The sequence below is a fragment of the Vibrio sp. 2CM40D genome (genome assembly GCF_023161825.1).
Lineage (GTDB): Bacteria > Pseudomonadota > Gammaproteobacteria > Enterobacterales > Vibrionaceae > Vibrio > Vibrio alginolyticus.
In genome coordinates, this window is sequence record NZ_JALNTL010000003.1 from 634,387 (window position 1) to 692,057 (window position 57,671).

Annotated in this window: 53 protein-coding genes (2 of these 53 only partly in view); 35 read left to right on the forward strand and 18 right to left on the reverse strand. The window is 43.7% G+C overall.

Going from position 1 to position 57,671, the window contains the following annotated elements:
• The 8 genes from MTF70_RS09270 to yegS all read left to right on the forward strand — a co-directional run.
• Window positions 1-794: the 3' portion of a DUF58 domain-containing protein gene (locus MTF70_RS09270; protein ID WP_132937204.1), read on the forward strand. The gene continues 169 nt to the left of window position 1, outside the view; only the last 794 of its 963 coding nucleotides appear in the window; its start codon lies beyond the left edge, outside the window; the stop codon is at window positions 792-794.
• The gene (locus MTF70_RS09275) at window positions 795-1,373 is read left to right on the forward strand and encodes a DUF4381 domain-containing protein (RefSeq protein ID WP_132937205.1); all 579 of its coding nucleotides are present in this window, start codon (window positions 795-797) and stop codon (window positions 1,371-1,373) included.
• Entirely contained in the window at window positions 1,366-2,436 is a 1,071-nt protein-coding gene (locus tag MTF70_RS09280) for a VWA domain-containing protein (RefSeq protein WP_132937206.1), read from the forward strand. Before MTF70_RS09275 ends, MTF70_RS09280 begins: the two co-directional genes overlap by 8 nt.
• A complete protein-coding gene (locus MTF70_RS09285) occupies window positions 2,429-4,159 on the forward strand; it encodes a VWA domain-containing protein (protein WP_132937207.1) in 1,731 nt (576 codons plus the stop codon). The genes MTF70_RS09280 and MTF70_RS09285 overlap by 8 nt, the downstream gene beginning before the upstream one ends.
• Window positions 4,156-5,457: a BatD family protein gene (locus tag MTF70_RS09290; RefSeq protein WP_132937208.1), complete on the forward strand. Its 1,302-nt coding sequence runs from the start codon at window positions 4,156-4,158 to the stop codon at window positions 5,455-5,457. The genes MTF70_RS09285 and MTF70_RS09290 overlap by 4 nt, the downstream gene beginning before the upstream one ends.
• A 49-nt stretch (window positions 5,458-5,506) precedes the next feature.
• The gene (locus tag MTF70_RS09295) at window positions 5,507-5,932 is read left to right on the forward strand and encodes a bifunctional diaminohydroxyphosphoribosylaminopyrimidine deaminase/5-amino-6-(5-phosphoribosylamino)uracil reductase RibD (RefSeq protein WP_132937209.1); all 426 of its coding nucleotides are present in this window, start codon (window positions 5,507-5,509) and stop codon (window positions 5,930-5,932) included.
• A 172-nt stretch (window positions 5,933-6,104) separates the two neighbouring features.
• Window positions 6,105-7,010, forward strand: a complete 906-nt coding sequence (locus MTF70_RS09300) for a LysR family transcriptional regulator (protein WP_165935391.1) — start codon at window positions 6,105-6,107, stop codon at window positions 7,008-7,010.
• Window positions 7,011-7,018: 8 nt separating this feature from the next.
• Window positions 7,019-7,921: a lipid kinase YegS gene (gene yegS, locus MTF70_RS09305; RefSeq protein WP_053307625.1), complete on the forward strand. Its 903-nt coding sequence runs from the start codon at window positions 7,019-7,021 to the stop codon at window positions 7,919-7,921.
• Window positions 7,922-8,002: 81 nt separating this feature from the next.
• Here the strand turns inward: yegS and MTF70_RS09310 are convergent, their stop codons facing one another.
• The 4 genes from MTF70_RS09310 to MTF70_RS09325 form a co-directional block, all read right to left on the reverse strand.
• A complete protein-coding gene (locus tag MTF70_RS09310; RefSeq protein ID WP_042520734.1) occupies window positions 8,003-8,338 on the reverse strand; it encodes a NirD/YgiW/YdeI family stress tolerance protein in 336 nt (111 codons plus the stop codon).
• Between the two features lie 15 nt (window positions 8,339-8,353).
• The gene (locus MTF70_RS09315) at window positions 8,354-9,001 is read right to left on the reverse strand and encodes an AcfA family outer membrane beta-barrel protein (RefSeq protein WP_042520735.1); all 648 of its coding nucleotides are present in this window, start codon (window positions 8,999-9,001) and stop codon (window positions 8,354-8,356) included.
• 165 nt (window positions 9,002-9,166) lie between these two features.
• Entirely contained in the window at window positions 9,167-10,780 is a 1,614-nt protein-coding gene (locus MTF70_RS09320) for a VRR-NUC domain-containing protein (RefSeq protein WP_205461054.1), read from the reverse strand.
• Window positions 10,781-10,847: 67 nt separating this feature from the next.
• A complete protein-coding gene (locus MTF70_RS09325) occupies window positions 10,848-12,080 on the reverse strand; it encodes an OFA family MFS transporter (RefSeq protein ID WP_017635352.1) in 1,233 nt (410 codons plus the stop codon).
• Window positions 12,081-12,656: 576 nt separating this feature from the next.
• On the opposite strand from MTF70_RS09325, the gene MTF70_RS09330 reads away from it, so the two are divergent.
• Window positions 12,657-13,013, forward strand: coding sequence for a hypothetical protein (locus tag MTF70_RS09330; RefSeq protein WP_005376535.1), 357 nt, complete (start codon window positions 12,657-12,659; stop codon window positions 13,011-13,013).
• Window positions 13,014-13,116: 103 nt separating this feature from the next.
• On the opposite strand, the gene dcuC is transcribed toward MTF70_RS09330, so the two are convergent.
• Window positions 13,117-14,484 (reverse strand): anaerobic C4-dicarboxylate transporter DcuC, encoded by a 1,368-nt coding sequence (dcuC, locus tag MTF70_RS09335; RefSeq protein WP_005376528.1) that lies wholly within the window; start codon window positions 14,482-14,484, stop codon window positions 13,117-13,119.
• Between the two features lie 359 nt (window positions 14,485-14,843).
• A complete protein-coding gene (locus MTF70_RS09340; RefSeq protein ID WP_115386608.1) occupies window positions 14,844-15,968 on the reverse strand; it encodes a fatty acid desaturase in 1,125 nt (374 codons plus the stop codon).
• A 271-nt stretch (window positions 15,969-16,239) separates the two neighbouring features.
• Here MTF70_RS09340 and MTF70_RS09345 point away from each other — a divergent pair, with 271 nt between their 5' ends.
• A complete protein-coding gene (locus tag MTF70_RS09345; protein WP_005376525.1) occupies window positions 16,240-16,788 on the forward strand; it encodes a GNAT family N-acetyltransferase in 549 nt (182 codons plus the stop codon).
• A 90-nt stretch (window positions 16,789-16,878) separates the two neighbouring features.
• On the opposite strand, the gene MTF70_RS09350 is transcribed toward MTF70_RS09345, so the two are convergent.
• On the reverse strand, window positions 16,879-17,496 hold the full coding sequence (locus MTF70_RS09350) for an HAD family phosphatase (RefSeq protein ID WP_025767847.1): 618 nt from the start codon (window positions 17,494-17,496) through the stop codon (window positions 16,879-16,881).
• Window positions 17,497-17,859: 363 nt separating this feature from the next.
• Here MTF70_RS09350 and MTF70_RS09355 point away from each other — a divergent pair, with 363 nt between their 5' ends.
• Window positions 17,860-19,905 carry a hybrid sensor histidine kinase/response regulator gene (locus MTF70_RS09355; RefSeq protein ID WP_025767846.1) on the forward strand — a complete coding sequence of 682 codons (2,046 nt, stop codon included), beginning with the start codon at window positions 17,860-17,862 and terminating at the stop codon, window positions 19,903-19,905.
• Window positions 19,906-20,008: 103 nt separating this feature from the next.
• On the opposite strand, the gene cqsA is transcribed toward MTF70_RS09355, so the two are convergent.
• Entirely contained in the window at window positions 20,009-21,190 is a 1,182-nt protein-coding gene (gene cqsA / locus MTF70_RS09360) for an alpha-hydroxyketone-type quorum-sensing autoinducer synthase (protein WP_017635350.1), read from the reverse strand.
• Between the two features lie 337 nt (window positions 21,191-21,527).
• Window positions 21,528-22,472: a ribosome biogenesis GTPase YlqF gene (gene ylqF, locus MTF70_RS09365; RefSeq protein WP_005376521.1), complete on the reverse strand. Its 945-nt coding sequence runs from the start codon at window positions 22,470-22,472 to the stop codon at window positions 21,528-21,530.
• A gap of 447 nt (window positions 22,473-22,919) precedes the next feature.
• On the opposite strand from ylqF, the gene MTF70_RS09370 reads away from it, so the two are divergent.
• The 5 genes from MTF70_RS09370 (at window position 22,920) to MTF70_RS09390 (ending at window position 30,749) form a co-directional block, all read left to right on the forward strand.
• Window positions 22,920-26,585 (forward strand): transporter substrate-binding domain-containing protein, encoded by a 3,666-nt coding sequence (locus tag MTF70_RS09370; protein WP_025767845.1) that lies wholly within the window; start codon window positions 22,920-22,922, stop codon window positions 26,583-26,585.
• Complete coding sequence (locus MTF70_RS09375; protein WP_205461053.1) at window positions 26,569-27,735, forward strand: EAL domain-containing response regulator; 1,167 nt, start codon at window positions 26,569-26,571, stop codon at window positions 27,733-27,735. The genes MTF70_RS09370 and MTF70_RS09375 overlap by 17 nt, the downstream gene beginning before the upstream one ends.
• Window positions 27,728-28,324, forward strand: coding sequence for a response regulator transcription factor (locus MTF70_RS09380; RefSeq protein WP_025767843.1), 597 nt, complete (start codon window positions 27,728-27,730; stop codon window positions 28,322-28,324). The genes MTF70_RS09375 and MTF70_RS09380 overlap by 8 nt, the downstream gene beginning before the upstream one ends.
• Before the next feature lie 9 nt (window positions 28,325-28,333).
• Window positions 28,334-29,704 (forward strand): GGDEF domain-containing protein, encoded by a 1,371-nt coding sequence (locus MTF70_RS09385; protein ID WP_005376517.1) that lies wholly within the window; start codon window positions 28,334-28,336, stop codon window positions 29,702-29,704.
• A 157-nt stretch (window positions 29,705-29,861) separates the two neighbouring features.
• The gene (locus tag MTF70_RS09390) at window positions 29,862-30,749 is read left to right on the forward strand and encodes a LysR family transcriptional regulator (protein WP_025767842.1); all 888 of its coding nucleotides are present in this window, start codon (window positions 29,862-29,864) and stop codon (window positions 30,747-30,749) included.
• Here MTF70_RS09390 and MTF70_RS09395 read toward each other — a convergent pair.
• Complete coding sequence (locus MTF70_RS09395; RefSeq protein ID WP_025767841.1) at window positions 30,746-31,354, reverse strand: response regulator transcription factor; 609 nt, start codon at window positions 31,352-31,354, stop codon at window positions 30,746-30,748. The two genes, MTF70_RS09390 and MTF70_RS09395, sit on opposite strands and share 4 nt — an antisense overlap.
• A gap of 683 nt (window positions 31,355-32,037) precedes the next feature.
• Here MTF70_RS09395 and MTF70_RS09400 point away from each other — a divergent pair.
• The gene (locus MTF70_RS09400) at window positions 32,038-33,018 is read left to right on the forward strand and encodes a chemotaxis protein (RefSeq protein WP_025767840.1); all 981 of its coding nucleotides are present in this window, start codon (window positions 32,038-32,040) and stop codon (window positions 33,016-33,018) included.
• A 49-nt stretch (window positions 33,019-33,067) separates the two neighbouring features.
• On the opposite strand, the gene MTF70_RS09405 is transcribed toward MTF70_RS09400, so the two are convergent.
• Window positions 33,068-33,598, reverse strand: coding sequence for a prepilin-type N-terminal cleavage/methylation domain-containing protein (locus tag MTF70_RS09405; protein ID WP_042520741.1), 531 nt, complete (start codon window positions 33,596-33,598; stop codon window positions 33,068-33,070).
• Between the two features lie 444 nt (window positions 33,599-34,042).
• On the opposite strand from MTF70_RS09405, the gene MTF70_RS09410 reads away from it, so the two are divergent.
• The 4 genes from MTF70_RS09410 to MTF70_RS09425 all read left to right on the forward strand — a co-directional run bounded on the left by MTF70_RS09410 (window position 34,043) and on the right by MTF70_RS09425 (window position 36,897).
• Window positions 34,043-34,765 carry a sulfite exporter TauE/SafE family protein gene (locus MTF70_RS09410; protein WP_042520743.1) on the forward strand — a complete coding sequence of 241 codons (723 nt, stop codon included), beginning with the start codon at window positions 34,043-34,045 and terminating at the stop codon, window positions 34,763-34,765.
• A gap of 103 nt (window positions 34,766-34,868) precedes the next feature.
• On the forward strand, window positions 34,869-35,774 hold the full coding sequence (rarD, locus tag MTF70_RS09415; RefSeq protein WP_025767839.1) for an EamA family transporter RarD: 906 nt from the start codon (window positions 34,869-34,871) through the stop codon (window positions 35,772-35,774).
• A gap of 209 nt (window positions 35,775-35,983) precedes the next feature.
• The gene (locus tag MTF70_RS09420) at window positions 35,984-36,370 is read left to right on the forward strand and encodes an MAPEG family protein (RefSeq protein WP_005376510.1); all 387 of its coding nucleotides are present in this window, start codon (window positions 35,984-35,986) and stop codon (window positions 36,368-36,370) included.
• On the forward strand, window positions 36,364-36,897 hold the full coding sequence (locus tag MTF70_RS09425) for a hypothetical protein (protein ID WP_025767838.1): 534 nt from the start codon (window positions 36,364-36,366) through the stop codon (window positions 36,895-36,897). Before MTF70_RS09420 ends, MTF70_RS09425 begins: the two co-directional genes overlap by 7 nt.
• 284 nt (window positions 36,898-37,181) lie before the next feature.
• Here MTF70_RS09425 and MTF70_RS09430 read toward each other — a convergent pair whose 3' ends face one another.
• Window positions 37,182-38,546: an endonuclease/exonuclease/phosphatase family protein gene (locus tag MTF70_RS09430; RefSeq protein ID WP_025767837.1), complete on the reverse strand. Its 1,365-nt coding sequence runs from the start codon at window positions 38,544-38,546 to the stop codon at window positions 37,182-37,184.
• A gap of 394 nt (window positions 38,547-38,940) precedes the next feature.
• Here MTF70_RS09430 and MTF70_RS09435 point away from each other — a divergent pair, with 394 nt between their 5' ends.
• Window positions 38,941-39,255: a multidrug efflux SMR transporter gene (locus MTF70_RS09435; RefSeq protein WP_005376506.1), complete on the forward strand. Its 315-nt coding sequence runs from the start codon at window positions 38,941-38,943 to the stop codon at window positions 39,253-39,255.
• A gap of 79 nt (window positions 39,256-39,334) precedes the next feature.
• Here the strand turns inward: MTF70_RS09435 and MTF70_RS09440 are convergent, their stop codons facing one another.
• Window positions 39,335-40,240 (reverse strand): DMT family transporter, encoded by a 906-nt coding sequence (locus MTF70_RS09440; RefSeq protein ID WP_025767836.1) that lies wholly within the window; start codon window positions 40,238-40,240, stop codon window positions 39,335-39,337.
• 168 nt (window positions 40,241-40,408) lie between these two features.
• Between MTF70_RS09440 and MTF70_RS09445 the strand changes: the two genes are divergently transcribed.
• From MTF70_RS09445 to MTF70_RS09455, 3 genes are all read left to right on the forward strand, one after another.
• The gene (locus tag MTF70_RS09445; protein ID WP_005376504.1) at window positions 40,409-40,867 is read left to right on the forward strand and encodes an NUDIX domain-containing protein; all 459 of its coding nucleotides are present in this window, start codon (window positions 40,409-40,411) and stop codon (window positions 40,865-40,867) included.
• Between the two features lie 104 nt (window positions 40,868-40,971).
• A complete protein-coding gene (locus tag MTF70_RS09450; RefSeq protein WP_047101443.1) occupies window positions 40,972-41,544 on the forward strand; it encodes a GNAT family N-acetyltransferase in 573 nt (190 codons plus the stop codon).
• A 125-nt stretch (window positions 41,545-41,669) separates the two neighbouring features.
• Complete coding sequence (locus MTF70_RS09455) at window positions 41,670-43,082, forward strand: coniferyl aldehyde dehydrogenase (protein WP_054577837.1); 1,413 nt, start codon at window positions 41,670-41,672, stop codon at window positions 43,080-43,082.
• 175 nt (window positions 43,083-43,257) lie between these two features.
• Here MTF70_RS09455 and MTF70_RS09460 read toward each other — a convergent pair whose 3' ends face one another.
• A complete protein-coding gene (locus MTF70_RS09460) occupies window positions 43,258-43,737 on the reverse strand; it encodes a YbaK/EbsC family protein (protein ID WP_054577838.1) in 480 nt (159 codons plus the stop codon).
• Window positions 43,738-43,893: 156 nt separating this feature from the next.
• Between MTF70_RS09460 and MTF70_RS09465 the strand changes: the two genes are divergently transcribed.
• From MTF70_RS09465 to MTF70_RS09480, 4 genes are all read left to right on the forward strand, one after another.
• On the forward strand, window positions 43,894-45,435 hold the full coding sequence (locus MTF70_RS09465; RefSeq protein ID WP_054577839.1) for a glutamate synthase-related protein: 1,542 nt from the start codon (window positions 43,894-43,896) through the stop codon (window positions 45,433-45,435).
• A gap of 186 nt (window positions 45,436-45,621) precedes the next feature.
• Entirely contained in the window at window positions 45,622-47,796 is a 2,175-nt protein-coding gene (gene katG / locus MTF70_RS09470) for a catalase/peroxidase HPI (RefSeq protein WP_017820988.1), read from the forward strand.
• A gap of 153 nt (window positions 47,797-47,949) precedes the next feature.
• Window positions 47,950-48,402, forward strand: a complete 453-nt coding sequence (locus MTF70_RS09475) for an antitoxin Xre/MbcA/ParS toxin-binding domain-containing protein (protein WP_017820987.1) — start codon at window positions 47,950-47,952, stop codon at window positions 48,400-48,402.
• A gap of 1 nt (window position 48,403) precedes the next feature.
• Entirely contained in the window at window positions 48,404-48,874 is a 471-nt protein-coding gene (locus MTF70_RS09480; protein WP_005376497.1) for an RES family NAD+ phosphorylase, read from the forward strand.
• Window positions 48,875-48,953: 79 nt separating this feature from the next.
• Here the strand turns inward: MTF70_RS09480 and MTF70_RS09485 are convergent, their stop codons facing one another.
• Window positions 48,954-50,804 carry an acyltransferase family protein gene (locus MTF70_RS09485; RefSeq protein ID WP_205461052.1) on the reverse strand — a complete coding sequence of 617 codons (1,851 nt, stop codon included), beginning with the start codon at window positions 50,802-50,804 and terminating at the stop codon, window positions 48,954-48,956.
• A 241-nt stretch (window positions 50,805-51,045) separates the two neighbouring features.
• Here MTF70_RS09485 and MTF70_RS09490 point away from each other — a divergent pair, with 241 nt between their 5' ends.
• On the forward strand, window positions 51,046-51,321 hold the full coding sequence (locus MTF70_RS09490; protein ID WP_017820985.1) for a nitrogenase-stabilizing/protective protein NifW: 276 nt from the start codon (window positions 51,046-51,048) through the stop codon (window positions 51,319-51,321).
• 117 nt (window positions 51,322-51,438) lie between these two features.
• Here the strand turns inward: MTF70_RS09490 and MTF70_RS09495 are convergent, their stop codons facing one another.
• Window positions 51,439-52,539: an alkene reductase gene (locus MTF70_RS09495; RefSeq protein ID WP_054866340.1), complete on the reverse strand. Its 1,101-nt coding sequence runs from the start codon at window positions 52,537-52,539 to the stop codon at window positions 51,439-51,441.
• An 11-nt stretch (window positions 52,540-52,550) separates the two neighbouring features.
• Window positions 52,551-52,937 (reverse strand): lactoylglutathione lyase, encoded by a 387-nt coding sequence (gene gloA / locus MTF70_RS09500; protein ID WP_005376490.1) that lies wholly within the window; start codon window positions 52,935-52,937, stop codon window positions 52,551-52,553.
• A 211-nt stretch (window positions 52,938-53,148) separates the two neighbouring features.
• Between gloA and MTF70_RS09505 the strand changes: the two genes are divergently transcribed.
• On the forward strand, window positions 53,149-53,577 hold the full coding sequence (locus MTF70_RS09505; RefSeq protein WP_054866349.1) for a PaaI family thioesterase: 429 nt from the start codon (window positions 53,149-53,151) through the stop codon (window positions 53,575-53,577).
• Between the two features lie 26 nt (window positions 53,578-53,603).
• A complete protein-coding gene (locus tag MTF70_RS09510) occupies window positions 53,604-53,993 on the forward strand; it encodes a MazG nucleotide pyrophosphohydrolase domain-containing protein (protein ID WP_054574607.1) in 390 nt (129 codons plus the stop codon).
• Window positions 53,994-54,036: 43 nt separating this feature from the next.
• Here the strand turns inward: MTF70_RS09510 and MTF70_RS09515 are convergent, their stop codons facing one another.
• Complete coding sequence (locus MTF70_RS09515; RefSeq protein WP_005376485.1) at window positions 54,037-54,912, reverse strand: universal stress protein; 876 nt, start codon at window positions 54,910-54,912, stop codon at window positions 54,037-54,039.
• A gap of 215 nt (window positions 54,913-55,127) precedes the next feature.
• Between MTF70_RS09515 and MTF70_RS09520 the strand changes: the two genes are divergently transcribed.
• From MTF70_RS09520 to MTF70_RS09530, 3 genes are all read left to right on the forward strand, one after another.
• Entirely contained in the window at window positions 55,128-56,471 is a 1,344-nt protein-coding gene (locus MTF70_RS09520) for a magnesium transporter (RefSeq protein WP_248393946.1), read from the forward strand.
• Window positions 56,472-56,765: 294 nt separating this feature from the next.
• Window positions 56,766-57,308 (forward strand): AAA family ATPase, encoded by a 543-nt coding sequence (locus MTF70_RS09525; RefSeq protein WP_054577844.1) that lies wholly within the window; start codon window positions 56,766-56,768, stop codon window positions 57,306-57,308.
• A gap of 107 nt (window positions 57,309-57,415) precedes the next feature.
• Window positions 57,416-57,671, forward strand: partial view of an AGE family epimerase/isomerase gene (locus tag MTF70_RS09530; RefSeq protein WP_161441566.1) — the 5' end (the start) only. 1,190 nt of this gene lie beyond the right edge of the window; the window shows 256 of its 1,446 coding nt (coding positions 1-256); its start codon is at window positions 57,416-57,418; its stop codon lies off the right edge, out of view.

Sequence of the window (57,671 nt, forward strand, 5' to 3'; positions counted from 1 at the left end):
GTGGATTGAACTTCGAAGAGCTGCGCCATTACCAATTGGGTGACGATATTCGTAACCTTGATTGGAAAGTTACGATGCGTACGGGTAAGCCGCATGTACGCAGTTATACAGAAGAAAAAGATCGCAACGTAATCGTGTGTGTCGACCAGAGAAGCACAATGTTTTTTGCTTCGACGCAAGTAATGAAATCAGTTGTCGCGGCAGAGATCGCAGCGATGTGTGGGTGGCGAGTATTAAAAGATGGCGACCGAGTCGGTTTTGTCATCGCATCCCAGCAGGCGTTGTTTCACAGCAAGGCACAGCGTTCGCAAAACGATCTTCTGGCGCAACTTAAACGTCTCGCTAAAGCCAATCAATCGCTCAATGTGGACTCCCGCAATTCCGAAAAAGCAACGTTCAGTCAATGGATTGAGCTTATTAAACGCATGAAGCTCAAGCAATCCACTTTGATTTTTATCAGCGACTGGAGCGACTGCGAGGAGCACCATCTTGATCACCTTAAACAGCTACAACAGCACAACGATGTTCTTGCAGTGATGGTCAGTGACCCATTAGAACAAGCGCTACCAGACGATTTGGCAAAATCGAAATGGGTGGTTGGTGATGGGCAGTATCAACTCAATTTAGACAGCAAAGCAAAGGTAGAAGCTGCGAGCGCAAAGCTTGAGGCTCGAACTAGCTTACAGCGTCAATCACTCTCTCAACTTATGGCGATGAAACACCTTCCGCACATCGAACTCGATACGACAGGTGAGCACATTAAACAATTCCAAAAACTGGTAGGAGGGCGTTAAATGAGTGATCTTCCTACGCCTCCGAGTACCTACATACTCAGAGAGCTGCATGATGTGGCTGTACCACCCAGCGTGAGTTGGTACCCGCAAACTATTGGCTGGAAAATTTTAGCGGCGGTTGTGCTCATTGCATTGGTGTATGTCGTATATCGATTGGCTCGGCAATGGTGGCATAATCGTTACCGAAAAGAAGCTCTACTGGCGATTTCGCAAATCAAATCGAGCGACAAAGACATGCCAAAAGTATTGTTCTCTGTGCTTAAAGTAGTGCTGATTCATATTGATAGCCGCAACGCGAAATTGTTTGATACCGCCTTTCTGCGCAAGCTCGATGCGCGGTATCCGCAAACCGAAGATTCTCAAGCAAACTCGCAAATGGTTTTTAACGATGAGCTTTCAAAGTGCTGGCTACAAAGTATTGTTGACCCAAGCGTTACGCTAACCAACGAAGAGCGAGTAACGCTTATTGCTCGTGCGAAAAACTGGGTGAGTGAGCACCGTTGTGATGCTCAAAAAAGCGCGGCAAATAAATCACCACGATTGAAACGCAAAGCACATCAGGGAGGTCAACATGAATGATCTTCTTGCATCGATAACTGGTTTGTCTGGTTTTGAATTTGCTCACCCAATGTGGTTTCTGGTTTTGCCCTTGCCGTTGGTGGTGTACTACTTGGTGCCCGCATATCGCACTAAGCAAATGGCGATCAAAGTGCCGTTTTTTAGTCAGCTGGTGGAAGCGATTGGCGAGACGCCATCAGAAGGTGCAAGCCAGTTGACCCCGAGTTGGTGGCAGCGAGCAACGTTAATTCTTTCATGGCTTTTGGTGGTGTGTGCGATGGCAAAACCCACCGTGTTAGGCGAGCCTCAAGTTCGCGCGAGTTTAGGCCGCGATGTGATGGTGGTGGTGGATCTTTCGGGCTCCATGGCCGAGCCAGATTTCACCTCACGTACAGGCGAAAAAATTTCTCGTCTTGATGCGGCAAAAGAAGTGCTGTCGGAGTTTGTTCAGTCTCGTAAAGGTGACCGATTAGGCTTGGTGCTTTTTGGTGATGCTGCTTTCGTGCAAACGCCATTTACCGCAGACCAAAAAGTGTGGCTCGAACTGCTTAACCAAACCGATGTGGCAATGGCAGGGCAGAGTACCCATCTTGGTGATGCGATTGGCTTAGCGATTAAAGTTTTTGAGCAAAGCGATAAGTCGCGTGGTGCTTTAGAACAAGACCAAAACCGTGAAAAAGTCGCGATTGTATTAACCGATGGTAACGACACGGGCAGTTTTGTTGAACCGATTGATGCGGCGAAAGTGGCGAAAGCCAAAGGCGTGAGAGTACACGTCATTGCGATGGGCGATCCGGAAACGATAGGTGAAACCGCGTTGGATATGGAAACGATTCATCGCATTGCGAAAGAATCCGGCGGTGAAGCGTTTGAAGCACTCAACCGTGATGAACTATCGGCTGCCTACGACGAAATTGGCAAACTGGAACCTCAACTTTACGAAAGCACTACATACCGCCCAAAACAAAGCCTTCATCATTACTTGATGGCGTTAGTGGTCATCATGCATTTGCTCGCGTTCAGCGTCGCAACACTCAAAAGAAGGGCTGTTACACGATCATCATTAGGAGAGAGCGATGTTTGATTCTCTTAGTTGGACGCAATTCTTTACGCAGTTTCATTTTATTCGACCACTGTGGTTACTGGCTTTGATCCCCATGTTTTTCTTGGTGTGGTTACGCTGGCGAGAAGAAAGCGAGCCAAGCTGGAAGGATATTCTGCCCGAACATTTACGCAATGCTTTGACGATAGGTGAGCGAGGCTGGCGTAAGCAACTGCCGCTTAAGCTCTTGATGCTGATTGTGTTCATCGCCATTGTGATTTGTGCAGGCCCAACGTGGCAACGAGAACCTTCTCCCTTTGGCGAAGATAAAGCCTCTATGCTTGTGGTGCTTGATAACAGCGACTCGATGCTGCAAAAAGATCTCCCACCAAGCCGCCTTGAGCGTTCCAAACAGAAAGTACGCGATTTGCTAGCCGTGCGAAAAGGCGGAAAAACGGGTTTAGTCGTGTTCGCGGGCAGTGCTCATGTCGCAATGCCTATAACTCAAGACAGCAAAGTATTTGACCCATTTTTGGCGGCCATTACGCCAGAAATTATGCCCGTGCAAGGTAAGCTTGCCGAAAAAGCCTTGCCGTTAATTGATCAACAATTGCAAGGTCAACCAGGCTCCACCGTTCTGTTGGTGAGTGATGGCGTTAATCCAGCCACGATTGAGCAATACCAAGCGTATTTCTTGGGCAAACCTTATCAACTGTTAATTCTTGCGGCAGGGAATGCTGACATTGTGAGTAACAACCCAATGGATTTGGATTCTCTACAAAAACTGGCTAGTCAGACTAACGGTCGATTGGTGGAAGTGACTGTCGATAATAGTGATATCGAGCAACTGAACCGATACGTTGAGCGCAATATGCAGCTTAATGGCGAATCTTCAATGCCTTGGAAAGACATGGGTTATCAACTTCTGTTTCCAATCGCGTTGATCATGATGCTGTGGTTTAGAAAAGGGTGGTTAGTGCAGTGGTGCGTGATTGTAATGATGAGCGGTACACTGTTGATGCCGACCAGTGCAATGGCGGAGAACATTTCTGTTAAAGCCGAGCAGCCACAAGTTGTGCAAAAAGTGACGACCTTCGACAAGGTGGCGCAATGGTGGTGGGATTTGTGGCTGACGCCAGACCAACAAGGACAGCGTTTGTTCAACCAACAAGCGTATTTAGAAGCTGCAAAACACTTTGTCGATCCATTACGCAAAGGCACGGCGTACTACTACGCTAGCGAGTTTGAGCTCGCGCACAGCGCGTTTTTGGAAATGCAAAACGACCCGTCCGAAGAGGTTCGAGATTACGGTCTTTATAATGCGGCGAGTGCATTGGCGCGTCAGCGTGAATATTTGGCTGCACGTGACTTGTTAAAATCCCTAGCCAACAAGCCAACGTTGAGCGAGAGGCTAAGACCGGATGTTGAGCATAACTTGAAAGTGATTGGTGGTATTGTAGAGGACATCAACCGGATGAGTGAGAGTCAGGCAGGAACGGAGCAAGAAGCATCAACCGAGCTAGGCGATAACCCTCAAACCGCAGAAGGGGCGGATGAAAAAACGTCAGCGGAGTTGATGATTAAAGAGACGTTAAGTGCAGACGACATCTTAGGTAGCCAAGAATTAGCCGACAAATGGTTAAAGCGAGTCGAAGCGGATCCTAAATACTTCTTAAATGCGAAGTTTCAGATTCAATTGCGTTCAATAGAAACCGGAGAATCAACCTCTACTGCGAACGAAAATACAGAGGAGGCGGTGCAATGATGAAAAGCCACCGTTTTACGCACCTTGCTTTACCCTTGTGGTTAGTTATCTGTTTCGGCTTCCTCCTGAGCAGTAGTGTGTTGGCTCAAGATATTCGTGACGTTCAACGAAAGCATGGAGTTGAGTTACAAGCGTGGGTTGGTAAACAACCAACGGCTGGAGAGAAGCGTAAAACACCAAGTTTTAGCGTCAATGAGCAAGTTATTTTAACCATCGAAGTGGCAACGCCGCGTTGGTTTACGGGTGGTACGAGAATTGGCAATATTGAAATACCCAATGTTATCGCAAAACAGCGTAATCAACTAGCAACCAACTTTACTGAGCAAAAAGAGGGGCAAACTTGGTCGCGTCAACGCTGGGAAGTGACTTTGTATCCTCAAGCTTCTGGTGATTTTGTGATTCCACCTGTCGCAGTGGGCGTTCAGGTGTCTGCGCCGGACGGCGAGAAGGTGTCAGGCACACTTTACACGCAGCCGATTAAGTTCAAAACCGTCTTGCCATCGGGCCTGCTGAGTGGTGAGACACCTTGGTTTTCTGCAACAGATGTAGAGGTAAAGCAAGAGTGGGATACCTCCACTGAGTCACTCAAAGTTGGGGATGCAATCACGCGTAAAATCACCATTTCGGCTCAAGATTCACTATCTGTATTGCTACCAGACTTGTTGAAAGGAGAATCAACAACCCGTTATCAAGCGTATCCTCAACCCCACCGTTTGACAGATACGCAAACACGTGGTGATTACCAGTCAACACGCACAGAAGAGAGCGTGTACGTGATTCAACAAGGTGGTGAATTAACCCTGCCAGATTATGAGTTCCGTTGGTGGAACAGTAAGACTCAGCAAGTGGAAACGGTGATGTTAGAGGGCAAAACTTTTGCCGCGAAGCACACGTTGAAGTCCTTCATCAGAACGTACTTTGCATGGATTGTTTCCACGCTTGTGTTGCTGGGTTTTGTGATTATTTCATTGGTAGCCATTAAACGTTACTACCGCAACAGACCGACACCAGCATGGTTGACGTTCCACCGTTTGTTAAAGGCTAAACGTTGGTCTGAAGCAAGGACCATATTGTACAAACAATTGCGTTTAAATACGGCAGAGCTGGAAATGAACAAAGCCGATACGAGTGAATCGTGGCAAAAAAGTGCGTCGCGAATGCAAAATGGTGAAAATAGCGCTCATTTACTGAAGTCGATGTGGCGCAAAATCCAGACCAAACAAACACGCTTTAAATTCCGTATTCCGCGAGCGTTACCAGAACTGGACAAAGTCATTGGAAGAGATGGCAATGAATAAAACGGGGCGCTAATATAGCGCCTCGTTTTTATTAGAGAATAGAGTTCAAATGAGCCAAGAGTTTATGCGCCGCGCATTGGAAGTGTCCAAAAATGCGCTTCCTGAATGTCAACCCAACCCGCCGGTTGGCTGCGTGTTAGTGAGAGACAATCAAATCGTTTCTGAAGGTCATACTCAAGCGATTGGTGGCAATCACGCGGAAGTGGAAGCGCTGAATGCGTATCAAGGCTCGTTAGAATCGGTGACGGCATACGTTACGCTAGAACCGTGTTCGTTTGTTGGTCGCACGCCAGCTTGCGCGGTGACATTAGTCAAATCCGGCATAAGCAAAGTCGTCGTAGCCATATTGGACCCCGACCCACGCAACAGTGGTCGAGGTATCGAGATTCTAAAACAAGCAGGTATAGAGGTAGAAACTGGTTTATGCGGCGAGGAAGTCAGCGAGTTTCTTACCCCTTACCTAGGCAAAGCCTAAGTCAAGCTTTACGTTGCACTACGGTGCCAGTTTATGTAGTGAATGAAGTGCGTCAAAATTGAGTTAAAACTCATTAAAACAAGCGATACCGCTCATTTATTGCACTTGGCTACGTGAAGGATCATGCTGTTAGATTAAAATAGAGAAAGTGACTTTTGAAAAATTTAATAGCATGAAACCGACCGACCTTAATCTTATCCCCATTTTCACTGCCATCTATGAAGAGCGTAACTTGTCTCGAGCGGCGGCGCGCTTAAACATCACCCAGCCTGCGGTGAGTAAAGCGCTAGCAAGGCTACGTGATATCTACGATGATCCATTGTTTCATCGTTGCGTTAAAGGTGTCGAGCCTACCTCGTTTGCGATGGATATTTATCCTGCTCTTCTAGCTTCAGTACAAAATTTCACTTCGACATTATCGGCCTCTAATGAGTTTGACCCTAAAGTGTCGAATAGAGTGTTTTCTATTGCCTGTGTGTCCGTTGCAAGCTTTGAGTTGCTACCTCAAGTCATGAAACAAATCCGTGTGTCGGCGCCAAATGTTGCATTAGAAGTACATCCGCTTTTTACGGAAGATTTTGAAAGTGATCTGAGGTTACAACGATACGATTTGATCATTGATATCACACCAAGAGCAAGAACGGTGCTAAAACTGGAAACTGTACTTACGGAGCGTTTGGTGGTGGTATGTAGCGAAGCGCATCCACGCCTGAATGACGAGATTACGGCTGAACAATTTTTTGAAGAAGAACACGTAGTGGTTTCGCAGTGGCAGAGTCGTAAGAGCTTGTTAAACGCCGATGACATTGTCGACTTGGATAAGAGAAAGATTAAGTATCGAGCCTCAGGCGTACTAGAAATGCTCCCAATTATTTGTGGTAGTGAATACATTGGTTTAATGCCAGAGTCGATGATCAACTTGTTCAATAACACCTATCATGTTAAATCTTTATCAATGCCATTTGATGAACAAATGTATGAGCTTTGCACAATCTGGCATCCTAGTCGCACAAACGACAGCGCCCATCAGTGGTTGCGTTCACAGATTAAGCAAGCAGGAAAAGTCATCAACCAATAGGAAGTGCAATGAAAAAGACAATACGTGCCATCCTTAACGGAAAAAAAGCTGGGAATACAGAGTTAAGAGATGCAATCATGAAAATGAGAGACAAAGGCATCGACGTACAGGTGCGTGTGACGTGGGAATCTCAAGACATGCCGCGGCTAGTGAAAGAAGCGGTTGATGAAGGCATTGAACGTATTGTTGTCGCTGGTGGCGATGGGACCGTCAATGAGGCGGCTTCTGCGATTATTCAAATTGACGAAGAAAAACGCCCTGAGTTAGCCATTATTCCCCTTGGTACCGCCAATGACTTTGCTACCGCTATTCAAGTACCTAATTCCATTAAGGCGTCTTTATCTCTTGCTGTTGAGGGGCAGTCCGCTTTGGTCGATTGCGTCAAAGCGAACGATCGCTGCTTTATTAACGTGGCAACAGCAGGGTTTGGCGCAGAAGTTACAGCAGAAACGCCTGTTGAACTCAAAAACTTTCTTGGCGGCGGAGCTTACACGCTAACTGGTGTTGTAAAAGCACTTGGCTTTAAACCATATGACGGAACAATAACGATTGAAGGTGGTGCGTATCAGGGAGAAATGTTGCTCGGTGCGTTTTGTAATGGGCGCCTTGCTGGAGGTGGGCAAGAGTTAGCTCCAAAAGCGATGATTAATGATGGGCTGATGGATCTAACATTGGTGCGCCCATTTTTACCTCATGAGCTGCCTAAAGTAATCGACGAGATCAATAACCCGAGTGAGAAAGGAGAGTTTGTGAAGTACACAAGAGCAAGCTGGTTGGAGATAGACTTCCCGAATCCATTACCTCTTAATTTAGATGGAGAACCTTATCATTCGAGAACCATTAGATTTGATGTTCAGCCTAAGAGTATACGATTAGTCGTACCGCAAGATTGTCCTTGCTTGACTAGCTAAACGAGCGTTTTCCATGATTATTGCGTAACACAGCCACTAAAATGTGGCTGTGTTATTTGTGTTGAGGTATCAGTCAGCTTCTTAACGTTTTTGAATGGTCTCAACGTCTATCTGCGTAGTTGTCCAATCTGCGTCAACCTCTCCTCGAATCATTACGGTATCTTTTGGTGTCACTTCTTGACCCATCCAATCTTCGTTGTCGATCTCTACTTCGATCTCACCAGTGTTGTCTTTGAACAAGTAAGTCTCGTTACCAAATGATTGAACAATATGCCCGGTTAGCACTACAGCGCTGTCGTCGGTTGCGTTGCGCGCCTCTTTCACCGTATTGATTGCACTGACTTCTGGACCATTAAACGCGGCGAAAACCGAGCTTGAAAGTAGGGCAAGCATGGATGTTAACAATACTCTTTTCATTATCATCTCCTTATATTAGAAGTAATAAGTTGTGCCTACGTTAAAGGATGCAGTGTTCGCGTATCGGTCTAGTTGATATTTTGCGTTTACACCTATGGTGAGCTGCGGGAAAATTCTGTATTCCGCACCCACTGAGAACATTGCGCCTAGCTCGTTGTTTTTCTCCGAGCTATGGAAAAGCGTGTTGCTTATTTCCACATCGTCATTCGCGACAAGCTCATATTCTTGATGTTGAGCAACCTTGGCGTCGTATTGCGTGTAAGTTAAACCCGCTTTGAATTTTGTTGTCCATTTATCACTTAATGCATAGCTAAACACTGGTGCTAGCGAGACTTGTTTGGCTGTGATAGAGGAATCCCAATCCATTTCATGATGGTAATCTTTGCCATCAATTGTCTTGATACCAAGGTTCTTAGAACGGCCGTCATCAAGGTCAAACTGGCTGTAACCCAGTTCCAATGCCCAGTTGTCATTAAATGCGTAACCGACAAAGCCTGAGAAAATACCGTCTTCAAGCTCAGGGTTGAGTGTTACGTTGTCAGTTGAAAAGTGAGGTTCCAAATCATGGTCAGTGGTGCCTAGTCCATATTCCAGACCTACATAAGGAGCCGCAGATACCGAAACTGAGCAGGTAACAAGTAACGCAAGAAGTGTTTTGTTCATTTTATTTTGCCTCTTCAAATCAACTTAGTGAGTAGAAGCGCATTTTGTGTGAAGAAGCGTGAAGCGATCGTGAAGAAACGAAAAAATGTTTAGAAAAAAGAGCAAGGGGCGATAACCGAGGGGCGGTTTGAGTGAACAAACACCAAGCTCTTTATATAGAGTAAGTTAAGTTGCTGCGACGTAACACACCGCAAACGGGACATTAAGGCGAGTAAACTCTTTGATCCAACGCCATTGGTTATCCTGGAGTTTATCGCCAGGGCCTTTCACTTCAATCCACTCGAACTCGTTTTCTTTAAAAGCAATGAGATCCGGCATCCCATTACGGTAAAGCTTAAGGTCGCTCAATTGTATTTTGAACAGCGCCATCAGCATATTGGTTGGGATAGTGTTGAGTGCTGTTTCGAGTAGCTCTTTACTTATTAAGTTCCAATGTACAAATGGATTACTGATGCCAAACTTCTCATCGTATTTTGTCAATAACATCTGGGTGTTGCCCGCTTCTAGTTCGGCAAAAGCGGTGTCTATCAAAGCTTGGCGCTTGGTAACAAAATCCGAGTGATATAAATCTAAAGGACGGTGTTGATAAGCGTTAATGAATGCCCCTTCAATAGGAGCAAAAATCGCATCCCAAAAAGTGAGACCAAGTAATGCATTAAGCAGTGCATTTTCGGCGTAAAATACAGTCCAGCCTAAGGACTCAAAATACGCTTTGCTGGCGAGTTCGACTCTCTGTTGAGATAAATCCAGTTCAAGGCGGTATTCCGTACAGGTTGGCTTCGTCACTCTTGGCACTTTCTCGCCTTGTTTTCGTTTTAACCGTTGCTCAAGTTTTTGTGCAACTTCGAGCTCAGACACATCGATCGGTGAGTTAAGTATATCTGTGACAATGTCACAAAATAAATCATCATGGTTTAATTTGTCATAGATACGTGCGCGTCGTTCTCGGCTCGGTGTGAGTTGAGTTTGGCCAAATAGAGATAGGGCGGTCTCTAGATCATTAAGCCGTTCGTAATCACGTGCTATGTCATTCAACATGTGCTCGCGTTTACGATCTACGTAACGGTGTTTAACGGGCTGAGGCATTGCCTCAATTAATAAGTCGAGATTGGCTTTGTCTTTTCGGTCAAATTGCCAGTACAGGTTGGCCAACTGGCTCAGTTCAATTAAGCGGTCTATTTGCTCACGTGAATCAAAGAAACGGCGCACTTTACTCAATTGATATTGCTCGAACTGATGCAAACCTAAGTCATCAAGCACAAACTGACTTAAGTCTTGATGGGTGTTGGCAAAAAACAGAGTGAGTAACACGTCGATCATATGAGCAGAATTGAGTTTGACGATCGTAAACTCAAGCCGCTCTATACGATCAAATTCCGTATTACTCAAATGTTCGACAAGGGCGTCTTTCTTGAGTGATTTCGGCAGTTCGGGATAAAGCGCGGAGATTTCTGGTTTGGTCAGTAAATTAGCCGCTAACTCTTGATGAGAAAGGGGTGGGGAAAGGGCTACAAACTCATGCTGACTCAATTCTGCCAGTGCTTCATTGATAGAAGGTATTTCTTGATAACTCAGCTTATCACTTCGAAACCAACATCCCTTTCGGCTGTATAAACGCACCAAAAGGCACTGGGCGTGTTTGCTCAAAGAATCAAACGAGCAAAGCCATGCGTGTTCTTCCTTGGTCAGTAAATCGCTGTACCAAGTTATTGCGTGATGAGTCAGCTTGAAGAAGTTCTCTAGATAGTAGTCTGGTGCAAGTTCGATAGGGCTTTCCATAAACGACCGATAACAAAAAAGGCTTAACCCATAGGTTAAGCCTTTTCGCTATCAAATCAATTCGCAATTATGCGTTTTTTAGCTGTGCTACTTTCGCTTCAGACAATGGCTTAGTGATGAACGCTAGTACGATACATACTGCCATCATTGCTGAAGAAATGGTGTAAGCCAAGGTGTAGCCGTCGCCATTTGTCATCGAGAAACCAACAACCGCTGCGCCGATTGCACCACCGATACCCCATGCTGTGTAAAGCACGCCGTAGTTAGTGCCGTAGTTTTTCAGACCGTAGAACTCAGCCGTTAGAGTAGGGAATACCGCTAGAAGTGTGCCGTAACCTACCGCTGCGATTGCTGTACCGATGATCAGTGTAAACTCAGAGTCGAACGTCGCGAACAGCACCATGTTTACGCCTTGTAGAACGAACGCGAGTAGAAGCGTACGAACACCGCCGATTTTATCTGCAAGCATACCCGCGGCAACACGACCGCCAGAGTTAAATACAGCAAGAATAGACGCTAGGTAAACCGCGTTTGGCAAGTTTGCTTGAACGCTTGCGATTGTCGTGATGTTACCAATGATCATTAGACCAACAGAAGCTGCAAACGCGTACATGATCCATAGAGAGTAGAACTGTGGCGTTTTCAACATTGCTTTCCAAGTTAAGTCATCTGACTTTTTCACCGCTTTAGGTGCTTGGCCTTCTTTTACTTTAGGCTCCGCAGGTGTGTAGTCTGCTGGTGGGTTGTTGATGGTTGCTGCAAGAGGAACCGCAATCGCTAGGATACCAACACCAAGAACCATAAAGCTAGTTTGAATGCCCATGCTGTCTATTAGCGCAGAAGTTACTGGCGCAAGGTAAATAGCCGCTAGACCAAAACCTGCCGCAATAATGCCGTTAACCATACCTTTCTTCGAAGCGTGGAACCACTTCATCGCAGAAGGTGATAGGCATGCGTAACCAAAACCGATACCTGCACCTGTGATCACACCGAAGGTAATGTTCAGCATGAGTGGAGTGTCAACAAAGCCAGACGCGATCATGCCCAGACCTGTAAGAACAGTACCTAGGATAAGGATCATTCGAGGGCCCATGCGGTCTTGAAGAATACCTGCAATAAGAAGACAGATAGAGAAAGTGATGGTTGCAGTTGCGTAAGGTGCAGAAGCTTCTGCAGCACTCCAGCCTGATTCAGTTACCAGTGCCTTGTTGAATACACTCCAAGCATACAGGATGCCAAGACAAAGGTTGATACAGAACCCTGCTAACAGGATGCGCATAGCTTTATCAATCTTGCTCATTTTTATTCTCAGTTTTTCCTCTTATTGGCAATGCCGCAAAGAAGGTTGGTTTAAAGATGTTTTTTCTCAAAATTAGTTTGCGTTTTTCAACGTTTAACGCAATGAGCGCGGATTATAACCAATAAATATGTGATTGGAATCTCTTTTTACGGTTACTGATAAAATAATTTGCAACATTAAAAGTGGATGTGAATTCATGGTTTTGTATGTAGTAAGAACGTTGTAAAAAAGTGATATTTTTTGCTCGCTAATAACGAATGATGAGTCAAGACAGTGAGGTTTTACGCTGTTGAGTGCACAGTTCACATTTCAAATAAAAAATTTCAAAATGTTTCCATGTTAACCATCTGTAACAAAAATGGCGAATTTATCATCTAACTGTCGTAAGTATCAGATGCAAAGGGTTTCTTAATTTTTAATTGTTAACCTTTTGTAACAATTGAAGCTGATTAGCTTTTGTGTTCATTAAGTGAGCAAAAAAGTAACTTGTAATTGCTGATTTTAGGCGCAGAATATAGTGAAAAATGAGTTTTCATTTATGAAGGGATGCTTTTTAGATTTGTTGTGAGGTGACTTATGAAACTGTTCCTATTACTCATGGCTTCGGTATCCGCTGGTATCGCATCAGCAGACCACATCCATTCATTTATGTTGGGCTTATCTATTGCTTCTTTAGCGGTAGGTAGCTGTTATTTCTTCGCATTTCGCAGCTCGCGCTTTCCACAGCTTGCTTTATTCCTACTCATTTGCGGTATGCTTTCTAAGTTGACGATAACCGTAGTCGGTGTGATGTGGGGAATGTCCGCGGAATTAATCACGTCTCCAATCGTATTCGCACTTTCATATTTATTCTTTTCGCTTGCTGTTACCTACTTATGGTTTAGCTACAGAGAGAGCATCACTAAGATTCCTGACCGATTTAAGTCAGCGTAAATCAACACATTAGAATAAAAAAAACGCCAGCACATTTGCTGGCGTTTTTAATTAAACGTAATTTTGTTCGGATATTGCTTTTAGTTTGATCGTGGCAATACCGTTAGGCACTCATTGGAACAAGCACCATGGTACCAATAATCACCGTGATAAGGCCTGCTAGAACTGGAACGGATGTGCGTTTTACAACCTCAAACGGGCTGATGTTTGCCATACCTGATGTCGCAACGATTACGCCAGATACTGGTGAGATAGTACGGCCTAGGTTTGATGCTTGAAGCATCGGGATAATTAGGAAAGCAGGGTTTAATCCCATTTTCGCAGCCAAAGATGGTGCTAACTCCACGAACGCATAAAAAGGCGCGTTACCCGAACCCGTTGCAATTGCTGCTGCAACTGTCAATGCAGTTAGAATAAGCATTAAAGCAACGCCGCCTGCACCAGCATTATCTGCTAGATGAAGTAGGTTATCGATAGCACCGATAGACATCAGACCTTGTGCAAAAACCCCTGCGGCAACCAAAAGCATCACAACGCCTTTGAACGCGTCAGCCATGCCTGCGTAGCAAGAATCTAAATCTTCTAGTGATTTTTTACCATCGAACTTATTTACAACATAATGGATCAGAGCTCCAAGGAAAATCGAACCAACCACAATAGTGTAGATGTCTAGACTAAGTCCTGGAATGGTACGACCGTTGAATAGGAAAACGCCGATGATAGGTAGAAATGGAAGAGCTGCATAAAACGCTGGTGCGTCAGCTTTGATCTCTGATACATCAATTTTTTCCATTGGTGTATTTTCTTTCTTATCTAAGTATTTGTTCCAGAAGAACGCTGCCGCTGCCATGACGATGATTGCGCAAATAGAAACAGGCAACACAGTTTGTACCGCAAACACATCAAGCTCTAAACCAGACTTTTCTGCTGCGATAACAACATCACCAGAAGTAGGAGAAAGGATGATTGCCGCTGGAGAGGCACACACTGCAACGGCTGCTGGACGAGAAATGCCCATCGCGACCATCATTGGGAATAATGTCGCCATTAATAGTACGCCAAGGCCTGTTGCAGAACTTACCGCAAGAGACATTAAACACGCCACAATGTAAGCCGCTACCAAAAGGACGTAAGGAGACTTGATGACAGAAAGCGGTTTAGAGAACTGTTTCACTACCACGTTGTTCGCGCCGATATGAGTCATGTATGACGCAAAACCACAAAGCAGCATGATTTGCATACCAAGACCGCCACCGCGGTATTGAAGCATGTATTTCACGTATTCAAGCGCATCTGTCACCATGTTACCAGTTGAGGTGATTTTTGACGGCAGCACGTCGTGCCCCAAAACGCCAGTCATAAGAAGTAAAGCAATACCAGCGGTCAGTAACACGCCCGCAGCTTTATAGCCTTTGACAATAAAGTAACCCACCGCAATGGTAACCACTAAGCCAATTAAGAGCTCTAACATAGGGATCTCCGAATGTTATGTAAAAAAGAAAGAAACTGTTTCAGTTTATGACAAGGAATTTACAGAATTCTTAGCTGTGGCACGAGACAAATATGGGGCTTGCATGATCTGAGACAAATAATAATTTAATAAATAATTTCGTTAGATTGTATTGTTGGAATTTGGTTTTCTAAGTGTTATGTGCTGGTTTGAAGCTATTTATAGGAAGGAAAATATGACTAGGAAAGTGAATGAATAATGAGTGAATTGATTCACAATAGGAAAAAGACTTTACTCAATAAGCAATTATTGGAAAACACTCTTCACAACAAAAAAGCTTCGCCGAAGCGAAGCTAAGTAATCGTAAGAATGAGGATAAACTATGCGTATCGACGAACCATAAGGTTCCAACTACGTTGCTGCCGTTCGAACTCTGCTTTAATTTGCTGGTACTTCATTTTCGTTACAGAACATTCGTATTTCTTTACCACACTGGCAGTTTTGGCACCGAGTACTTCTTTGCGCATCTCGTAGTATTCCTGCATGTGATGAACTAGAGTATCAAACTCGTGCTGCAGCTGATCGAGGATTGTTTGCGTGTTCGGTTTCGATTCTAGCTTTTCTCTTGCTTTCTTCAAAAGTTGACTCGCACGGGCTTTTTCAATTCTAAATGTAGGCGTTGTGCGCAACTTAGATGTGAGTCCTAGCCAAGAACATGACTTTATCAACCACTTCGTTGGGTCGTAATGCCACCAATACACGCCATTGCGATAGTCATTCTCGAAAATATGATGGAAATTATGGTAACCCTCTCCAAATGTGAAAAAGGCGAGTACACCATTATCGCGAGCAGTGTTTTTGTCTGTGAAAGTTTGCTTACCCCAAATATGTGCGAGGGAGTTAATGAAAAAAGTCGTATGGTGACTCATAAAGAGTCGAGCCGCACCAACGACCAATAACATCCCCCAGATATCACCGTAGATCAGTCCGAGCATGACTGGGAAACCAATATTAGTCAGTAGGGCAAGTGGAACATAATACTTATGCTGCCACATGACGATTTTGTCGCGCTTTAGGTCACGGCAGTTTGTATATTCGTTTTCCTTTGACTTATTGTAATCACGTAACATCCACCCAATGTGAGAATACCAAAAACCCCGCTTGGCTGAGTACGGATCTTTATCGTTATTGTCGACATGTTTGTGATGCACACGATGATCAGAAGACCAATGTAATGCACTATTTTGCAAAGAAAATGCTCCTCCAATCGCAAAAATGGCGCGCAAAATAGGATGAGCTTCGTACGTTTTGTGGCTCCAGAGACGATGATAGCCTGCTGTAATAGAAAGGTTAGTGAAACTAAATGCAATCACTCCCCAAATTAGATGTTCCCAACCTAGTCCAAAATGATATGCATACCAAGGCATTACAATAAAAGTCAGAACAAAACTGGCAGAAAATATTAATGTATTCAACCAGATAATAGGTGGTTTGTTTTGAGTCACAGGTGTATCCCTAACTTTGAGCTAACAACTGTTCGCTAGAATATCAGCGTACACATGTAAGTCAAATTAAAGTTAGACAAATGTGACTATTCCTTTGGGTGTAGATTAAGGAACTTGATGGGATATTTTGCTTTTAATTGAATAATGAGTAGTATTAAAAAATGAGCTCTGGCTTAAGGTGTATAAAATCTGCCAAGAAACAAGTGTTATAAAGGTGGAATATACCGAGACTCTATAAAGAAGCAAAAATGTAAGAAAATAGGAATACGTAATGGATTTACGATTAGCGGAATATAAGGACTACGAGCGCATTGCGCATCTTCATGCGGATAGCTGGAAGCGTCATTACCGTGGCATTCTTAGTGATAACTATCTTGAGAAAGAAGCGATTGACGACAAACTACTGATTTGGCAAACCCGTTTGACCAACCCACCATTCAATCAGCACATTGTCTTGGCGGAGGAGGGAGGTTTGCTACTTGGCTTTGTTTGTGTGTTCGGCAACCATGATTTCGAGCGTGGAACCTTTATTGACGCATTGCATGTTGATGACAGTTACCGTGGTCGTGGGATTGGTAAGCAGCTATTACTTGCTGTCGCCGAATGGCAACAGCAGTACTTTAAAGACACAGGTCTTTATTTAGAAGTTGTGTCGCAAAACATTTCTGCGATTGAATTCTATCGCCACATTGGTGGACAAGAGGATCAAGAGCGAACTTGGCGCGCACCTGATGGCAAAGAGGTGTTAGAAAAAGTATTCCGTTGGAAGAACGCCCAGTCATTAGTTAGTGGGATTGAGGAAAACGTGATTTACTCCTAACCTAGCGTTCTGAAACACTAGATAAGAGCAGTCTCAACACTGCTCTTTTTTGTTTATACACCCTAAAGTTATGTTTTTATTAAAAGCTTTCTAGAAGTTAACCCCCATAGCTTTTAGTTCGAGCTCACATTGCTGAGCATTTTCAAACTGAATAGCAGCCATGCCAACCGCTCGGGCACCTTCAACATTGTAAGGCATGTCATCAAGAAATACTGTCTCTTCGGGGTTAAGCTGATACTTTGAAAGTAGAGTTTGGTAGATCTCCGCTTGTGGTTTTAGTAATTGAACTTCAGAAGAGATGATTGCTCCATCAAACAGTGGCCAAAACTCATAAGTAGTACGAAGGTGTTCCACAATTTCGTTGATGTTGTCTGTGAGCGCATATACGCCATATCCGGCTCTTTTTACTCGTTTTAACAGCTCTATACTGCCGTAAAGTAATATTTGAGTGTGTTTTACATAATAAAAGAAGCGGCCCATTTCTTCCGTCGTTACTTGGTGTTCACGTTGATAACGCTGTTTTGCTTCCCTTTCGGAGATCGTCCCTTTATTTAAATCTTTCCAGATTTGTGATGAAAATAGCATCTGAGCCATTTTCTCTGACTCTACGGAACCACCAAATGTTAAGCGAACGATTTCTACTGGAGACCAGCGTACCAATACATTACCTACATCAAAAATGACATTTTTTATCTGGACAGAATTCATAACACATCCCAAGCCAATTGTTCTTCACCACGCTATATGCGGTGAGTACTGTTTTTGAATCGTTGGAAAGTCGTGCCAAAGGCGCGACTTAAGTTTCTTGCACAAAATGAGATTAACATCCAATTGGATACAGAGCGATTATCGCAAAATTGCACTAAACTATATGCAACTTTGTTTATTTGGTTGTAAATCAAGTGTAGCTGTCTTAAAAGATTGAAACTAAAGATAAGTATTGCGAGCTGTTTACGTCATTTCGCGCTGCTTATAAATGATGATTAATATATAATTAGTTAATAATAAAACGATAAAAGTGAATCAAAATCACACTATTGTGCGTCAGGCGGAGTAAGCAAAACAGATTATATGGACTCGATACGTAAGGTTTATCAATATGCAGAACCAAACCTAACTCTCGTTGGCTGGATGGGGTTTCTTGGCTTTCCGCTGTACTACTTTGTCTGGGAGTTTGCCTTTCCACAGGCTTATGAAAATTTACCTCTTAGATTGTTTTGCTCGTTATTGTTTTTCGGCATCATTTTTAGAAACCGCTTATCATCGACTTGGAGAGATTATGTTCCTATTTACTACCAAGTGACGATAACGCTGTGCTTACCGTTTTTCTTTTTTTATATGTTACTGATGAATGACTGGTCCAATGTATGGGTTATGTCGTTTATGTCTGCAATTTTCTTACACATTTTACTGGTTCATGTTACTAGGGTCATGTTTGCTCAAACCTTTGCTGGGATAGGTTTAGCAACATTCTTCGCTTGGGTTGCAAAAGGGTTCCATCTTGACTTGACCATGGATTGGACTCATGTGCCAATCTTTCTGTTTATTTATGTCTTCGGTAATTTGTTCTATTTTCGTAACCAAGTTGAACATGAAGCGAAAGTCTCGCTGGCAAAATCATTCGGGGCAGGGATTGCACATGAAATGCGTAACCCGTTGAGTGGGCTTTGCACTTCAATAGATGTTATCCAGTCGATCTTGCCCAACATGAAAGAGGCAGGAAAAGAGCAGTACGTCATGAGTGTAGAGGATGTCACCTTATTACGTGAAGTGAGTCAGGATGCAATGAACATTATCCAATCGGGTAATGAAACCATCGATTTATTGCTAACTTCGATTGATGAAAATCGAGTTTCTCGTTCTAGCTTCAAAAAATATTCAGTTCACTCGGTCGTTGAACGGGCAATTGAAAGCTTCAGTTATAAACGTGCCACTGATCGATTTGCCATATCGCTGGATGCGAGAAGTGAGTTTGAGTTTCTAGGTAGTGATACATTACTTAAATACGTTATGTATAACCTCTTCAAGAATGCCTTCCATCACCGTAAATCTGAAGATTTTCACATACATGTATCCATGATAAGTTCAGAACGCTTTAATCAAATTGTTGTAACCGATAATGGTGCTGGCATTGCTCCTGATGTTCTACGCAATATCTTTCAAGACTTTTACACCACTGGCAAATCAGGAAGTTATGGTTTGGGTCTACCGTTTTGTAAAAAAGTCATGCGTTCATTTGGGGGGAACATTGAGTGTCAATCTCAGTTAGGGGAGTGGTCTCAATTTACGTTAACTTTCCCACTAACGACATCTGATACCGTTACTGAAATCAAAAACGATCTGACTAAACTCAAAACCATTCTAACGGTGACTAGCCAAGATATCTTGGTGTCTAAAGTAACAGATATTAGCCGTTTTATGGGCTTTGACTCGACGATTTTAGATGCCAACCAAGTACTCAAAAAGAAAGAGTACGAGTTCGAATTCGATCTGATTTTTATCGATCTTGAGAGCTTAGATCCAAGAGCAAACCAATTGGATAGATTAGAATCTCTCTTGTCTTTCACTGAAGCACGCATAGTTTATCTTTTTGAGCATCATCCGACTCAGAGAGCACGTAAGGCTGCATATGAACCTATTTGGATCGAAACGCAAGCCTGGTTATTGAATACTAAACCAACTATTGAGCGTCTCTTATATGATTCAAGCTATGTATCAACACCAACGGCCTCGGTGACGTTAGATAATTCAAATAAGCGCACAATTATGGTCGTGGATGATAATGAATCTTTGCGTAAATTCACGGCAATGTTACTTGAAAAGCAAGGCTTTGAAGTGATTCAGAAAGAAGACGGGCAGCAGGCTCTGGATACACTAGAGCAAGAAGATGTTGATCTCATTCTGATGGATATCGAAATGCCAATTATGGATGGTGTAGAAGCGTCTAGGCGAATTCGAAGCTCGGATAAAAACTATGCGTCGGTACCTATTATTGCGCATACAGGGGATAGTTCACCTGTCACGTTGGACAAAATTGGGTCTTCGGGTATGTCTGACTTCATCGTAAAACCGGCGGATAAAAATCGTTTGTTCGATAAAATCGCAAACTGGATCTAATCATTCGCGACTTGTTTTCTTGAGGCGAGTTGCTCACAACGAATAACACGAATAAAGAGCTCAGCAAAACTGTTGAGCTCTTTAGTTTTATCTACACACTAACTTACACAAACTCTAAGTCAGGGTGTGCAAATGCTTGTTGGCAGACAGTGAGTACATGATCAACTTCAGCAGCTGTCATGTCTGCATTGACTGAAAAACGGATGATGTTTTTGTTCCTTCCAGTTGCAGGGCGGCAAAACACTGCGCCGTAAACATTTCGCTCTTCGAGAAAGTCGCGGACTCGCTCAGTGTTTCTCTCGTTACCACATTCTAATGCGATAATTTGTGATTCACTGCGAATAGTAAATCCAATGCGTTTTAAACCAACGGCTAAAGACTTGGCTCTTTCAAACAGAATATCTCGCTTATCATCTGATTTTCTTATGACGTCCAGTGTTTTCTCTAGCCGAATGATCTCTTGCGGTAATACGGTAGAACTAAATATTGCAGGGTACGCCACAAATGGAAGCGTCTTCGCCAGTTTTTCTGGGCCTAAAATTGCGCCAGCACGATAAGCAAATGTCTTGGCAAGACTAACGGTAATAAAATCTACCTTATGAGTTAAGCCAAGACCCTGCAGTATCCCCGCACCTTGTGGACCGTGTGTACCTAAAGAGTGTGATTCATCTACAACCAGGCCGCAGTCAAACTCCTGTGCTATTTCGTAGATATCACGTAGAGGAGCGATGGTCCCGATAGTGCTGTAAACCGAATCCACAACAATGATCCCTGAACCGTGACGTGAAATCTGTTTTCTTAGGTGACTGGTGTTGTTATGCATGAACGGATGAATTTGTGCTCCGGCAATACGTGCGCCTTCCCACAAAGACATATGTGCAAAGAAATCAATGTACACAGGTATGTTCGGTGCACAAATAGTCTGCAATAAACCGACATTCGCAGCCCAACCAGATTGAGAAAGTAGACAACTAGGCATACCAACGAAACTGGCTAGTTGCGTTTCAAATACAGGTTTCGATTCATCGTCTTGTAAGAAAATCGCGGACATCACGACGTTGTCATCGTGCTGGGAAATCGCATCACGATGCGCGTTTTGAATCTCCTTATTATGAGACAGTGCAAGGTAATCATTGCTTTGCAGGACAACGGCATTACACGGTGGGCGTTTACCAAGAACAAGGTGTTTTTTGTTCTCATTCGGTTCGATTAGATCTTGAATATAAAAATCTAGGCGTTCCTCGATAAAGGAGGGAAGTGGTTTGCTTTGTATAGTTTCACTCATAATAAATCTCTTCTTCATATGGAAAAACGCCAGCGCTGACACTTATTCATATTGCGGATTTTGGGGAGAGTGTCACTAACCAGGTTGCATAAGTTTGCAGACCCTTGCAAACTCGACATTTGAGGGTTGGATGGTGGCTGTAACTCTATAGGGGCCCGGGGTCTAAACTAGTTTGTGCTTAAAGTTTATACGGCGATTTTGCGGTGTTTTTTCGTGCTTCATATCTGGGATTTTGGATGAGGAATATAAAGTTTGAAAAGTGAAAAAAATGGGCGCATTAGATAACAAAAAAGGCGCGAAAATCGCGCCTTGAAACATGAGTAGATAAGAGACAAGCTTATCGCTTATTACGTAAATAGCGCTTACGACGCTCTTCTTTACGCTTCGCTTTTTCTTCTTCTTTACGGGCGGTCTCAATCTCGACTTCAATCAGCTCTTGAGTGATCATTTCTGGGCGTTCTAATGTAATTTGGCCCAAAGTGCCTTGACGAAGTTCGTGCAATAAGATCTCTGATACTTTGTGCAAGTCAACACGTCCACCTGCACGTAGTGCACCGCGGCGACGACCAATTTCTTCCATGATCTCGATATCTGATTCTGGAAGCTCTTCAATTTGATAACGCTCTTTAAGCTTGTCTGCATAATGAGCTGCTAGGTATTCAATGGTATAGAATGCGACTTCGTCATATTCCATCGCTGTATCTTTTACCGCGCCGGTAGCCGCAAGGCGGAAGCCACTGTGTGGATTTTCCACTTTTGGCCATAAAATTCCTGGAGTATCAGATAATACGATGCCATTTTGCAGGTTGATACGTTGTTGACGACGTGTAACCGCGGGTTGGTTACCTGTTACAGCGATTGTTCGACCTGCGAGGGTGTTAATGATCGTCGACTTTCCAACGTTTGGGATGCCCATGATCATGGTGCGAATGTTTTTACCAATTTCTTCTCGGTGTGGGGCAAGTTTGCGACAAAGCTCCATGATTCGATGCACTTCTTGTGGTTCAGAAGTCGTGATCGCCATTGCTTTTACATGTTGCTCTTGCTCCAAGTGCTCAATCCACAGTTGAGTTAACTCTGGATCGGCCAAATCACGTTTGTTCAAAACTTTAACGACAGGTTTGTCACCACGGATTTGAGAAATCAAAGGGTTTTCACTACTGAAAGGAATACGAGCATCCAGTACTTCGATGATCACATCCACTTGAGGGATTGCTTCTTCGATCTCTTTACGTGCTTTGTGCATGTGGCCAGGAAACCACTGGATTGAGTTATTAACCATTTGAATTTAATACCTTAATTTTTCTAATGCTCCAGCGGTTGTAAAAGTAGCAATGTGAATCTTGAGTAATACAATACTAGAACGCATTTTCTAAAACTGTGTTTACTTCAAGCTGCTCGAAACCGCGGAGTTGAGCTTTCTTTCATGTTAATGCGTCAGTTTATCATGGAATGATGATGAATCATTCAAGATGAAAGTAAAAAGCTATGGCGTGCAAACCTAAGCGCACACATCTCTTATATATACCGACTCGCAGTGAATATCCGTCTGGGTGAGAGACCGAACGCAAACGCTGTGTAGTCAAAGGTGGATTGTGTTGTCAGATTGTTCTGACGAATTTTGGTTTTCTGCTTTTATATCAAAGTGTTATTTTTATTTCGCTGTTGAGCGAAGTTTGACTTTTATCTGACAAAAACTAGTCTGAGCTTCCATTCAGAGGAAGCAGTCATGCTCAGTATTCTTAGAAGTATTACGGTATCGTCCGTCGCCTTAATTTTTTTAGCGAGTTCTTTTTGCTCAACTGCCAAACAGAGTCCTAAACCGAAGGTCATCGTTGGTGTTATTGCGCAAGACGAAGCTAAAGACTCGTTTGACGGTAGCGTTGGTCCTTCGTACGGAATTAGTCTTGAGTATTTGTCTAACATTACTAAAGCTCTGGATTATGAGTTAGAACTTCGGACTTACAAGCATATTCCGTCTTTACTTGCGGATGTCGAAAGCAAGAGGATTGATGGTGCGGTTGGATTTAGTAAAACAGCAGCAAGAGAAAAGCGTTTCTTGTTTTCGATGCCTTTTTTTTCGAGCACTATCGCTGTTTGGTATCGGAATGCCACTTACCGAGATAGTGATGCGCGTGATCTTAAATGGGTGTGTGTTGAGGGCAGTGTATATTGTGACAACCTCACTGAACGCGGTATCGATAAGATACATTACGTTAAAACACGTTTAGAGGCGTTTAATGAAGTTAAGCGAGGTAAAGCGAACGCGCTGATTTACACTTATGTTGGTATTACCCAATATTTGGATTTGAATGACATTGTAAAAGGGGTTGTCGATATTCCCAGTTGGTTGAAAAACGAAGAGGTGAGTTTTATCGCTTCGTTGGACAAACAAAGTCTGATCGATGACATCAACAAAATCCTTCAGTGGGAGCAAAATGGAAAAAACATTCGCTCCGTCGCCTCGAAAAATCCTTACCATATCAGTGATAAGTTATTGGTAGATTACCGACGTAATCATCAAAACAAACTAGTGATAACTTACAGCAGCAGTGACGAAGCTTATCCGTTTCTCTACCGAGATTCGCAAACGGGCGAGTTAGATGGTTTCTTTCCAGACTTCATCGACTTATTGCAGTCTCGTACTGGCTTGAGCTTTAAGTATGTGAAGCCGACGTCGAGCCTTTCCAATGGATTAACGGCATTTGATGCTGATATAGTCCCCGTTTCTTATGTGGGTGATCTACCTAAGTCAGATTGGTTGTTCACTAAACCATTCATGCACAGTAATTACGTGGCTATCCAAGCGGAGCAGAGCAAGCGCGATAAATCTGCATTGAAAGAAGCGGGTATTCTGCTCACTTTGAAAAAGCAAGGGTTAGTTCATTTGGGCACTTGGCAGCGAGGCCAAGTTGATCATTATGATGATTTGAAAAAGCTGCTTACCGATTTGAAATCGGGCGTTTTGGATGTGGCTTACATTCCTGACGACATCGTTCACAACATGATTGCACAAGATCAAGTCGATGGCTTGGTGATCAATGCGGAGGACGTTTTGACGTTCTCTAATGCATTTGCGGTTGCAAACCACAATACACAACTGCAACACATGTTGAACAGCATCATCGAAACCATTGATTCTAACGAGATCGAAAAACTGCTGCGTTCTCACCGAAGCTTCAAACTGACTTATGGCTATGACGCGGAGCAGATCGCTACATTTGTTGTTGCTGGTTCATTCATATTCTGTCTCATGTTAATTGCGACGTATTTCATCTTATCTCACATGCGACTTAAAGTGAGGTTAGCCGAATTTAATGCTGACAATGAGGAAGCGGAAAAGCAATGGCTGATGGACATCATCAAAGAGATCAATAGCTTGGTTTTTATCCATAGTGAAAATAACCATATGGAGATGAGCAATTGTGCCAACTACAACAGTAAACAGTGCCAACAATGTAAGTTGAAAAGTGATTCTGCGCACGCTCCTCTGGTGAATAATTTTGATGAACTAACCACTGTTATTGCTGGAAAGCGTATTTCAGAAGAGGTTGCCTCGTCGGGCTGTGAACTTGATATTAAACATGTATATCGAGAACGCAAAGTCATCGCTTCTCCTAGCGGTAAGAACAAGTTTGTACTGACTGTTATTCAAGATATTACCCAGCAAAAAGAACGTGAGCAGGCGTTAATCGATGCGCAAAAAGAAGCGCAAACCGCGGTACGTGCGCGCGAAAACTTTTTGGCAACCATGAGTCACGAATTAAGAACGCCATTGTCGGCAGCACACGGCATCCTCGATTTGCTAAATCGCCAAGTGATGGCAGATTCAAATCGCGAGTTAATTGCCCAAGCCATACGCTCGCTCAATCATTTGAATACGCTAGTAGACGAAGTACTGGATTATTCAAAGTTAGAGGCAGGGCACTTAACCGTCGCCCCAGTTAAGACCGACTTGCTTAAAACCTTGTGCGATGTGTTTCGAAGCTTTGAACCACGAGCGCTTGCGAAAGGTTTGGATTACAAAGTGACAATCAAACCATTTTCGAATGCTTTCATTGAAATCGACGCGCTGCGATTGGTGCAAATTACCACCAATCTGCTCTCCAATGCGGTGAAATTCACTGCCGAAGGAGAGGTTGGAATCAGTGTCATTCTTCATGAAAAGCAGCTTATTTTGAAAGTGGCGGATTCAGGTATCGGCATGACGGATGACCAACTCGAAGGCATTCTCAATCCTTTTGTTCAAGCGGATGACACTATTACGCGTAAATATGGCGGTACTGGATTGGGGCTAAGCATTGTTGACCGATTGATCGACAGCATGGGCGGCGTGCTCTGCATCGATTCACAATTTGGCTTGGGCACGACGATTACCGTCAGACTGCCAATTGAGCATTGCGACTCTGAGCCAGACGTTTGTTTGAACTGGACGTATAGCGAGAGCTTACCACTTAATGTTCGCCAGTGGTGTGACGCGTGGAAAATGCGTCCAGCGACGTTAAAAACAATGGTGGCGAACCTTCACCCTATACACGACAGCGATGCCAGTTTTAATGGCCTAATGCTGCGTGACGAACAAAGGGTACTTGGCAGTCTTACGCTAAGAGAGCTTCAATATCCAGATACATTGTTCAATTTGCTCAGCCAAACGCAGCAAGAAACCAAGCTTAGTGACGCAAATCAAGAAGTGGTTTCTTGGGTTCTCGGCACGGTACTGGTCGCAGAAGATAATCCCATTAACCAAAGTGTGATAGCAATGCAGCTTCATGAACTTGGAATCGAACCTGTCATTGTGAATAACGGCCGCGAAGCATGGGAATACATCAACCAAGATGAAAACGTTGTGTTGCTGCTGACCGATTTTCATATGCCAGAAATGGATGGCTATGAGCTTGTTAGGCACGTGAAAAACTCCGAATTTAAAGCAATTCCAATCATCGGTGTGACAGCAGAAGATGCTCGTCTTGCCATTGAACGTACACAGGATATCGGCATTGATGATGTGCTCTACAAGCCCTATGACCTTAATCAATTAAAAACCGTTTTGATTCCATTTATTGGCGAAAAAGAGAGGGGTAGGCTGCCCGGCTGGATTAAACGGTTCAAAGCACAGGACGCAAAAGAGATTGCGCGCGTGTTTAGTCAATCAATGTCTACAGATATAAAAAACTTAAACGCCGCATCGACTGAGCGAGACAAAAAACGGGTCATTCATGGCATCAAAGGAGCGGTTGGGGCGATAGGGGTAAGCATGCTGACTGAGCTTTGTATTGAGGCAGAACGAGTTAGTGCTGCGGAGTTTGACAGGCGAACAGCGGAGCTAATTTTACGAATCGAGCAGGAGATCGAAAACATAAACTATTGGGTAGAGACAAATGAATACACAACTTAATGTGATGGTGATTGATGACCATCCGCTACAAACCACAATACTTTCGCAAATATTGGATCGCTATTGCGCGCAAGTCATCCCCTTTAACTGTGTGGATGCTGCTATTCAGAGTGTGCAGGAACAACATTTTGACGTAATTTTTTGTGATATCCAAATGCCCGGAAAAGACGGCATCGATATGATGGAAATGCTCGATAAAGTCCAGTACCAGGGGCAAGTTGTACTGGTCAGTGCAATGGAATTGACCATTATTTCTGCGGTAAGAGCCATGTGCGAGGGATTTAGTTTTGAAGTATTAGGGAAGCTGCCTAAGCCATACGATGAAAATGAAGTCGTTGATTTGTTAGGTAAAATAAAAGATGAAAAAGCGAAACAAGTCAGCTTTGCGCAACCTATTGAAGTGGAAGATCAAGAATTCCTGTTTGCTCTGGCTGAAGGGCGCGTGAAAAATTATTACCAGCCTTTAGTCGATGTGCAAAGTGGGAAAGTGCTTGGGTATGAAGCGCTCGCGCGTTGGAATCACCCCATTTATGGTGTGTTACCCCCTCATTATTTTTTGCCAATTGTAGAGCGTTGCCGCCTTTCAGGAGAGTTGTTTCAAGCTGTATTGAGTAATGTTATCTATGACATGAAACACCGCGGATTGACGCAAAACGTATCCATCAATGTAGACCATGAAAATTTAGAAGATACGGCGTTCTCTCACTACTTTTTACAGCAATGTTCAGAGAGCGAGATTGACCCATCACAAATCACCATTGAAATTACAGAGCGAGATACATTTCAGACTAGCGCGTCCCTGTACAAGAATTTACTCAAGTTGAGGATGAACGGTGTCACTGTCTCAATAGATGATTTTGGCACGGGTTCATCGACGTTTGAAAAACTGGCTCAACTGCCATTCAACGAGTTAAAAATCGATCGTTCGTTTGTACAAGGTGTCGAATGCGACATCAAAAAACGCAACATCGTTGTTGCTATTTGCGCGTTAGCGAAAAGTTTGAATATACGACTGGTCGCGGAAGGTATTGAAGACGAAGTCACACTGCAAGCGATACGTGAGTATGGGATTGATCTTTGCCAAGGCTTTTACATTGATAAACCCATGCCACTAGAAGCCATAACCATACTAAATGAAAGATATGAATAAATTGAATTACTTGATCTTTGACGATCATCCTCTCGTTTGTGTTGCAATCAAGTCGTTGTTGGAAGAGTTAGGTAAAACAAATGGGGTATTTACTGCAACATCAGCGAAGATGGCATTACAAATATTGAAAAAGGAAGAAATTCAACTGTTGATCTTAGATGTGAACTTGGCAGATTGCGATGGGTTTGATTTCTACAAACGTATCAAATCCCATGGTTATGAAGGCAAAGTCATTTTCTTCTCCGCTGAAACTAGCCAAATGTACAGCCAAATGGCTTTTCGTTCTGGCGCTGATGGCTATGTGTGTAAATCGGAAAATCACGACATTCTTAAAGACGCGATAGAAGCGGTAGAGAAGGGGTATACCTTCTTCAAATTTAAGCAAGTTGTTAACAGCGTTCGAGAAATGTCACAACTTTCAAGCAGAGAAAGTGCAGTAATGAAGTATTTACTACAAGGAAAGTCCAATAGAGAAATCGCTTCAGTGCTATCAATAAGTGATAAAACAGTCAGCACATACAAACGCCGTCTATTGGATAAATTTAACGTAAAGAACATTGTTGAGCTAACAAGAGTGGCGGGGGCGTAAGACCGCATCATGACACTTAAAAGTATCGCGTTGTCTCTTTTCATCGCAACATTACTATTCGTCACTTCTGTCACAATGATTGGTGCGGTGTTAATTTCTTATGAAGTAAAGCAGTTCAACACTTACGCGAATAATTTAGCCAAAATAAAACAAAAAGTAATTCTCATGGGGCTATTGACGGAAGCGCAGCTCGAGCAATACAAAGGCATGAGCGTGAGTGAAGTAGAAGCGCAAACAGAGCTGAGCTTTCAAGATGCGATTTACTCCCTGTCACCTTATGAAAAACTTAATTACGTTGAAGCTGTTGCACGGAAATCGCTTCATCAGGCTGAAGCGTATTTATCAAATGCGTTCAATCGACAAAATGCCGTTATGTATTTTCGTTCTTATACTGGAAACAAACTCATCTTAGAGAGACCGATTGAAGCGTTAGAGGGAGTGAAAGCCACATTTGATGTTGATTGGTGTAAAAGTAATTATTCTTGTGTGTTAGCTGCGTGGAAAGAGCAACTGACGGACCGGGTATTGTTTTCCCTACCATTTAAAACGACATACTCCGATGACATGGCGATAAGCATCATGAGTCCGGTTTACTTTCAAGGTGAGTTAGTGGGGGAGTTCTCGGAACAATTGTACCTCTCGCCGCTTTACAATGATGGGAAAGCGGTAGATGTTCAAATAGCGAATGGGAACAAGCAAATGGTGATTTATTTCGCTGGCTACCCCTTTCCATCATTCGCGTACACCCAATCATATGTCGCAGACAACAACAATCTTATCGTTTACATGTACCCATTCAGTAAAATTGTATTGGATTACGTGTTCTTGTTTATCATCTTCTTTTTCGTAACCTTAGCGTATTACAACAAAGCTTATGAATCTAAAGAGAGCAAACTTCGCCTCGCGAAAGCACTGACGAACGTGACGAAAGATGATTTAACGGGATTGTTTAACCGCAGAGTCTTTCAAGATAGCGAATTCAAACGTCGTTTGGAAACCGCGCCATATTCCGTCATTGCAATAGATGGCGATAGGATCAAGCGAATCAATGACCATTACGGTCACCATGTAGGGGACGAAGTTATTGGGATTATTGCTGATGCTATGTCTAAAGTGTTTCGAAATAGTGATTATCTAGTTCGAACTGGTGGTGATGAGTTTGTTGCGATTCTGCCGGGTTGCAGTATCAGTCAATCTTCAATATTGGCGAAGAAGCTTCGTAGTGTCGTTAAAGATAACCGACTAAAGACCTTGGATATCGAAGTTAGTGTGAGTACTGGTATCGCGGCGAATGAGTTACACGAAACGCTTCAGGACGTTATTGTACGTGCAGATGAAGATCTCTATGAGATGAAAAAACACAGACAAAAGTCCCATTAAGCAGGTCTAGTATTGACTAAATGTTAAGTTACGGAACATAACCATGACATAACTGTTTGATTAATTTGACCAAACAGAATGAGTGGTCTTTTATATTAGAGCAGTCAACAAATAGTGATTGCTCTATTTATTCTCGACCTTACATCTGGTGTCGCACGTGAACAAAGATCTCGACTTAAACTTACTTAAAATACTTGTCTTACTGGATAAGCACCGTCAGCTCAAGCCCGTTGCGAAAGCGATGGGGAAGAGCGAAGCGTCAATTAGCAAATACCTTGCCCGATTGCGACTCCAGCTAAACGATGAATTGTTTATTCGGCATCCTCACCACATGGAACCGACGGACTATTTAAAACGTCAATTACCTAAAATTTCCGATGCACTCGAGAAGCTTGAAACTTGTCTAATTAGAGATGAGTTTGAACCGGAAAATTACGAAAAAGACATCACCATTTGTTTACCGCAAACCGCTCAATACTCATTTGGGCATTTACTTGCAATGGATTTAATGGCGCTGTTTCCCAAGGCGCACATTTCGATAGCAACGATTACAGAGTATACGATAGAAGAGATAATCCTAGGCAAAGTGGATGCGCAATTACATTACTTCAACGAGGATGTTCCGAAATCTGTTTATCAGAAGTTCATCGGCTATGCGCCTGCTGTGTTAGTTGTCCCTGAAGAGCTGGGAATTACCACCCTAGAAGAAGCAGCCAAACTTCCCTTTATCATGTTAGAGATTATCGGTTGGAAAGAGAAAGAGCAGCTCGTTAAGCGTGCGATGGAAAGCCACGGTATGGTCATCAACCGTATTGCGGCTCTAGACAACGTAAGCAGCGTATTGAAGCTAATTAAGCAAAAAAGCGCCGCAACCGTGCTACTTGAATATCAGGCGCCAATTGATGGATATAAATTTATAAGAGTGCCAGAGCATTTTTACCCAGATGGCTGGCCAAAAGTGGTTGTACAGGTGAAGCAAAGCTTAAGACATGATGCAATGCACCAGCTGTTAATCGGTGCTATTGCAAAATACATGAGCGCTTAGCGGCAAAACTCAATGTTTTCTGACTGAGGAATAGTATGCAGAAGTTCAATCAACGTGTCCGCATGGTACTTCTTCAGAATACGCGTTTTGTAGGTGCTGATTGTTTTAGCGCTGAGTGAAAGTTGTTCAGAAATCTTCTTATTAGAGTAGCCTTGTACAAGATAATGGAACACCATGGCTTCGCGATTTGAAAGTGTTACGTTACCCGACGATGGTGTGTGAGTCGACTTAAACATTGAGTAACCGCGTGAAACACTCACAATTGCGTCGATAATGGTCTCTCTTGTTTCATGCTTGCTTAAGAAGCCGTTTGCGCCCATTTCGTACGCTGCTTTAGAAAGACTCGAGTAGTCACGTGAAGAAACAAATAACAGTCGGCCACGATATCCTGTCGCTAAAATGTTTTTGGCTAAACGCATACCATCGCGGTCGCCAAGCACTACGTCTAAAATAATCAAATCAATCTTTTGGCCTCGGACAAGATCCATCACTTCCGCACTGTCAGTGGTTTGAATCACTTCAGCTGTGTTGACTACAGATTCAACTAGAGAAGCAATAGCTTCGCTATACAATGGTTGAGCGTCGATAATAAGAACATTATTCAAAGTTAACCTCACCTAATACATCAACTAGTGTGCTGTCAGGCGACAGCGCAATTGGATGAATAGGATTGTAGGAAAAACCTTGCTAAGAGGAAGGAAAATGACTCTTTCCAAAAGTGAAAATCAGTGTCTTGATTATGGGAATAGCGATGTCAGGTATTGAAATACCTAGTGATAGGATGATTGCTTAAAACTTACGCTGACAGAAAACTAACAAACTGAAAGTGTTCTTTCAGTGTTCTATGCCTTCAGATTTTCTTGCGATGCCTCTAGCGCTTCGATTTAAACCCGTGTGTTCACAAGCGCAGTTTTATACCATGCCACTTGAAGAGAGCTTGTTATACACCAGGCATGAGCACAGTAGCCAACTTTGTACTGATATCTGTTAGATAGGTTTGGCTATTGACGCTGAACATCACTTCAAATTATTTCTAAACTTTTCATTGACTCTGCCGCTAAAAGTGGAGGTGTTAATTCGCACTTTGGCCACTCATAATGTCGTGTTCAAAAATGAGACAATTTTACATGGTTTGGTATGGAAATGTGCGTTAGCCGTCCTTTTGATGGTTTACAAATTTTGTTGTAACGACTAAAAAGGACTTTTGGATTTTTAGCCAGAGAACGGCTTCTCATGGCGTTTGCATCAAACTTTTCTGATGCGTATTTTTGGTTGGATAATTGGCTTTATGAGTAACGTAACCAGCACCATTTTGACAGAAAGTGGTACCAATGAGCTTGAAATCATCGAGTTTCATTTAGAAAAAACATTGCCAGATGGCAGCACAAAAACTTGTTATTACGGCATTAACGTTGCGAAAGTACGAGAAGTGATTCGCGTGCCAGAAACAACCGATTATCCAAACGCACAACCGCATATGATTGGTGTGTTCTCATCCAGAGATGTACTGACGCCTTTAGTGGATTTAGCTGGTTGGTTAGGTGTGCCAACACGACAAGATCTGGAGCGCAAGTTTGTAATCGTTACGGATTTCAACAAAATGACCAATGGCTTCTTAATTGACAGCATTTCGCGTATTCATCGTATCTCTTGGAATGATGTGGAATCACCAAGTCAGTTTTTGGAAGCGGGCGAACAAGATTGTGTAGTAGCCGTTGTCCGTAAAGAAGGCAACCTGATCATGATTCTCGACTTTGAAAAAATCATCGCAGACATCAACCCAGAACTGAGTATGGAAAAATACGATGTGAAAGGGGACAAGTCGGTGGATCTCAACCAGAGAATGGTCGGTAAGCGTAATGCTAAAACGATCATGGTGGTGGATGACTCAGCATTTATTCGCTCTTTGATCCAAGATACATTAGCTTCTTCAGGTTACAATGTGATCACATGTAAAGACGGTGGTGAGGCGCATGAGAAGTTGATGAGCTTGATCGAGGTCGCGAAAGAAGAAAACTTGCCAGTTAAAGAGCTATTAGATGCGGTGGTTACGGACGTAGAAATGCCTCGAATGGATGGTATGCACTTAGTGAAGAGACTACGAGATACCGAAGCGTTTTATGAAATGCCGATCATTATGTTCTCGTCATTGATGAGTGAGGATAACCGAGCGAAAGCACTATCTCTTGGCGCAAATGATACGATTACCAAGCCAGAGATTGGCCGCATGGTGAATATGATGGATAAATACGTGTTTAACTTTGCGTAAAAAACCGATCAGATGAAACAAATAAGGCTGCCGATTGGCAGCCTTATTTTTATTGAGGGCAGGGAAGAATCTCTAAGGTGTAACTCTCGTTTGGAGTCTGCGGTGGCCCATATAAAATTCCGCATTGTGTAAGGCTAGCTCTTTTTTCGTCGGCTGCAGCAATGACCATTTCGCGAGTTGTTGAACCAGCCGGGTGATGAAATGTTTTCCAATCCGAGTCTTCTTCGTTCAGTCCTTGCACGAGTAACTTCATCGATTCGCTATCAGAATCAGGATATCCATATAAAAAAACACAGCGCTTTGAACCACCAATATTACAGCCGTCAAATGGTAAATCTGCCATTAAAGCACTGTCTACGAAGTTTGAAACGTAAGGCTTGCTTTCCAATCCCGCAATCGCCATTTTCCCATAACCCACGCCTAATGCTGACGCAATAGCGCCTTTCATTCCTTCCAAACGTGCTTCACGTGCATCGCTTTGAAGGTTTAAAAAGCGTGGCGCGGCAGTGACAGCAAGAATACCGAGCACGACAATAACTACGACTAACTCTATTAGAGTAAATCCCGTTTGTTTTTTCATATTATTTTCACAGCAAGTTAAAGGTAGAAAAACACTGACCGTACACTTGTTTATTGTGTAAATAAGTACGGTAATGATAAATCGATCAGTAGTATAAAGAGGTGAGTTGTAAAGTGCTATACCGACGCCGCACTAATTGACTGAATCCATTAAATGCAATGGAGAATTCACGGGTCTAATTCTGCTAGATTTTAAGAGGTCATTAATTCCGCTGAAGAAATGCTGCGTGAACAGGCGAGCATGAATCCTCTTCGATGTAAGCAAACATGTACATCAGCGGAATGAAATACAAAATGCAAATGAGGGCGAACCGCACAAATGGATTGTCTTTTTATTCACTTTGATGAATGCTACGCGGAATTCATATCGCAGTATGCCTGAGGTATTCATCATGCGAATGTGCTTTGGTTTTGTGTTTATTTTTCAAATATAAGAATAATCTAAATGGAATTCGATTCGATAAACTTCCTTGCAATAGGTTTGATATTTCTTGGCTCTTATGTCCAGACCGCAATCGGTTTTGGCTTGGCTATTGTTGCCGCACCTTTACTGATTCTTTGGGCGCCAGAATATGTTCCTGCGCCAATCTGTTTAGTCGCGTTATTTATTTCGTTGATGAATGCGATGAAGCACCGCAGTAGTGTTGAAATCGGCGGCTTAAAGATGGCGTTGATTGGGCGAGTGCCGGGATCAATTGCTGGTGGCTTGCTACTCTTTTTTGTATCTACACAAACTCTCACGCTTTGGATTGGTTTGTTGGTGCTGTTTGCAGTCGTGGTGAGTGTTTTACCGTTTCGGGTTGAGCCTACGCCTTCGCGTATGACATGTGCTGGTTTCTTTTCTGGGTTGTTTGGTACCAGTTCTGCGATTGGAGGCCCTCCGATGGCGTTATTGTTGCAGCATCAAGAAGCAAATCAGTTACGCGGCAACTTATCGGCTTTTTTTGTTTTCAGTTCGATTATTTCACTAATAGTACAAATCCCAGTGGGCTTCTTCACATTGCATCATTTGGTCATTACTATTCCTCTATTACCTGCTGCGGCGCTTGGTTACTGGCTAGCAATGAAAACTACCCAGTCGTTACCAAAAGAAAAGATTCGGTTTGGGGCACTTATGTTGTGTTTTGTGAGTGGCTTTACCGCCGTCGTACAAGCGTTGAGCCAATAATGCCATCTGCATCATAAAGTCACTGCGGGATTGCATTCCTTTTTATGTATGGCGGACTTGTTTACTTACGCCAAATTTGGTCGTTTAGATGGGCGATAGTTTTATGAATAACACTCGTTATGGCACTTTTATGGCAGCATTCTCCTTTGTGATCTGGGGATTGCTACCAATTTATTATCGTTATTTACCAAATGCTTCTATGGATGAGTTGCTAGCATGGCGAATCATTGGGTCTGTACCTGTCGGGTTTCTAATTGTACTTGGGATAACCCGTCGAGGGTTGAATTGGAAAGAAATCTGGCTTGATAAAAAGTCCTTGTGGTACACGTTTGTGGCGAGCAGTTTGATGTGTATTTCTTGGAGTGCGTTCACTTGGGCTTTGACCCATCATCGGGTCATTGATGCCAGCTTAGGCTTCTTTATTGGGCCATTAGTATCTGTTGCACTAGGCGTATTTATTCTTGGGGATAAGCTCTCAAAAGGCAAACTTATTGCAATCGTGCTGGCAACAATTGGTGTTATGTATCAAGTGATTCACTATGGTCAGCTGCCCGTTATCGCACTAACGATGGGGTTGTTCTTTGCTTTGTATGGGCTTTACAAGAAGAAGATAAATTATGACTGGAGTACAACCTTGTTTGTTGAGGCGTTGTTACTGACTCCAGTTGCACTCGCATATTTGCTCTATAAACAATGGGCAACTGGTGAACTGGCTTCGGGCACAGATACCAAAACATTGCTTTTGTATTTTGGCAGTGCACCTATCACACTTTTACCACTTGTATTTTATTCTATCGCAATACGTATAACTAATTTATCAACCGTCGGTCTAATGCAATACATCGAGCCAAGCTTGCAGTTTGTGTTGGCAGTTATGTTTTTTGGCGAGTTGTTTGACGAAGTGAAAGCGGTGACCTTTGCATTTATTTGGGTAGGGCTGTTGTTCACCATTTTTGAAAGTATTATCAAAGGGCATCGGCGCAAAAAGCTGGTCAAACACCCCTTATAGTGGTTTCAATATTCTCACATATTAGCTTCTTTATTCTTATGCCCTCCATTCGAGGGCATTTTTAATGTCATGAAGCATTGGCTTTCGTTTTTTGCCTGAATAGAAATCATAACTTGAGATTATTTTACGCATTATCATAATGATACCGCTATAGTTATAGCCAAGTGACACGCTTATATAAGTGAAAACCAGATCAAGAAGGACGACATATGATCACTGCTCTGTATGCCAACATTCTCGCAATACTCATTATTTGGTTGGCTGTTCAAGTAATTAAGCAACGTCGCTTAAATCAAATTGCTTATGCCGATGGTGGGGTAGAGGCTCTACAAATTGCTCGTAGTGCCCAGAGTAATGCGACAGAATATATCCCCATCACCCTGATTTTAATGGCACTTTTAGAATTCAATAGTGCTTACCCAACATGGATACATCTCACCGGTATTATTTTTGTAATTGGTCGAGTTATTCATGCTAAAGGCATATTGAAAAAAGACTTGAAAAAGCGCATTAGAGGGATGCAGGTGACATTTCTGGTGATACTTTCATTGGTTGTGTTAAATATGATTTACCTGCCATACGATAAGTTATGGTAAGTCTGCGACGTTACATTCCACCACCATGGGTACTCGTTCTGATTGGATTAGTACTGAATATTGGCGCGATCATCGTTACTAGCTTAGTCCTTGATAAGTTGGGTAAACAGCACTCGCAGCTCGCAGAGCAAACAGCAGAAAACTTGTATTCCATCCAACTCGCATGGAACAGTGTGGAAACCCTAGAAAGGAAAAGAGAAGCTTTACTGCTGCATGTGCACATAAGTCAGAGCGTAGCGATACCTTTAGAGCTAGAAGAGGTATTAGCAGGGCATTTATCTTCTTGGGTTCACAACGAGTCGGATGAAATACAAATTGATCAACTTCCGCAACTAATGTCAAAGATAAATCAGGCACAAGCTTCGTATAGAGACCGCATCGATAATTACTACATTGAGAATGTAGAGCTCAATGAGGTAATGGCAAAGCAGGATGAAAAGATCGCTTGGTACAAGAATATCGGACTCTTCTTGCAAGTATTCGGACTTGCGTTAATCCTTGCACGCGACTTAGCTAGGAAGCAATAAAAGCAAGAGCTAAAGATCAGGTTTATTGCGAAATGCCAATGGTAGTTTGCAAATTGCAATTTATTCTGTGAGCAAACAGTAGCTATTGGTTAAGTTTTAATGAAAGTGATTAAATAACAACCTGTTTTTGTGCGCTGAAAAGTTGGCACGCCTCATGCTTTAGTATGAGTGACCCTTTCTAAGCCGAGGGTCACCTAGCCAACTGACGTTGTTAGTGAACCATCTTGTTCACAAATATATACAGCCAATCACGACTCCTTGTGGTTGGCTTTTTTTTATGCAGTCTAGAACTGTGCTTTAATCCAGATCATGCGATGGTCGGAAGATACATCCTTACCATCACCATACTTACCGATACGTGCATCGTTAAATAGTTTACGGCCCTCTTCATAAGACGCTGACCAGTACACACCAGAGTCTATTACATTCAAATTTGCTGAAGGCAAGGCATAGTCTACCCCTAAGCCAAACGTTGAAGTGATGCGATTCGGATATGAGTGAGTTGAACTGCGGTCAACAGCGTGTTCAGCTGCACCAAAGCTTGTTGGGTAAAGCGCACCATTCATCACGGTTTGGTTAACCAATGGATCGTTGTGCAGCTCTTGCATTACAGAGCTAATACCGTCACCAGCCACTGGATCAAGGTTTTGATCACCCATCATTACGAATTTAGCGCCGTTCGTTAAGCCACCTGTTTTACCCGCATCGTCGTAAAAATAGTCTTTGCCTTGAATGTAATGATGCCAAAACTCCACTTCTGCTGCGTTTTGCGCTTTGTTTTTACCGGTGTCAAATACTGGTGGAGTAGGATGAGACATCAACAAGTGTACAACTTCCTCGCCATTGCGAGTTGGAATGATGATTGGTGCGTCGACGTGATTTTTCGAAGATAGACGCACTTGATCCCATTCTTCCGCTGAGTACCATTCATCACCACACTTCATGCCGTCTGGAATCTTTTGCGAACCGTCACAGATAGTAATGGTTGGAATTTTCGCACCTTCCATATCTTTCCATTTAAATGCTTGGAATGTACGTGTGTTTGCTGTGTCAATTTTATACTTAGACATAAGGGCAAATGCATATTGACCATGGTACATGCCAAAGCCCCATGCATCACCTGGCATTTGACCTGCGGTTCCGTTGTTGTCGAGATCAAACTCACTCAACAACCCTGTATTAGTTGAGTAAGATTCAGCATAAGGGTATTCAATAGGCTCAAGGTTTGCTTCACCGCCCGCGCCATCGATACTTTGCGCGACAGACAAGTAGTTCTTCTGGAATCCTTCAATGGCTGCTTTGTTTTCGCCTGTTCCGTCGTTGTTGTATTCCGCCATCATGAGAACATCAGGACGATTCTTTTGAATGATTGCTGCAACGTTACGAATTTGAATGACTTTTTCCGCAGTGGTTTTGTCTTCGGCTGCGATTGAACCGTCTAAATAAGAGGTGACCAACGCAGTTTGTTGCGTTGGTTCAATTTGCATTTCATCTACCAAAGTTTCGAAGGTAGCGCGGTCAAAAGAGAGGTTGTAAGTCGCTATTTTTACTTCTTTAGGCTGAACATTGACGTATTCAGTATCGTCATTACATCCAGATAGTAGAGCGGCGCCAACAAGGACAGCGATAGAGGTTTTGATTGCTTTCATGGGTACGTCATACCTTATAATTAATTCGGCTGAATATTAAAGTCATCAGTCATTGTTTTAAGCGATATTAGTCACACAAACGTTTTCATATTTACATGTTCAATTAGTTTTTGTGTGATTTGTGCAATAAATGCAACACTTTCAACACCAGAAGGTTATATGTAAATTGTTAAAAAACGGTGTCGTTATTGATGCGAAATAGAGAGTCCGCCACCGTTAAAAAGAAAAGCGTAGAATTTAAGCGTACATGAGATGTTTGAGTTGTATGCTTATCGCCGTGTTTTATTTTTTATGTTTAGATTTCCGTATATAATAAGCAGTCAATCAGAAGTGAGGACGACCTCACCGCTCTATCTTTTCTCGGGGACGACCCCATCTCGTTGGGAAATGTGACATGGCTTGGGGAATTCTCTTCATTGCGGGCTTGTGTGAAATCGCATGGGCTGTCGGTCTTAAATATTCACAAGGGTTTACCAAATTCGGTGCTTCGGCATTCACTATTGTCTTTATGTTATTGAGCTTTTGGTTGCTTGGCATTGCGTTAAGAACCTTGCCTTTAGGCATTGCTTATGGCGTATGGGTAGGGATTGGCGCAATAGGCACGGCAGTCGTGAGTATTTATCTGTTCAATGAGCCAGCAACACTTATCAAAGCCTTAAGCTTGCTAATGATTGTCGCTGGTATCGCAGGGTTAAAAATATCAGCTTAACGTTAGGCTAAACACAAAACAGCCAGAGTCACTCTGGCTGTTTTTCTAAATGTCGTGTTTACGGTTCTGGGTAGGTATATCAAGCGTTGCGCTTAATAAAAGGTAACCGTAAGTTATGACCAAACGCATTAATTAATGCGCCTGTAACAATCAGACCGCCACCGACGTACGTCCAAATGATCGGAACCTCGCCAAAGAAAATGATGCCTAACAACACAGAAAATACGATCTGGATATACGAATAAGCGGAGGCTTTACCCGCTTGTTGAGTTTGCATCGCTTTGGTTAACCCCAATTGCCCAATTTGGGTAAAGACACCAACTAGAACCAACATGAAAGTCAGATATAGATCGGGCATTACAAAATCGTCGCCAATCAGTAAGAGTGAAGCGGGGAGAGCAACCAACGGGAAATAGAAAATGATCACTGAGCTGTCTTCTGTCTGACTCAGTTTTCTGACAATGACGTAGGCAATTGAGCTACCAAATGCGCCTAAGATCGCAATCATGACGCTAAACATTGGTAAAGCGCTATCTGAGCCTTGCCCAGTTTCTGGGCTTACCATGATATAGATGCCGAGTAAGCACAACGCAATACAAAGGAAAGTTGACGGCTGGATGCGCTCTTTCAAGAAAAATACGGCGAGTAGTGCAGTAAACACCGGATGAATATATTGGAATATCGTCGCTTCTGCCAAAGGTAAGGTGGTCACTGAATAATATACACACATCAGAGCCATCGTGCCCACAGCACCGCGTGCAAATAGTAATGGCTTATTATTGCCCCATACAGAAATTCGTTTTCGCTTTACATCGAAATAACTAATGATAAGTGAAACGAGCGCTCTTGCTGCAACGATTTCAAAAACGGGGATACCGTAGTTGCCGACGTGCTTTACTGTAGCCGACATCAGAGCAAAGCCGAACGCGGAAAGCACCATAAAGCGCACACCGATGGGAATCATAGTGTTGAATGAATTGGACATTTTACTGCTCATTTGTTGCGACAGATCTCACTTTAGCATACTTAGTTAGCGATTAAATCCTCTAAACTCAAACACTTCTGTCGACAAGATGAATAAACAGTAGAATACGTAGCAATTAATCTGCCTCTCTCAGCGTAACAATAAAAACTCGATATTTAAGGAGCTTACATGATCCCGATAAAAGCAACGCATGTTTCAGGCGTTGTCATTTCAAAAATTGATGGCATAGAAAAAATGCTGTTACTCAAACGCGTAAAAGGTGGCTATTGGTGCCATGTTGCAGGTGGTATCGAAGCGGGTGAAGCCGGGTGGCAAACCATTTTAAGAGAGTTAAAAGAAGAGACACTAATTGACCAAGTTGAGTTACATACAGCAGACTTTCTAGAGCAGTTCTACGAAGCAAAAAATAACCGTATCATGGTTATCCCATGTTTTGTGCTATTTTGTCCGCCTAACCAATCAGTTGTTCTTAACGAAGAGCATACAGAGTATCGCTGGTGTACGCTTGAAGAAGCTAAGCAGCTGGCTCCGTTTGCCAATCAGCATCACCTATATGAACATGTATGGAAACATTATGTAGATGTGGCATCACTAACGCCATTTACGCTGATCGATCAAAAGGGCTAAATGAACGGCAACGGCTTTGATTAGTTTTTATAGAGAGGTTTGTTCTCATAAAATGAAGCGTTAGGATTTGCGCTGAGCGTTCACAACAAAAAGGAATAACATCTATGGATGAAGTCACATGCCAAGAGACGTATCAAGGAAATCACTTACAGAAGCGTTTTTCCGTCTCGCAAAGGGTCTCAATTGAGCCCCTCAACACGAAACACGCGTCCGCTTTACTAGAGGTTGTGAACACTCACCGAGAGAGCCTTGAGGGCTATCTACCTTGGACGGATTCTGTCACGAATCATAGAGAGGCCGTTAACTACATTTCCCAGCGAGTGAACAGTAACGCGCTGGATTCCCACTGGTGTGCAATTTATTTTGATGAGCAGCTTACGGGTGTTATTGGCATTAAAGGTGTGGATTCACATACGCGTGTTACTGAAATTGGCTACTGGCTTGCCAACAATGGGCGAGGCCATCGTGTGATTGATCAAGTGCTCGCAGTATTGATCCCTTTTTTGAAGCAGAAAGGGCACGCACAATTCATTCAGTTCCATTGTATGGAAGATAACATCGCTAGCATCAATATTGCTGAGCGTGCAGGCGCCACATTAAAAGAATACGTTGATCATGAGTTCGATATGCTTGACCGCTCTCAACGACTAGGCATTTATGAACTACGTTTGATGTAGTATCCACCCCAGAAATATTTTAATCAGAGTTCGAACTCTAACTTCACGAGCGCTACAATAGTAACATTGTTGCGCTCGTGTTAACTTGGGGCGTCATTGGCAGAAACTAGGCTAGGAGAAGCATCATGAACGCAATCACAGAGGTTGAAGTAGATAACTTGTTACAGCAAAGCCTCGAACGCTTAAAAGCGGCATATGCAGCCGAGCCTTATCCTAGTTTGGATGAACGTAAACAGCGCCTCGTTTTGTTAAAAAAATCGCTGCTTGAGAACAAACAAGCGCTGGTTGAAGCGTTAAGTGACGATTTTGGCTATCGCTCAGAATTTGATACCGCTATGACCGACGTTTTGCCAACGGTCTCGCATATTAATTATACCCTCAAACGACTAAAAAAATGGTGCAAACCCAGCAAGCGCGAATCCGGCTTATTGCTCGCACCTTCTAAAGTCACCGTTCAGTATCAACCGTTAGGTGTCGTCGGGATCATTTCACCGTGGAACTTTCCTGTGATTTTGAGCCTTGCGCCTTTAGTGACAGCATTGGCTGCTGGCAACCGCGTGATGATGAAGCTCAGCGAATTTACGCCAAAAACCAATAAAGTCATCATCGATATTTGCCGTGGGTTGTCTGAGTATGTCGAAGTTTTTGAGGGTGAAGCAGACGTCGCACAAGCATTCAGCCAACTGCCATTCGATCACCTTTTGTTCACGGGTTCTACGAGTGTTGGTCGCGCAGTGGCAAAAGCGGCAGCGGAAAACCTTACCCCGGTGACGTTAGAGTTGGGTGGAAAGTCCCCGGTGATCATTGCAAAAGATGCAGACATGAAGAAAGCCGTTGATGCTATCTTGTTTGGTAAATGCATTAATGCAGGCCAGATTTGTGTCGCGCCTGACTACGCATTTGTACCGCAAGAACGTGTCGAAGAGTTCATTTCGCTATTCTTAAAACGTTTTGAAAAGCTCTATTTAAAATCCAACAAGAATCAAAAGCTGACCCATATTGTCAACCAACGACAATATGATCGTTTGACTGCGCTACTTGAGGATGCAAAAGCGCAAGGTGCTAACCTTCACACTGTTGAAGCGTCGCCCCAAGAGGAACGACTTCTGTATCCTCATTTGGTCACGGATGTGTCGCCGAATATGCGAATCATGCAAGAGGAGATCTTCGGGCCATTTCTACCTGTTAAGCCCTACAATGCGGTTGATGAAGCGATTGATTACATTAATCAGCGCCAAAGACCACTTGCGCTGTATGTTATGTCGGACGACAAATCGACCATCAAACATATTGTACGCAACACCCACAGTGGTGGCGTCGGCGTTAATGATACGGTTTTACATGTTGGCGCTGAAGATGCGCCTTTTGGTGGCGTTGGTGAATCGGGTATTGGGCATTATCACGGAGAGGAAGGATTCAGAACTTTTAGTCATGCGAAAACCATTCTTCACACACCGAAATGGTTGCCAAGAACGAGCGTATTAATGCGCCGTAGGGCTATGGCGATAAAAGCGATCCAAAAGATCTTTGTTCGATAATAATTATGATTTGATTGATAAAAAACCGCCCGAATAGGCGGTTTTTTGTTTCTATATGCTCTGAAACGCTGGGCACCAAAGTCCGAGAAACTTCCATCGCGTGCTACCAACAAAACAAAGAAAGGCTCTTGTTGAAAGAGCCTTGTTCAGGAAATGTCGAAATATCTTGGCAAGTTTAATGCAGAACTTCACTGCTGAATCTTAGATATCTACAGTCGTTCATCAGTTCTTTAAACGCCTTTCGGTCCAGCTTAATCAGAGTTTCATGATCGCCAGCTTCAAGGTAGACATGTTCCAAGTTTGCTAGTCTTTCATCGCAAACTGTCGACATGTGGTAAGGGCTACCAATCGGTGGAATAGCGCCGTGTTCACAATCGGTGAAGAGTCGGTAAACCATACGCTCTTTCACCAAGTGGAAGGTGGCATTAAATTCGTCGTTTAATCTCGACAAACTGATTTTGTTGTTGGCAGGTAAGACCGCCATCATATGACGCCCTTCATGATCCTCAAGAATCACACCTTTTGCGATATTCATTAAAGGCACACCTGCTGCAACACCACTTTGTAGCGAGCTATGACTGTGGCTGTGATTCACGGTTTGAAAGTGAATGTTATGCTCAGTCAAATATTCATCTAATCGGGTTGCAATCGCCATATAGCCTCCACGTGTATGAGACCCATAAAAAGTATAGGTTAGTCGGGCGACAATCGCGCATTTTACTCGGCGACACTGACGCTCTTTACGCTCCTGTTCTACGCTTATTGCAAGCCAGCGAGAAAACATGGTTAACAATAATAAATAGGGGGCAACATGAGCAAGCCAATCATCGCTGATAACAAGCCGATCAAAGTAGAGTTGAAAGCTGGGCAAGAATATTACTTCTGCCGATGTGGGCGTTCTAAAAATCAACCTTACTGCGATGGGTCTCATTCGGGAACCGGCTTAAAGCCAATGAGCTTTAGTGCGGAAAAAGACGAAGATGCCTATCTCTGCCAATGTAAGCATACCGCCAATGCTCCTTTTTGTGATGGTACACACAAGCGATTTACCGCAGAGCAAGTCGGTAAAGAGGGACCGGAACAAAAGCGAGAGAAAAGAGACAAACCAACAGCGTCTGCTACTCAAGAAGAACCAACCCTCGAGTTTATCCACCAATTAGCGAGAGAAGGACTCTCTAAACTCGGTCATCATGGTCCGATGGCTGCAATGGGGGTTCCTAGGCATTTGCTACCACATTGGGATGCTATACAAATCATGATGGCGCAAATGGCGACACAACCGTTGTTGGAAGACGTTCCTGTGTCTACCGAGTTGATTGTGGGACCAAACGCGCGTAAGCCGCTCAGACTCGCCATTCCTTTGTTGGTGTCGGACATGAGTTTTGGCGCACTTTCTGAAGAGGCGAAAATTGCACTAGCAAAAGGTGCAGAGTTGGCAGGGACTGGGATTTGCTCTGGTGAGGGTGGCATGTTACCGGAAGAACAAGCCGCTAATTCACGGTATTTCTATGAGCTTGCTAGTGCTCAATTTGGCTACGACGAATCTAAGCTTCTTAATGTTCAGGCGTTTCACTTTAAAGGTGGGCAAGGAGCAAAAACGGGCACGGGTGGTCATCTGCCTGCAAATAAAAATGTAGGTAAGATCTCTCAGGTGAGAGGCATCCCCGAGGGACAACCAGCGATATCACCACCAACGTTCAAAGATCTTCACACTACTCACGATTTCAGAAAGTTTGCTGACAGAGTTCGTGGCATCACAGGCGGCATTCCAATTGGATTTAAACTCAGTGCCAACCATATTGAGCAAGACATTCAGTTTGCGCTTGATGCTGGGGCTGATTACATCATCTTAGATGGTCGCGGTGGTGGCACGGGTGCGGCGCCAACTATGTTCCGTGACCATATTAGTGTGCCCACCATTCCTGCGTTAGCTCGTGCACGTAAGTACTTAGATGAAAAAGGTGCAAGTGACCGCGTCACATTAATCATCACCGGTGGGTTGCGAGTTCCTACGGATTTTGTCAAAGCGTTGGCACTTGGAGCAGACGGAGTGGCGATAGCAAACAGTGCGATGCAATCGATCGGTTGTGTCGCCGCTCGCATCTGCAACACCAATAATTGCCCGGCAGGCATTGCGACACAAAATGCCGATTTGAGGCAGCGTCTCGACGTTGAAAAGTCATCCCAGCAACTGAAAAATTTCTTCGAATCCTCGGTCGAGCTCATGCAAGTTATGGCAAGGGCGTGTGGTCATCACGCTCTGAGTGAATTTAGTCATCATGATTTAGCGACCTGGGATCACAACATGGCGAGGCTGTCTGGGATTAAGTATTCAGGTATGGACTTAAACTGATCTCTATCCATATTTTCTACATATAGGTACATGTTTGATAACAATTATTTATTCGCTGAAATGTTTGAAATTTTGACTTGGCGTTAACTAAAAAAACAGTGTATGAACTACGCTGTTTGAGGTGGATATTCGATTTATTGAATAACAAAGAGTGGTTACCACAACCACGACACGAAGGAGCATTATATGAGCAAAGCAAACGGCGGTTCGGTAGGTAAATGTCCAGTTATGCATGGTGGGCAAACATCTACAGATAAGTCGGTGATGGATTGGTGGCCGAATGCCTTGAACTTAGACATCCTGCATCAACACGACTCCAAAACCAACCCATTTGGTCAGGACTTTAATTACAAAGAAGAACTGAAAAAGCTAGATGTCGAAGCACTTAAAAAAGATTTAAAAGATTTAATGACTGATAGCCAAGACTGGTGGCCTGCCGACTGGGGACACTACGGTGGTTTAATGATCCGAATGGCATGGCATGCAGCGGGCAGTTATCGTATTGCGGATGGCCGTGGCGGTGCTGCTACAGGCAACCAACGCTTTGCTCCTCTCAACTCTTGGCCAGATAACGCCAACCTGGATAAGGCTCGACGCCTTTTATGGCCAATCAAGAAAAAATATGGCAACAAACTAAGTTGGGCAGACCTGATTGTCCTTGCCGGTAACATGGCGTACGAATCCATGGGCTTTAAGACCTTTGGCTTTGCGTTTGGACGAGAGGACATCTGGCACCCAGAAAAAGACACTTACTGGGGCTCTGAGCAAGAATGGTTAGCCACAAGTGACGCTGATAACAGCCGCTACTCTGGTGAGCGAGATTTAGAAAACCCGCTTGCTGCGGTAATGATGGGTCTTATCTATGTGAACCCTGAAGGGGTAGACGGTAACCCAGATCCTCTCAAAACAGCACATGACATGCGAGTGACCTTTGCGCGAATGGCAATGAACGATGAAGAAACCGTCGCGCTCACAGCTGGTGGTCACACGGTGGGTAAGTGTCATGGTAATGGTGATGCCGCAAACCTTGGCCCAGAGCCCGAAGCAGCAGACGTTCATGAGCAAGGTCTTGGCTGGATTAACCACAAAACACGTGGTATTGGCCGTGACACGGTAACGAGTGGCATTGAAGGTGCTTGGACAACGCACCCTACACAATGGGACTACGGATACTTCCACCTACTATTTAAGTATGACTGGGAACTGAAAAAGAGCCCAGCTGGCGCATGGCAATGGGAGCCAATCGACATTGAAGAACAAGACAAGCCTGTCGATGTTGAAGACGGTTCTAAGCGCTACAATCCAATCATGACCGACGCCGATATGGCGCTCAAAATGGACCCTGAATATCGTAAGATTGCAGAAAAGTTCCAAAATGACCCTGCGTACTTTGATGACGTTTTTGCTCGTGCCTGGTTTAAGTTGACACACCGCGATCTAGGACCAAAATCATGTTATTTCGGCCCTGATGTGCCAAGCGAAGATCTTATTTGGCAAGACCCAACGCCCGCAGGTAAGACAGACTACGATGTTGATTTAGTAAAAACAAAAATCGAAGCAAGTGGCCTATCCATTAGTGAGTTAGTAAGTACGGCGTGGGATAGTGCGCGTACTTACCGTGGCTCTGACCGCCGAGGCGGTGCAAATGGCGCGAGAATTCGCTTGGCTCCGCAAAAAGATTGGCAAGGGAACGAACCTGAACGTCTAAGACGTGTTCTTGCGGTGTTAGAAAAAATAGCAGCAGAAGAGGGCTGTAGTGTTGCAGATGCTATCGTGCTTGCTGGTAACGTAGGTATTGAACTGGCTGCGCGTGCCGCAGGTCATGATGTTTCCGTACCATTCGCGCCAGGCCGAGGTGATGCCACCCAAGAGATGACGGATGTGGAATCGTTCGAAGTACTTGAGCCTGTTGCTGACGGTTTCCGAAATTGGTTGAAGAAAGACTACGCGGTTAAGCCAGAAGAGCTTTTATTAGATCGTGCTCAGCTTATGGGGCTAACTGCGCCAGAAATGACGGTACTTATCGGTGGTATGCGCGTTCTAGGCAGTAACTACGGCGGTGGAAAAGAGGGCGTATTTACTGACCGAGTAGGCACTTTGTCGAATGATTTCTTCGTGAACCTTACTGACATGGCATATACGTGGAAACCAGTGAGTGCTAATCAATATGAAATCCGTGATCGTAAAACCGACGCTGTTAAGTGGACGGCTACTCGAGTGGACCTTGTCTTTGGTTCAAACTCGATCCTGCGTTCGTATGCGGAAGTGTATGCGCAAGATGATAATCAGGAAAAATTCATCCATGACTTCATCGCCGCATGGACGAAAGTCATGAACGCGGATCGTTTTGACTTGCAATAAGTGAAACGATGCCCGTCAGTAGATGGGTTGATGAATAAGTAAGAGAGGCGGGCGAAAAGCTCGCCTTTTTCTTTACCTATCTTTTTACTTTGATTGAAAGTTAAGCTCATTTGAACCATAATAACTGGACCATATGAACCATAGGAGCTTGATATGGCAACTGCAGCATTAAAAAGCTTCAAACCGAAACAACCTCATAAAGCCAATTTCTGGTTTATGTTGGGTATTGAAGACGCTGAAACAGGTCGCACTGATGCGGTTCACAAAGGCTTTGAGCCAAAGGTGTATCGCAATATTGTTGAGCGTGTGAAGCTTTCTCAGAGTGAGTTTCAAAACGTCACATTGATACCTGTCAGCACGATCAAGCGTCGTCTAAAAAACGATGAACGCTTCAATACGCAAGAAAGTGATGCAATCTATCGATTAGCGATGTTATTGAAACTCGCGACAGAACTGTTTGACGACGAAGAGCGCGCGTTAAAATGGATGAGAGAGAATGTGTACGGCTTAGGTGGAAAACGTCCACTTGATATGGTCTCGACCACGGTGGATTTTGAAATCGTAAAAGATTTGATCGGCCGTTTAGAGCACGGGGTATTCTCGTAATATGAAGCTCTATCGTCTCACACAAAAGAAATTTGCTGACACGCCATTCAGCCCCGTTGGCGCAAAGTTGTTTGGAGGGCGATGGAACTCAAAAGGAACCGAAGCCCTCTACTTCTCTGAATCGGAATCCCTTTGCTCGTTGGAAGTATTTGTTCACGTAAACAACGATCCTGCTATCACTAAACTTTACGATTTATATCGTATTGAAATGCCAGAATACCTCATCGCCACCTTAGATGAAGAAGATCTCCCTGTGACGTGGCGAGCAATACCGGCGAGCGAGTCTACGCAGTACATTGGTGATCAGTTTCTCAATGATCCTCATCCAGAGTTTGCCGCGCTGCAAGTGCCTTCAACGATTTCACCTCGTGATAAAAACTACGTGGTGAATCCAAATCATCCCAAAATGAAAGAGATCATCAAGAAAGCCGAAAAGCTCGATTTCGCGTTTGATCCGCGCATTTTCAAATAGACGCCTAGCTTTGTCTTGCTTTAAAGCATTCAGCGCTTACCTGAGATAAGCGCTGAAGCATAAAAGTTTATTCCCTTGGTTATTGTCGGTCGTAAGTGAACTGTTGCGCTTCATTTGTACTGTTGTGGTAATGTCCAAGCACCAACTCAGCACCTTTGTAAGATAAATGGCTGTCATCCGTATACATCGCATTGTTTGCTCCAACTCTCATTCGACATACGCCATTTCTGCAAATGGCATCGGTCAAGTCGACAAACTCAACGTGCTCAAATTGCTCAAAGTAGTTCACTAACTTCGCCACGTTTTGAGGGTGATGTTGTTTGGGAGAAAAGTCGCAGGCAGACTCTTCTGTCTCGCCAAACAAACGCGCTTTCCAAAGGCATTCTCCTACCGCAAACGGTGCAGAAGGGGTTGGACCGAAAACGACCACTTCCTTTCCTTTCAGTTCATTCAATAATTTGGTTAATGATGCTTCATAATCGGCTTGTGAAAGCTCTTTATTGAAATTAGAAGAGATAACAACGCGACGAATGGAAGGGGTACTTAGAATTGTATCGACAGCCTCATTGAAGAACTGTCGGCAAGGAACTGAGCCAGCACCTTTGATGGTGTCGACATAACCGACCGCACAGGAATCTTGAGTAAGTTGCACCACGCCAGTTGGTGTTACTTCGGATAGACGCTTCACGTAAACCATGCTGTGACTATTGCCTAACACAGCGATGTCGGGCTGCGGCGCAGACGAGCACACATCGTTAACGTTGGTGTTGCCGTTGCAATCTAAACCATAACCGTTGTTAACGCGCATGGCCTCGAAAAATGCGCTTCTTTCTGGAAAACCACCGTTTTTATGACCGATAACGCCGAACGTTAGCAAGGGCAACGTCAACAACACAATAACCACGGACGCAGTGCGCATACTCATGGCTTTTCGGCTACGGAACGGCTTTTCAATAAAGCGCCAAGTGAAGTAAGAAAGTACAAAAAGAGTGACAACGTAAAGTGGGATATTGATGTCTTGTGTTGCATCCAACACGTAGCGGTAAAAGACAAATAATGGAATGTGCCACAAGTATAAGCTGTAGCTGATTAAGCCGACGAACACGACCCACTTTAGGCTCAGTAATCTACCGCAGACATTGTCTTTAGAGGCAAACAAAATCACCAACGCGCTACCGATGACCGGCACCAGCAGCGTAATGCCCGCACCATCTTGCGATTTTTCAAACAAAAGCGCGGAAGCCAATATCAAAACGATGCCAATGGTTGCCAGCGTATCGTTAGATTGAACTTGGACTTTTCTCATCACTAATGCGAGTAATGAACCGGTTGCCAGTTCCCAAGCACGAGAGAAGATCATGTAAAAAGCGAAATCAGGATCGTTGCTCGCGTAGACAATAGTCATCAAACTCAGCGCAAATACCGCGATGAAAAAAGTCAGGTAAAACGCGTTTTTGCCACGAGCGAGTAGCATGAGTAGCAAAGGAATGACAATGTAGTATTGTTCTTCAACGCCCAAGCTCCAAGTGTGAAACAGCGGGTTGGCTTGATCTTCTAAACCGAAGTAATTGTGGCCTTTTAAATACAGAAGAATGTTGGATGCGGAAAGAATGGAAGACACTGCAAACTGACCAACGTCTTTGTGTGCTTGCGGCAAAAATAGCCACCAAGACATCAAATAGCTGACGGCGATCACCACCAGTAAGAGGGGGAGTATGCGACGAATGCGTCGCTCATAAAAATCACCAAGGTTGAACTTCTGGTTTTCTAAGTCGTTAATCACGATGGTGGTGATCAAATAGCCGCTGATCACAAAAAACACGTCGACGCCAATAAAGCCACCAGCGAATTGCTCAACTCCTGCATGAAACAAAATCACCAACGTGACAGCAATCGCCCTTAATCCGTCTACTTCTGCTCTGTAAGTCATATCGTGTTGCTCCAACATTCCGTTTAATGAAGTAGAGCAAAATATGAACCAGAAATAATATTTATTTAAATCAGTACCTTAAATTGATTGTCAAAATGAAAATGCTAGGTGGGTTAACGAATTCCCAAATTGAATTTCAATATGGAAACCCCATAAAGAATGATCTTAAGAAGCGCTAAATCAAAGAACGTAAAGCGCGAGGCACTTAGACTTCATTGAAAATGATTACGCTAAAGAAACGATGACAGAGAATACGATTCAGGAAAAAATTGCCAGCTTTACTTGTATCGAAGAGGCTTTGAATTACTTCGACATCGAGTTTGATAGCCGATTTATCGAAAACAATCGAACCGAGTTGGTTAAGAGGTTTCACGGCTACTTAATCCTCACTAAACCGGATGATTGGTTTTCAGGTCGTCGTGCTTTAAAGAATGCTTACTGTAAAGTACAACGCAGTTTGCTCAGTAAAACGACGCGCTCTGCGTGCCGAGGTTGTACATCTTGTCAAAGACGTTAATTCTGGTGGCTTGCCTAAAAAGAACCCTGCATCTTGGTGTCACAGGGGGAAGAGCAAGGTTCTTTTGGTTTCGCTATTGGTTTGTCGCGAGTTACGAATCAGCTTTACGTAGATGAATTAACCCGCGTGATACGCAGGGTAGTCCACCAAGCCTTTTTCACCGCCGCCGAACAATGTGGCAGGGTCATGTTCTGCCAGCGGATAGCCATGCTTGATGCGGCTTGGTAAGTCTGGGTTTGCAACAAACGGACGGCCAAAGCCAATCATGTCGGCTAAACCACTTTCAATCGCGTGTTGCGCCTTTTCTGCGTTGTAACGACCGGCATAGATCAGTGTGCCTTTATACGCCTCACGAACTGCGGTTTTAAAGTCGTGCGGAGTGTCTGGCGCGTCGTCCCAATCCACTTCTGCAATGTGAATGTAAACCACATTGAGTTTATCAAGCAGCGCTGCAGCGGCGGTGTAGGTTTCGACTGGCGTACTATCAACGGTGCCATTTAACGAAGTGAATGGTGCAAGACGAACACCAACACGCTCTGCGCCAATAGCTTGCGTCATCGCCTCTACCACTTCACCAAGAAAACGCAGACGGTTTTCAATGGAACCACCGTATTCATCGGTGCGATTATTCGCTTCAGAATCGATAAACTGGTTAACCAAGTAGCCATTCGCTGCATGAAGCTCGATACCATCGAATCCGGCTTCTATCGCGTTTAGTGCGGCTTGGCGGTACTCTTCAATAACGTTCTTGATGTCTTGTTTGGTCATTTCACGTGGCTCAACCACATCGACAAAACCCGGTTCGTCTGTGCCGTTATCGACAAATACTTTCACGTTTTCTGCTTTTAGCGCAGAAGAAGAAATAGGTTGCTCACCACCAATGTTATCAGGGTGAGTCACGCGACCAACGTGCCATAATTGCGCGAAGATAACGCCGCCTTTCTCGTGCACTGCATCAGTTACTTTTTTCCAGCCAGCAATTTGCTCTGGGCTGTAAATGCCTGGTGTCCATGCATAGCCTTGACCCATTGGCGAAATTTGTGTGCCTTCAGCAACGATTAGGCCCGCTTCAGCACGTTGAGCATAGTAGGTCGCCATCATGTCGTTAGCAATATTACCTGGTTGAGAAGCACGAGAGCGCGTCATCGGAGGCATAACGATACGGTTTTTTAATGAGAGAGAGCCAAGTTGAATGGGTTGAAATAATGCGTCTGTCATAGGAAACCTCGTTATTTTTGAGTTTGGATGAGTTCGATTTGGTAACCATCGGGATCTTTAATGAACGCGATGTGAGTTTCTCCGCCTTTCATTGGACCTGGCTCGCGAGTAACGTTGCCACCAAGCGCTTTAATTTTTTCGCAAGCGGCGTAAATATCTTCAGACCCCAGTGCCATGTGTCCGAATGCGTTACCCAAGTCGTAACTGTCGGTATCCCAGTTATAAGTTAGCTCGATGGTCGCGCCATCTGGTTGATCAGGGTTACCAACAAACACCAGTGAGTAACGGTATTCTTGGTTTTCAAAACGATCCAAAACACTCATTCCCAGAACTTTTGTATAAAATTCGATAGATTTGTCTAGGTCAGCTACACGGATCATCGTGTGGAGAAACTTCATAAGTCGCCTTTTCATAACGTTGCGTAATCACTATGCAAACCATATCGCCACTCTAAATAAACTGGAAATTATCGTTAATTATTAAAATGATTATTTAGTGTTATGAAAAGCGAGGTTGCTGGCCCTGCAACATGCAAACAAAGATTACTCGCCGTTTCTTTTTAATTGTTGGCATATGCTAATTACTCTTTTGAGAAACCGAGTAACTATCATGTCCACAAACAGCTACTGTCATTACACTCACGAATATCATCATCAATGTGCGGTTTGTTCTTCAATTAATGTGAATCCGAACTCTTTGGCCGTGAACTACCAATACCTAGCCGATGGTTCTGTTGTCGGAGAGTTTCACGTTTTACCGCGTCATCAAGGTTACACAGACCTGTTGCATGGTGGTATTGCCAGTTCGCTTCTCGATGGTGCAATGACGCATTGTTTGTTATCTAGAGACATTCAAGCCCTTACGGCGCAGTTGGATGTGCGCTACCATGCACCTATTCAGTTAGATGATCGAGTCACGATTACTGCACACTGTGAAGGTGAACGACGCGGTATATATCAACTGGTGGCTCAATTGCGGGTCGAAAGCGAAGTTAGAGTGACGGCTAAAGGGAAGTTTATTCGTCCTAAAAAGGCATAAATAAAAACGTGTTCTACGGAGAGGCAATGAAGAAATTTGATGAGCTGTATGCAATTGCGACGAGAAAATCTCAATATGACCAAACCAATACTTGGTTTAAAGGCGTAGAGACTTATCTGGAGGCCATTGGCAAAGAAGTTGATGAAGTCCGCGAAGAGATTCGTGAGGATCGCCTTTGTCATTTGGAAGACGAGTTAGGCGATGTGTTGTGGAACTACCTTAACGTATTAAAAGCGTTGGAAAGAGAAAAGGGGATAGATCCTGAGAAAGTACTCGAAAGAGCCTGCAACAAATACGATCAGCGTGTATCTGCGATTGAGTCGGGACGCAGTTGGGATGAAATAAAACAGCAGCAGAAACAAGCCTTGAACGCAGAGCATGAAGTCGCGCAGTTAGAAGATGTAAAGAGCCAATAACTGCGCTTGGTATTGAAAGGATAGATTAATAGGGAATACCTAGTCAGCCCTTGGAGCTGTTGACCAACAGTAGGTCACAAGGTGGTTGGTCAAGTAACGTGTCTACAGTGCTGCCAGACCAAAATTGGGATGACATGCTTCGTTTACATGCACCCATAATCAAAATCGCTGCTTGTGATTGCTTAACTGCTTTTGGTAACGCCGTTTCAGGGTTTCCTTCCGGTAATAGTAATGGAACTCGCGTTAACTTTTGCGCAGTAATAAAATCTGTAATGCCTGCTTTTTGATTGCTTAATATCTCTGCACGATAGCGAGAGAGGTATGGCGCGACGTATCGGCAGTAAACGAGCGTCATTTTCCCGCTTAAGGTTTGTTCTAATTTTGAGCCTCGCGAGACGATGGCTTTATCTACTATCGACTTTTCATCCCCTCGATGAAGTGGGTCGATTGCACAAAGCATGTTGGCGTGAGAAGGCCATGAACGCTCACTCAGTAGCAACAAGTCGCAATCTTGTTGTGCTAGTTCTGTGAGCATCGTTTGAATCTCGTGTTTGTTAAAGTGTCCCACGAGCAGTAAGTCAGTGTGGTCAACAAGTCGTTTCGCAACTTGCTCAACCCAATGGCTCCCTTTGAAATGCTCGTAAGAGAGCGTTGGTGTTTCAAGCTCTTCTTCTTCACAAAGTTCGACAATTAATGCGTTGAACTTTAAGGTCCAAGCTTCAAACTCAGCTTGTCTTTTTTCTATATGGTCAGAGTTGAAACTGAGAAAATGAGCGAATGCGTGATCTTCACTTCGGCGATGGTCTTCCACTAAAACTACAATAGGCTGAGCCAGCGCTGTCGAAAATTGAATCACTTTACGAAGCACCTTACGACTTGGTAAGGCGGCCTGCTGAGTCAGAAAAAATACAGGTGCCATTGATTACTCCATTATCAAACAAGGCGAATGAGCCTGACACACATTCAAGTCTATACCATGAACTGATGCAGAGGCGTTTTGTTTCTGCGAGCGAAATATAAATTCCGCAATTAAGTCAACTATCGCCTAGAATTTTAACATCAAGAATTCATGCCTTCGGATAGCACATATCGTCAATGCGGCGAATGTGGTAGTGAAAGCTTTAGGTAAAAGTAATGATAGATTCTAACCAATTGCAAATTAACCGCAAAGTGCCACATTTGCTTGCTGAGATCATTAAAGCGATAGAATCGACCGAAGACTTGAGCTTTTTGAAAGACTATCAAGAAGCACAGATTGCGAACATTTTGGAATCGGTCAACATTGCTTACCGTAAGCGTGTCATAGAAGCAGTGCCGCTTGAGAAGTATTGGACGGTATTAAATTTGCTCCGATACGACACCGCCAAGCACATTCATCAATCACTCAATAAAGAATTACAACATGAACGCTTGGCGTACATAACGGATTCAGAACTGATCATCTTTGCGGACTTTCTACCGACCGAATTTGTAGATGAATACCTTATTGATCAAAGTGAAGAGTCTGTCGCGCATATCCAACAAGCATTGTCGTATGAAGACAACAAAGTTGGACGTTATGCCGAGCCTCACTTTCTGGTCGCAAACCCTAAAAACAGCGTAGGAGGCATAAAAACCGAGCTGCTAAAACGCGGGCAAAGTCCTGTGCGGTTGATTATTGTGCGTGATGCAAGTGGTGTGATTGGTACGATAGAGCCGCATACCCTGTTGCTGCACGAAAATCATATCAAACTTACCGACTTGACCGTAGTTACGCCAATTCTAGAAGATATTCAAACGATTCAAAGCGTCAGCAAACAAGTCTCGATTGATGGTGGAGCACATTGGTTTCCTATCATGGCTGGTGGCAAAATTATGGGCGTCTTGTCGATGGCGACCATTGCGATTACGTTGCGCGAACTCAGCCTACAAGCTGTAGTGGCAGAAAACGTACGAAGCGAAGAAGATTTGTTCACACCATTAAGCGTGGCGACAAGGCTAAGAGCACTTTGGTTGGTGATTAACTTGCTGACCGCTTTCGTAGCCTCCGCCATTATTGGGCTTTTTGATAATGTGGTCGAGCAAGTCGTTGCGCTTGCTATCTTAATGCCCGTTGTGGCGAGTATGGGCGGCATCGCAGGTAGCCAAACCTTAGCGGTGGCCATTCGGGGTATCGCATTGAACCACTTGCACCAAAGTAACTTGAAGCTATTGGTGAATAAGGAATTAAAAATCGCCACCATTAATGGGTTAATTATGGGATTGGTGATCGCGGGTGTCGTTTACATGGTGTTTGACTCTTTGCCATTGGCGCTTATTATTTGCTGTGCCATTTTCCTCAATAGTTTGGCGGCCGCGGCATCGGGTACGTTGATACCATTCACGTTGAAAAAGTTTAACATTGACCCCGCCGTGGCTGGCTCGGTAGTATTGACGACCGTTACCGATGTCGTCGGTTTCTTTGCGTTCTTAGGCTTAGGTGCCATTTTCTTGATATAGATATCCAATTGACGTGTTAACCAGCAGAACCAATCGCACCATTTCCTAACCCAATATTTTGGGTACGTTTGGTTCGCTCAAAATTCCTCCGTTTTTCATAAACGCTGAACACGCCGTTTAAGCTTTCATTTCATCAATATTTTTCACTGCTCATTTCTACCCCAAAACTTTCCACTAACGATCTCGCTTAACGCTGGCGTGCCAAATGCCATGCCAATTTCAAACGCCAAATGATGCCAATTTTCTTGGCTGTACACGCATTACTTCACTCAAACAAAAAATAAGGAAAAGATTTTGAACAAACTCATCGTATTCACTGGTGGTCCCGGTGCAGGAAAAACCTCGGTTATCGAACAACTAAAAACACAAGGCTTTATCTGCGCGCCAGAAACCGGCCGTCAAATAATACAAACGCAGGTTGCCAATCACGGTTCAGCATTACCTTGGAATGACAAACAAGCTTTTCGAGACGAAATGATGAAGGCAGAAGTGAGTAATTACCGAGCTTTCAATGCCCACCAAGGGGACGTGTTTTTTGATCGCAGTATTGTGGACGTATATGGCTACAGTAAGTTGGAACAACTTCCAATCTCGCATGAGCTCATCACGCATTGCCAGATGCTTCGTTATCATTCTCAAGTATTCATTTTTCCACCGTGGACGTCGATATTCAGCAACGACGAAGAGCGAAAGCAAGATTTTTCTGAAACGGTGGCTACGTATCAACAGATGGTCAACGCTTATCACAAATTTGGTTATCAATTGATCGAAGTGCCCAAAATGTCAGTCGAAGACAGAGTAGCGTTTATTCTCGGCTCAGTCATCGAACAAGGCTGAAAGATGATTGATGCAAACAAATGCGTAAGGCTATTGTGAGCACGACAACAATATGCGTAAAGGGAGTTATTTATACTGGATAAAATTCAATAACTTAATTGAGTGTTATGTCTTTTAAATATCTTACCTTATTGCTCGCAACGACGAGCATGAGCAGCTTTGCTGATGTAGGCCTGCCTTCGGGGGATGATTGGTTAAACCATGTGACGAATGGCCTAGCCCCATATTGGATGATGGAAAGCGCGCATGGACAACCTGCGGGGAATTTTCCGACTTTTCGTTGTGATAACGGTGTCATTCTCGACCCACAAAAGCCGTGTGGAGAATTAAACGAAGGGTGGATTAGCCCGCACTTCGATCGCG

What these genes read in the sequence shown, in the direction of transcription:
- MTF70_RS09275 (WP_132937205.1), top strand. Translation starts at nt 795, where the DNA reads ATGAGTGATCTTCCTACGCCTCCGAGTACCTACATACTCAGAGAGCTG.
- MTF70_RS09280 (WP_132937206.1), top strand. Translation starts at nt 1,366, where the DNA reads ATGAATGATCTTCTTGCATCGATAACTGGTTTGTCTGGTTTTGAATTT.
- MTF70_RS09285 (WP_132937207.1), top strand. Translation starts at nt 2,429, where the DNA reads ATGTTTGATTCTCTTAGTTGGACGCAATTCTTTACGCAGTTTCATTTT.
- MTF70_RS09290 (WP_132937208.1), top strand. Translation starts at nt 4,156, where the DNA reads ATGATGAAAAGCCACCGTTTTACGCACCTTGCTTTACCCTTGTGGTTA.
- MTF70_RS09295 (WP_132937209.1), top strand. Translation starts at nt 5,507, where the DNA reads ATGAGCCAAGAGTTTATGCGCCGCGCATTGGAAGTGTCCAAAAATGCG.
- MTF70_RS09300 (WP_165935391.1), top strand. Translation starts at nt 6,105, where the DNA reads ATGAAACCGACCGACCTTAATCTTATCCCCATTTTCACTGCCATCTAT.
- yegS (WP_053307625.1), top strand. Translation starts at nt 7,019, where the DNA reads ATGAAAAAGACAATACGTGCCATCCTTAACGGAAAAAAAGCTGGGAAT.
- MTF70_RS09310 (WP_042520734.1), bottom strand. Translation starts at nt 8,338, where the DNA reads ATGAAAAGAGTATTGTTAACATCCATGCTTGCCCTACTTTCAAGCTCG.
- MTF70_RS09315 (WP_042520735.1), bottom strand. Translation starts at nt 9,001, where the DNA reads ATGAACAAAACACTTCTTGCGTTACTTGTTACCTGCTCAGTTTCGGTA.
- MTF70_RS09320 (WP_205461054.1), bottom strand. Translation starts at nt 10,780, where the DNA reads ATGGAAAGCCCTATCGAACTTGCACCAGACTACTATCTAGAGAACTTC.
- MTF70_RS09325 (WP_017635352.1), bottom strand. Translation starts at nt 12,080, where the DNA reads ATGAGCAAGATTGATAAAGCTATGCGCATCCTGTTAGCAGGGTTCTGT.
- MTF70_RS09330 (WP_005376535.1), top strand. Translation starts at nt 12,657, where the DNA reads ATGAAACTGTTCCTATTACTCATGGCTTCGGTATCCGCTGGTATCGCA.
- dcuC (WP_005376528.1), bottom strand. Translation starts at nt 14,484, where the DNA reads ATGTTAGAGCTCTTAATTGGCTTAGTGGTTACCATTGCGGTGGGTTAC.
- MTF70_RS09345 (WP_005376525.1), top strand. Translation starts at nt 16,240, where the DNA reads ATGGATTTACGATTAGCGGAATATAAGGACTACGAGCGCATTGCGCAT.
- MTF70_RS09350 (WP_025767847.1), bottom strand. Translation starts at nt 17,496, where the DNA reads ATGAATTCTGTCCAGATAAAAAATGTCATTTTTGATGTAGGTAATGTA.
- MTF70_RS09355 (WP_025767846.1), top strand. Translation starts at nt 17,860, where the DNA reads ATGGACTCGATACGTAAGGTTTATCAATATGCAGAACCAAACCTAACT.
- cqsA (WP_017635350.1), bottom strand. Translation starts at nt 21,190, where the DNA reads ATGAGTGAAACTATACAAAGCAAACCACTTCCCTCCTTTATCGAGGAA.
- ylqF (WP_005376521.1), bottom strand. Translation starts at nt 22,472, where the DNA reads ATGGTTAATAACTCAATCCAGTGGTTTCCTGGCCACATGCACAAAGCA.
- MTF70_RS09370 (WP_025767845.1), top strand. Translation starts at nt 22,920, where the DNA reads ATGCTCAGTATTCTTAGAAGTATTACGGTATCGTCCGTCGCCTTAATT.
- MTF70_RS09375 (WP_205461053.1), top strand. Translation starts at nt 26,569, where the DNA reads ATGAATACACAACTTAATGTGATGGTGATTGATGACCATCCGCTACAA.
- MTF70_RS09380 (WP_025767843.1), top strand. Translation starts at nt 27,728, where the DNA reads ATGAATAAATTGAATTACTTGATCTTTGACGATCATCCTCTCGTTTGT.
- MTF70_RS09385 (WP_005376517.1), top strand. Translation starts at nt 28,334, where the DNA reads ATGACACTTAAAAGTATCGCGTTGTCTCTTTTCATCGCAACATTACTA.
- MTF70_RS09400 (WP_025767840.1), top strand. Translation starts at nt 32,038, where the DNA reads ATGAGTAACGTAACCAGCACCATTTTGACAGAAAGTGGTACCAATGAG.
- MTF70_RS09405 (WP_042520741.1), bottom strand. Translation starts at nt 33,598, where the DNA reads ATGAAAAAACAAACGGGATTTACTCTAATAGAGTTAGTCGTAGTTATT.
- MTF70_RS09410 (WP_042520743.1), top strand. Translation starts at nt 34,043, where the DNA reads ATGGAATTCGATTCGATAAACTTCCTTGCAATAGGTTTGATATTTCTT.
- rarD (WP_025767839.1), top strand. Translation starts at nt 34,869, where the DNA reads ATGAATAACACTCGTTATGGCACTTTTATGGCAGCATTCTCCTTTGTG.
- MTF70_RS09420 (WP_005376510.1), top strand. Translation starts at nt 35,984, where the DNA reads ATGATCACTGCTCTGTATGCCAACATTCTCGCAATACTCATTATTTGG.
- MTF70_RS09425 (WP_025767838.1), top strand. Translation starts at nt 36,364, where the DNA reads ATGGTAAGTCTGCGACGTTACATTCCACCACCATGGGTACTCGTTCTG.
- MTF70_RS09430 (WP_025767837.1), bottom strand. Translation starts at nt 38,546, where the DNA reads ATGAAAGCAATCAAAACCTCTATCGCTGTCCTTGTTGGCGCCGCTCTA.
- MTF70_RS09435 (WP_005376506.1), top strand. Translation starts at nt 38,941, where the DNA reads ATGGCTTGGGGAATTCTCTTCATTGCGGGCTTGTGTGAAATCGCATGG.
- MTF70_RS09440 (WP_025767836.1), bottom strand. Translation starts at nt 40,240, where the DNA reads ATGTCCAATTCATTCAACACTATGATTCCCATCGGTGTGCGCTTTATG.
- MTF70_RS09445 (WP_005376504.1), top strand. Translation starts at nt 40,409, where the DNA reads ATGATCCCGATAAAAGCAACGCATGTTTCAGGCGTTGTCATTTCAAAA.
- MTF70_RS09450 (WP_047101443.1), top strand. Translation starts at nt 40,972, where the DNA reads ATGGATGAAGTCACATGCCAAGAGACGTATCAAGGAAATCACTTACAG.
- MTF70_RS09455 (WP_054577837.1), top strand. Translation starts at nt 41,670, where the DNA reads ATGAACGCAATCACAGAGGTTGAAGTAGATAACTTGTTACAGCAAAGC.
- MTF70_RS09460 (WP_054577838.1), bottom strand. Translation starts at nt 43,737, where the DNA reads ATGGCGATTGCAACCCGATTAGATGAATATTTGACTGAGCATAACATT.
- MTF70_RS09465 (WP_054577839.1), top strand. Translation starts at nt 43,894, where the DNA reads ATGAGCAAGCCAATCATCGCTGATAACAAGCCGATCAAAGTAGAGTTG.
- katG (WP_017820988.1), top strand. Translation starts at nt 45,622, where the DNA reads ATGAGCAAAGCAAACGGCGGTTCGGTAGGTAAATGTCCAGTTATGCAT.
- MTF70_RS09475 (WP_017820987.1), top strand. Translation starts at nt 47,950, where the DNA reads ATGGCAACTGCAGCATTAAAAAGCTTCAAACCGAAACAACCTCATAAA.
- MTF70_RS09480 (WP_005376497.1), top strand. Translation starts at nt 48,404, where the DNA reads ATGAAGCTCTATCGTCTCACACAAAAGAAATTTGCTGACACGCCATTC.
- MTF70_RS09485 (WP_205461052.1), bottom strand. Translation starts at nt 50,804, where the DNA reads ATGACTTACAGAGCAGAAGTAGACGGATTAAGGGCGATTGCTGTCACG.
- MTF70_RS09490 (WP_017820985.1), top strand. Translation starts at nt 51,046, where the DNA reads ATGACAGAGAATACGATTCAGGAAAAAATTGCCAGCTTTACTTGTATC.
- MTF70_RS09495 (WP_054866340.1), bottom strand. Translation starts at nt 52,539, where the DNA reads ATGACAGACGCATTATTTCAACCCATTCAACTTGGCTCTCTCTCATTA.
- gloA (WP_005376490.1), bottom strand. Translation starts at nt 52,937, where the DNA reads ATGAAGTTTCTCCACACGATGATCCGTGTAGCTGACCTAGACAAATCT.
- MTF70_RS09505 (WP_054866349.1), top strand. Translation starts at nt 53,149, where the DNA reads ATGTCCACAAACAGCTACTGTCATTACACTCACGAATATCATCATCAA.
- MTF70_RS09510 (WP_054574607.1), top strand. Translation starts at nt 53,604, where the DNA reads ATGAAGAAATTTGATGAGCTGTATGCAATTGCGACGAGAAAATCTCAA.
- MTF70_RS09515 (WP_005376485.1), bottom strand. Translation starts at nt 54,912, where the DNA reads ATGGCACCTGTATTTTTTCTGACTCAGCAGGCCGCCTTACCAAGTCGT.
- MTF70_RS09520 (WP_248393946.1), top strand. Translation starts at nt 55,128, where the DNA reads ATGATAGATTCTAACCAATTGCAAATTAACCGCAAAGTGCCACATTTG.